Source organism: Acinetobacter pittii ANC 4050 (genome assembly GCF_000399685.1).
Lineage (GTDB): Bacteria > Pseudomonadota > Gammaproteobacteria > Pseudomonadales > Moraxellaceae > Acinetobacter > Acinetobacter pittii_E.
In genome coordinates, this window is record NZ_KB976987.1 from 2,536,311 (window position 1) to 2,593,981 (window position 57,671).

Annotated in this window: 53 protein-coding genes (2 of these 53 cut by a window edge); 27 read left to right on the top strand and 26 right to left on the bottom strand. The window is 40.1% G+C overall.

Features of this window, described 5'->3' with window-relative positions; genetic code table 11:
* The 9 genes from ispG to prc all read right to left on the bottom strand — a co-directional run.
* Nucleotides 1-1,108 carry the 5' portion of a flavodoxin-dependent (E)-4-hydroxy-3-methylbut-2-enyl-diphosphate synthase gene (ispG, locus tag F931_RS15695; RefSeq protein ID WP_016142241.1) on the bottom strand. Its footprint begins 8 nt before the window's first position, so the window shows 1,108 of its 1,116 coding nt (coding positions 1-1,108); it begins with the start codon at nt 1,106-1,108; its stop codon lies beyond the left edge, outside the window.
* A 21-nt stretch (nt 1,109-1,129) separates the two neighbouring features.
* Nucleotides 1,130-1,921: a helix-turn-helix domain-containing protein gene (locus F931_RS15700; protein ID WP_016142242.1), complete on the bottom strand. Its 792-nt coding sequence runs from the start codon at nt 1,919-1,921 to the stop codon at nt 1,130-1,132.
* The gene (pilW, locus tag F931_RS15705) at nt 1,912-2,712 is read right to left on the bottom strand and encodes a type IV pilus biogenesis/stability protein PilW (RefSeq protein ID WP_016142243.1); all 801 of its coding nucleotides are present in this window, start codon (nt 2,710-2,712) and stop codon (nt 1,912-1,914) included. The genes F931_RS15700 and pilW overlap by 10 nt, the downstream gene beginning before the upstream one ends.
* A 14-nt stretch (nt 2,713-2,726) precedes the next feature.
* A complete protein-coding gene (rlmN, locus tag F931_RS15710) occupies nt 2,727-3,962 on the bottom strand; it encodes a dual-specificity RNA methyltransferase RlmN (protein ID WP_002115097.1) in 1,236 nt (411 codons plus the stop codon).
* Between the two features lie 123 nt (nt 3,963-4,085).
* On the bottom strand, nt 4,086-4,517 hold the full coding sequence (gene ndk / locus F931_RS15715) for a nucleoside-diphosphate kinase (protein WP_003654870.1): 432 nt from the start codon (nt 4,515-4,517) through the stop codon (nt 4,086-4,088).
* Nucleotides 4,518-4,630: 113 nt separating this feature from the next.
* A complete protein-coding gene (gene iscX, locus F931_RS15720) occupies nt 4,631-4,831 on the bottom strand; it encodes a Fe-S cluster assembly protein IscX (protein WP_004698764.1) in 201 nt (66 codons plus the stop codon).
* Between the two features lie 99 nt (nt 4,832-4,930).
* A complete protein-coding gene (locus F931_RS15725; protein WP_016142244.1) occupies nt 4,931-5,482 on the bottom strand; it encodes a phosphatase PAP2 family protein in 552 nt (183 codons plus the stop codon).
* Nucleotides 5,483-5,506: 24 nt separating this feature from the next.
* Nucleotides 5,507-6,793, bottom strand: a complete 1,287-nt coding sequence (locus F931_RS15730) for a glycosyltransferase family 4 protein (RefSeq protein WP_080649514.1) — start codon at nt 6,791-6,793, stop codon at nt 5,507-5,509.
* Nucleotides 6,794-6,931: 138 nt separating this feature from the next.
* Complete coding sequence (gene prc / locus F931_RS15735) at nt 6,932-9,115, bottom strand: carboxy terminal-processing peptidase (RefSeq protein WP_016142246.1); 2,184 nt, start codon at nt 9,113-9,115, stop codon at nt 6,932-6,934.
* Between the two features lie 192 nt (nt 9,116-9,307).
* Between prc and nagZ the strand changes: the two genes are divergently transcribed.
* Both nagZ and F931_RS15745 read left to right on the top strand, forming a co-directional pair.
* The gene (gene nagZ, locus F931_RS15740; RefSeq protein ID WP_016142247.1) at nt 9,308-10,327 is read left to right on the top strand and encodes a beta-N-acetylhexosaminidase; all 1,020 of its coding nucleotides are present in this window, start codon (nt 9,308-9,310) and stop codon (nt 10,325-10,327) included.
* Nucleotides 10,328-10,652: 325 nt separating this feature from the next.
* Nucleotides 10,653-11,495 (top strand): class I SAM-dependent methyltransferase, encoded by an 843-nt coding sequence (locus F931_RS15745; protein WP_016142248.1) that lies wholly within the window; start codon nt 10,653-10,655, stop codon nt 11,493-11,495.
* Nucleotides 11,496-11,550: 55 nt separating this feature from the next.
* Here the strand turns inward: F931_RS15745 and F931_RS15750 are convergent, their stop codons facing one another.
* A complete protein-coding gene (locus F931_RS15750; protein ID WP_016142249.1) occupies nt 11,551-12,864 on the bottom strand; it encodes an alpha/beta fold hydrolase in 1,314 nt (437 codons plus the stop codon).
* A 299-nt stretch (nt 12,865-13,163) separates the two neighbouring features.
* On the opposite strand from F931_RS15750, the gene proA reads away from it, so the two are divergent.
* On the top strand, nt 13,164-14,429 hold the full coding sequence (proA, locus tag F931_RS15755; protein WP_016142250.1) for a glutamate-5-semialdehyde dehydrogenase: 1,266 nt from the start codon (nt 13,164-13,166) through the stop codon (nt 14,427-14,429).
* 118 nt (nt 14,430-14,547) lie between these two features.
* Here the strand turns inward: proA and gapN are convergent, their stop codons facing one another.
* The 5 genes from gapN to edd all read right to left on the bottom strand — a co-directional run bounded on the left by gapN (nt 14,548) and on the right by edd (nt 20,921).
* The gene (gene gapN, locus F931_RS15760) at nt 14,548-16,176 is read right to left on the bottom strand and encodes an NADP-dependent glyceraldehyde-3-phosphate dehydrogenase (RefSeq protein WP_016142251.1); all 1,629 of its coding nucleotides are present in this window, start codon (nt 16,174-16,176) and stop codon (nt 14,548-14,550) included.
* Nucleotides 16,177-16,343: 167 nt separating this feature from the next.
* The gene (idnK, locus tag F931_RS15765) at nt 16,344-16,856 is read right to left on the bottom strand and encodes a gluconokinase (protein ID WP_009390752.1); all 513 of its coding nucleotides are present in this window, start codon (nt 16,854-16,856) and stop codon (nt 16,344-16,346) included.
* Between the two features lie 17 nt (nt 16,857-16,873).
* A complete protein-coding gene (gene gntT, locus F931_RS15770) occupies nt 16,874-18,232 on the bottom strand; it encodes a GntT/GntP/DsdX family permease (RefSeq protein ID WP_016142252.1) in 1,359 nt (452 codons plus the stop codon).
* A 185-nt stretch (nt 18,233-18,417) separates the two neighbouring features.
* On the bottom strand, nt 18,418-19,047 hold the full coding sequence (gene eda, locus F931_RS15775) for a bifunctional 4-hydroxy-2-oxoglutarate aldolase/2-dehydro-3-deoxy-phosphogluconate aldolase (protein WP_016142253.1): 630 nt from the start codon (nt 19,045-19,047) through the stop codon (nt 18,418-18,420).
* A gap of 20 nt (nt 19,048-19,067) precedes the next feature.
* Nucleotides 19,068-20,921 (bottom strand): phosphogluconate dehydratase, encoded by a 1,854-nt coding sequence (gene edd / locus F931_RS15780; RefSeq protein ID WP_016142254.1) that lies wholly within the window; start codon nt 20,919-20,921, stop codon nt 19,068-19,070.
* A 657-nt stretch (nt 20,922-21,578) separates the two neighbouring features.
* Here edd and F931_RS22215 point away from each other — a divergent pair.
* The 5 genes from F931_RS22215 (at nt 21,579) to F931_RS15800 (ending at nt 27,524) form a co-directional block, all read left to right on the top strand.
* Nucleotides 21,579-21,698 (top strand): hypothetical protein, encoded by a 120-nt coding sequence (locus F931_RS22215; RefSeq protein ID WP_080649515.1) that lies wholly within the window; start codon nt 21,579-21,581, stop codon nt 21,696-21,698.
* Nucleotides 21,680-22,882, top strand: coding sequence for an acetate/propionate family kinase (gene ackA / locus F931_RS15785; RefSeq protein WP_016142255.1), 1,203 nt, complete (start codon nt 21,680-21,682; stop codon nt 22,880-22,882). The genes F931_RS22215 and ackA overlap by 19 nt, the downstream gene beginning before the upstream one ends.
* 45 nt (nt 22,883-22,927) lie before the next feature.
* Nucleotides 22,928-25,072: a phosphate acetyltransferase gene (gene pta, locus F931_RS15790; RefSeq protein ID WP_016142256.1), complete on the top strand. Its 2,145-nt coding sequence runs from the start codon at nt 22,928-22,930 to the stop codon at nt 25,070-25,072.
* A 228-nt stretch (nt 25,073-25,300) separates the two neighbouring features.
* Nucleotides 25,301-26,827 carry a fumarate hydratase gene (fumA, locus tag F931_RS15795; protein ID WP_002115045.1) on the top strand — a complete coding sequence of 509 codons (1,527 nt, stop codon included), beginning with the start codon at nt 25,301-25,303 and terminating at the stop codon, nt 26,825-26,827.
* Between the two features lie 142 nt (nt 26,828-26,969).
* Entirely contained in the window at nt 26,970-27,524 is a 555-nt protein-coding gene (locus F931_RS15800) for a DUF2059 domain-containing protein (RefSeq protein ID WP_016142257.1), read from the top strand.
* A 24-nt stretch (nt 27,525-27,548) separates the two neighbouring features.
* On the opposite strand, the gene F931_RS15805 is transcribed toward F931_RS15800, so the two are convergent.
* The 4 genes from F931_RS15805 to tig all read right to left on the bottom strand — a co-directional run bounded on the left by F931_RS15805 (nt 27,549) and on the right by tig (nt 31,969).
* Nucleotides 27,549-28,265 carry a DUF2846 domain-containing protein gene (locus F931_RS15805; RefSeq protein ID WP_016142258.1) on the bottom strand — a complete coding sequence of 239 codons (717 nt, stop codon included), beginning with the start codon at nt 28,263-28,265 and terminating at the stop codon, nt 27,549-27,551.
* A 152-nt stretch (nt 28,266-28,417) separates the two neighbouring features.
* A complete protein-coding gene (gene clpX / locus F931_RS15810; RefSeq protein ID WP_002114726.1) occupies nt 28,418-29,731 on the bottom strand; it encodes an ATP-dependent Clp protease ATP-binding subunit ClpX in 1,314 nt (437 codons plus the stop codon).
* 105 nt (nt 29,732-29,836) lie between these two features.
* Nucleotides 29,837-30,442, bottom strand: coding sequence for an ATP-dependent Clp endopeptidase proteolytic subunit ClpP (clpP, locus tag F931_RS15815; protein ID WP_002114870.1), 606 nt, complete (start codon nt 30,440-30,442; stop codon nt 29,837-29,839).
* A 192-nt stretch (nt 30,443-30,634) separates the two neighbouring features.
* The gene (tig, locus tag F931_RS15820) at nt 30,635-31,969 is read right to left on the bottom strand and encodes a trigger factor (RefSeq protein ID WP_016142259.1); all 1,335 of its coding nucleotides are present in this window, start codon (nt 31,967-31,969) and stop codon (nt 30,635-30,637) included.
* 414 nt (nt 31,970-32,383) lie between these two features.
* On the opposite strand from tig, the gene bfrD reads away from it, so the two are divergent.
* The 7 genes from bfrD to rdgB all read left to right on the top strand — a co-directional run bounded on the left by bfrD (nt 32,384) and on the right by rdgB (nt 40,843).
* Nucleotides 32,384-34,672 carry a TonB-dependent receptor gene (gene bfrD, locus F931_RS15825; protein ID WP_016142260.1) on the top strand — a complete coding sequence of 763 codons (2,289 nt, stop codon included), beginning with the start codon at nt 32,384-32,386 and terminating at the stop codon, nt 34,670-34,672.
* A 106-nt stretch (nt 34,673-34,778) separates the two neighbouring features.
* The gene (gene piuC / locus F931_RS15830; RefSeq protein WP_016142261.1) at nt 34,779-35,462 is read left to right on the top strand and encodes a Fe2+-dependent dioxygenase; all 684 of its coding nucleotides are present in this window, start codon (nt 34,779-34,781) and stop codon (nt 35,460-35,462) included.
* A 458-nt stretch (nt 35,463-35,920) separates the two neighbouring features.
* The gene (gene leuA / locus F931_RS15835) at nt 35,921-37,618 is read left to right on the top strand and encodes a 2-isopropylmalate synthase (RefSeq protein ID WP_016142262.1); all 1,698 of its coding nucleotides are present in this window, start codon (nt 35,921-35,923) and stop codon (nt 37,616-37,618) included.
* 83 nt (nt 37,619-37,701) lie between these two features.
* On the top strand, nt 37,702-38,862 hold the full coding sequence (gene metX, locus F931_RS15840) for a homoserine O-succinyltransferase MetX (RefSeq protein WP_016142263.1): 1,161 nt from the start codon (nt 37,702-37,704) through the stop codon (nt 38,860-38,862).
* Complete coding sequence (gene metW, locus F931_RS15845; protein ID WP_001217230.1) at nt 38,862-39,455, top strand: methionine biosynthesis protein MetW; 594 nt, start codon at nt 38,862-38,864, stop codon at nt 39,453-39,455. The genes metX and metW overlap by 1 nt, the downstream gene beginning before the upstream one ends.
* On the top strand, nt 39,452-40,039 hold the full coding sequence (locus tag F931_RS15850) for a tetratricopeptide repeat protein (RefSeq protein WP_017385717.1): 588 nt from the start codon (nt 39,452-39,454) through the stop codon (nt 40,037-40,039). The genes metW and F931_RS15850 overlap by 4 nt, the downstream gene beginning before the upstream one ends.
* Nucleotides 40,040-40,216: 177 nt before the next feature.
* Complete coding sequence (gene rdgB, locus F931_RS15855; RefSeq protein WP_004698813.1) at nt 40,217-40,843, top strand: RdgB/HAM1 family non-canonical purine NTP pyrophosphatase; 627 nt, start codon at nt 40,217-40,219, stop codon at nt 40,841-40,843.
* Between the two features lie 210 nt (nt 40,844-41,053).
* On the opposite strand, the gene F931_RS15860 is transcribed toward rdgB, so the two are convergent.
* Nucleotides 41,054-41,929 carry an AEC family transporter gene (locus tag F931_RS15860; RefSeq protein ID WP_016142265.1) on the bottom strand — a complete coding sequence of 292 codons (876 nt, stop codon included), beginning with the start codon at nt 41,927-41,929 and terminating at the stop codon, nt 41,054-41,056.
* Between the two features lie 254 nt (nt 41,930-42,183).
* Here F931_RS15860 and tatA point away from each other — a divergent pair, with 254 nt between their 5' ends.
* The 5 genes from tatA (at nt 42,184) to F931_RS15885 (ending at nt 48,279) form a co-directional block, all read left to right on the top strand.
* Entirely contained in the window at nt 42,184-42,402 is a 219-nt protein-coding gene (gene tatA / locus F931_RS15865; protein WP_016142266.1) for a Sec-independent protein translocase subunit TatA, read from the top strand.
* Nucleotides 42,403-42,414: 12 nt separating this feature from the next.
* Nucleotides 42,415-42,852 (top strand): Sec-independent protein translocase protein TatB, encoded by a 438-nt coding sequence (gene tatB / locus F931_RS15870; protein WP_016142267.1) that lies wholly within the window; start codon nt 42,415-42,417, stop codon nt 42,850-42,852.
* Nucleotides 42,849-43,619: a twin-arginine translocase subunit TatC gene (gene tatC / locus F931_RS15875; protein ID WP_016142268.1), complete on the top strand. Its 771-nt coding sequence runs from the start codon at nt 42,849-42,851 to the stop codon at nt 43,617-43,619. The genes tatB and tatC overlap by 4 nt, the downstream gene beginning before the upstream one ends.
* 175 nt (nt 43,620-43,794) lie before the next feature.
* A complete protein-coding gene (locus tag F931_RS15880; RefSeq protein WP_016142269.1) occupies nt 43,795-45,747 on the top strand; it encodes a PhoX family protein in 1,953 nt (650 codons plus the stop codon).
* 198 nt (nt 45,748-45,945) lie between these two features.
* On the top strand, nt 45,946-48,279 hold the full coding sequence (locus F931_RS15885; RefSeq protein WP_016142270.1) for a PhoX family protein: 2,334 nt from the start codon (nt 45,946-45,948) through the stop codon (nt 48,277-48,279).
* 47 nt (nt 48,280-48,326) lie between these two features.
* Here F931_RS15885 and F931_RS15890 read toward each other — a convergent pair whose 3' ends face one another.
* Nucleotides 48,327-49,106 carry an NRDE family protein gene (locus tag F931_RS15890; RefSeq protein WP_016142271.1) on the bottom strand — a complete coding sequence of 260 codons (780 nt, stop codon included), beginning with the start codon at nt 49,104-49,106 and terminating at the stop codon, nt 48,327-48,329.
* Nucleotides 49,107-49,199: 93 nt separating this feature from the next.
* On the opposite strand from F931_RS15890, the gene lgt reads away from it, so the two are divergent.
* From lgt to msrA, 7 genes are all read left to right on the top strand, one after another.
* Nucleotides 49,200-50,018, top strand: coding sequence for a prolipoprotein diacylglyceryl transferase (lgt, locus tag F931_RS15895; RefSeq protein WP_016142272.1), 819 nt, complete (start codon nt 49,200-49,202; stop codon nt 50,016-50,018).
* Between the two features lie 79 nt (nt 50,019-50,097).
* A complete protein-coding gene (locus F931_RS15900) occupies nt 50,098-50,457 on the top strand; it encodes a hypothetical protein (protein ID WP_016142273.1) in 360 nt (119 codons plus the stop codon).
* A 9-nt stretch (nt 50,458-50,466) separates the two neighbouring features.
* Complete coding sequence (locus tag F931_RS15905; protein WP_016142274.1) at nt 50,467-50,829, top strand: hypothetical protein; 363 nt, start codon at nt 50,467-50,469, stop codon at nt 50,827-50,829.
* Between the two features lie 121 nt (nt 50,830-50,950).
* Nucleotides 50,951-51,793 carry a thymidylate synthase gene (gene thyA, locus F931_RS15910; protein ID WP_016142275.1) on the top strand — a complete coding sequence of 281 codons (843 nt, stop codon included), beginning with the start codon at nt 50,951-50,953 and terminating at the stop codon, nt 51,791-51,793.
* Nucleotides 51,794-51,838: 45 nt separating this feature from the next.
* Nucleotides 51,839-52,348 (top strand): dihydrofolate reductase, encoded by a 510-nt coding sequence (gene folA, locus F931_RS15915; protein WP_016142276.1) that lies wholly within the window; start codon nt 51,839-51,841, stop codon nt 52,346-52,348.
* Nucleotides 52,349-52,362: 14 nt separating this feature from the next.
* Nucleotides 52,363-53,418, top strand: a complete 1,056-nt coding sequence (locus tag F931_RS15920) for a DUF4105 domain-containing protein (protein WP_016142277.1) — start codon at nt 52,363-52,365, stop codon at nt 53,416-53,418.
* A gap of 100 nt (nt 53,419-53,518) precedes the next feature.
* Nucleotides 53,519-54,043, top strand: a complete 525-nt coding sequence (gene msrA / locus F931_RS15925) for a peptide-methionine (S)-S-oxide reductase MsrA (RefSeq protein ID WP_004794799.1) — start codon at nt 53,519-53,521, stop codon at nt 54,041-54,043.
* A gap of 57 nt (nt 54,044-54,100) precedes the next feature.
* Here msrA and F931_RS15930 read toward each other — a convergent pair whose 3' ends face one another.
* From F931_RS15930 to F931_RS15950, 5 genes are all read right to left on the bottom strand, one after another.
* A complete protein-coding gene (locus F931_RS15930; RefSeq protein ID WP_000885432.1) occupies nt 54,101-54,505 on the bottom strand; it encodes an ExbD/TolR family protein in 405 nt (134 codons plus the stop codon).
* A complete protein-coding gene (exbB, locus tag F931_RS15935; RefSeq protein WP_016142278.1) occupies nt 54,505-55,125 on the bottom strand; it encodes a MotA/TolQ/ExbB proton channel family protein in 621 nt (206 codons plus the stop codon). Before exbB ends, F931_RS15930 begins: the two co-directional genes overlap by 1 nt.
* A gap of 43 nt (nt 55,126-55,168) precedes the next feature.
* Complete coding sequence (locus F931_RS15940; RefSeq protein ID WP_016142279.1) at nt 55,169-55,924, bottom strand: energy transducer TonB; 756 nt, start codon at nt 55,922-55,924, stop codon at nt 55,169-55,171.
* Nucleotides 55,925-56,304: 380 nt separating this feature from the next.
* The gene (gene purU / locus F931_RS15945) at nt 56,305-57,168 is read right to left on the bottom strand and encodes a formyltetrahydrofolate deformylase (protein WP_016142280.1); all 864 of its coding nucleotides are present in this window, start codon (nt 57,166-57,168) and stop codon (nt 56,305-56,307) included.
* 74 nt (nt 57,169-57,242) lie between these two features.
* A protein-coding gene (locus F931_RS15950; RefSeq protein WP_016142281.1) for a TetR/AcrR family transcriptional regulator crosses the window boundary here: on the bottom strand, nt 57,243-57,671 show its 3' portion. 264 nt of this gene lie beyond the right edge of the window; 429 of the gene's 693 nt are visible here — the last part of the coding sequence; its start codon lies beyond the right edge, outside the window; its stop codon occupies nt 57,243-57,245.

Genomic DNA, 57,671 nt, shown 5'->3' on the forward strand with positions numbered 1-57,671 from the left:
AACTACGAATAATTTCTTTAGATTTAGCTTCTTCAAGCTCTTGGACACGTTGACGAACCATTGTTTCGATTTCATCAACCAATTGATCGGTATCGATTAGATGGCTTTTTTCACCATTGCGATAAACCAATGAACGAGGCGCAGCCCCAACAACCCCGATATCAGCTTCTTTTGCTTCACCCGGACCGTTTACCTTACAGCCAATTACCGACACATCCATTGGAGTACGAACATCTTCTAAACGTTCTTCCAACGCTTGCATCACCTGAATAACATTAAATTCTTGGCGTGAACAACTCGGGCAAGCAATAAAGTTAATCCCGTTAGAACGAAGCCCAAGTGATTTTAAAATATCAAAACCAATCTTGATTTCATCTTCCGGTTCGGCAGCAAGCGAAATACGCATCGTATCGCCAATACCTTCCATCAACAATCCACCAAGGGCAATTGCTGATTTCACAGTACCTGTACGGTAAATACCAGCTTCAGTTACGCCTAAATGTAATGGATTATCAATTTGCTGAGAAAGCAAGCGGTAAGCATCCATGGTTAAAAACACATTTGAGGCTTTTACGCTAACTTTAAACTCATGGAAATCAAGACGGTCTAAAATATCAATATGACGTAAAGCTGATTCAAGAAGTGCTTGCCCAGTAGGCTCGCCATATTTCTTTTGTAAATCTTTTTCTAGAGAACCCGCATTGACCCCAATACGCATAGAAATACCATGATGACGTGCCGCTGCAACGACTTCACGAACTTTCTGATCTGATCCGATATTACCAGGGTTAATACGTAAACAGTCTGCACCATAATCTGCAACAGCTAAGGCAATTCTATGGTCAAAGTGAATATCTGCAACCAAAGGTACTGAAACGCGCTTACGAATTGCACCAAATGCTTCAGCAGCCTCCATAGATGGGACCGAAACACGCATAATATCAGCACCTGCATCAACACAACGCTCAATTTGAGCCACGGTTGCATCGACATCGCAAGTTTCGGTATTTGTCATACTTTGCACACTAATAGGTGCATCGCCACCGACATACACCGAACCAACACGGATTTTACGTGTTGGTCGACGTTTAATTGGGTTCTCTATCATTGTATCGCTCAACTCATGGTATTAGCGGGATAAACGGAATTCTGCTTTACCGTTTACCGTATATGGAGACAATGAAATCTGTTCTTGGTTTAGACTTAATGACACAGCTGTTGCATCATCAAGACGAATCTGGAATGGAGACTCACCATTTAAGCTTAAAGTTGATGACTGACGACCTGTCGCCAAAACTTTACCTGTTGCATCAACAATATGAACAGAAGTTGGTCGGTTAAAGTTTAACACTAATTGGTCACCCACTGTTGAGGTGGTACTTCCCTGCATAGGTAAAACTTCAACATTCGATTGATTTACTTTAGGTAAATCTGCATCGTCTTTCTTTGAAGTCCATTTTTGGATACCCATAACAAGCAATGACACAACAGCAAGAATTACAACAGCAAGCAGTGCACGTTTCAACCATTTCTTATTACGATCGCTATTAGAACCCGGGAGTTTGCCCATGATTTTAATTGGCGAGTTATTTAAAGCATGATTTGGTAAAAGGCCCGTATCATTTGCATAAATCTCATCGAAGCGCTGAATAATTGCCGTCGCATCTGTATTTAAATATTTCGCATATGAACGGTAATAACCCTTAATAAAAGTCGCTTCCGGCAATGACTTATAATCATCTTGCTCTAAAGCGGTCAGAGTCTTAACCGGCATATTTAAATCTGAAGAAACTTGCCCTAACTCTTTATTCTGAGCAACTCGAATTTGACGTAAATACTCACCAGGACGTTGAATATTTCCTAAAGCAGAAGTCGGTAAGCTTGAGCCAGTTGGCTGCTGTGAATTAGGATTTATTTCCATACGGCCTCAGTACTATACTGTAATTGCAAATAACGTTGATATTCTGGACTTTCCGGGAACAAGGCACGTAATTGGTTTACTAACGCTTGCGTTCCCATTTTATCCGCATTGGCTCGAGCCACTCTTACACCAATCCAAAGTGCTCTTGCACCCTGATTTTTCTGCCCCACTGTATGAACATATTGTTCATACATTTGTGTAGCAGCCGGAATCTGCTGCTGCAAATAAAAAATTTCCGCTAACTCTAACATTGAAATATAAGAGTCGCGGTTAGCAAGGAGTGCTTGTTTGAATGTTTTTTCAGCATTCACAACATCACCCAATTTTAAATAAATACGCCCCAGATTTTCTAATGCCTGATAGCGTTGGTCATAACCTAATGTTGCGCCAGCAATACGGAATTGCTCAATCGCCTCATTATAACGCTCCATTTGGTATAAATAAGTACCATAATTATTATGTGCTTGAGCATTATCCGGTTCAGATGAAATTGCTCGTTTAAAATAATGTTCTGCTTTTTCTAAGTTGGTTTTGCTACCTTCTTGCTGTAGCAAAATCCCCATCATCATGTTTGCTGTTGCATCGCGGCTATCTACACTTAAAGCTTGATCAAGAGCTCGCTTTGCTGAGTCCAAGTCACCAGAACGGATATGTTCAGCAGCAAGTTGTGTACGCACTTTTACTGCTTTTTCTGGGTCTTTTTTTTGCGTATGCGTTGTCTGGCAACCACTTACCAGAAATGCAACTGCAATCCCCATACATAAGACCGTTTTTAACTTTGGAATACTCAAAGCCTGCCCTCAATTTATCCTTGTGTACGCAAAATCTCTTGACGCTGTGTCACTTTTTTCTGCCACTGTTCAGCACGGCGGGTTCTATCAGCCACCTGACCCACTAGCTGTCCACATGCAGCATCAATATCATCACCACGTGTTTGACGAATCGTACACACAAATCCGGCATCAGACAAAGTTTTTTGGAACGAGATAATACGATTTCGGCTTGAGCGACCATATGGTGCATGCGGGAATGGGTTAAATGGGATCAAGTTAATTTTACTTGGTAAATTTTTTAATAATTTAATCATTTGCTGTGCATGTTCAGGCTGATCATTTACGCCCTCTAACATCACATATTCGATGGTCACATGTTTACGCGTACTTTCATTACCGTCTTTGGCAATATAGCGCTGACATGCTGCAATTAACTGAGCTAATGGATATTTTTTATTAATTGGCACAAGCTCATTACGTAACTCATCGTTTGGTGCATGCAAGGAAATTGCTAAAGCCACATCAATATCTTTTGCAAGCTGGTCAATTTTTGGTACAACACCAGACGTTGATAAAGTCACACGACGTTTTGACATGCCATAAGCAAAGTCATCAAGCATGATCTGCATTGAGCTTAATACGGCATCATAGTTGAGCAGTGGCTCACCCATACCCATCATCACGACATTGGTCACTGAACGCTCACGTTCGGCAACAGGCACTTCCTCCATATAAGAATAGTTTGCCATCCAGAGTTGCCCAATAATTTCATCTGGCGTTAAATCACGTTGGAAACCTTGTTTACCTGTCGAACAAAATGAGCAATCTAATGCGCAGCCCACTTGAGAAGAAATACAAAGTGTTTTACGTAATCCAGTTTTATCTTCAGCAGGAATTAATACAGTTTCAACTAAAGAACCTGCACCCTCACCTACGCGAAACACCCACTTACGTGTACCATCTTTTGAGTAATGACGGTGAACCACTTCAGGTGCTTTAATTTCACAAATCTGTTCAAGCTTTGCACGTAATTTACCTGAAATATTGGTCATTTCAGCAAAATCAGTGACAAAGTATTGATGTATCCATTTCATGACCTGTCCGGCACGAAACTTCTTCTCACCAATATCTTCAAAGAATTTTTCTAACTCAGGACGAGACATGCCGAGCAAATTCACTTTATTTTCGGCAGCAGGGATTACCGGCGTGGACGAAGATTGCTGCTGTCCATCAAGATTTTCAGATGAAACGACCACTGCAGAACTCATGTGTATTTACCTAAACCATGTCAAAAAACTGAAGATATTGTTCAAGAATCAAACAATATTCTCTTGAGAGAATAAAAAAACCAGATAAGTAGTATACCACTTATCTGGTTTGAATGCTTTCGATTAACGAGTGCGTGGGCAGATCTCGTTGTCAGCAAAGAAGTAAGCAATTTCACGCTCTGCAGAAGCAACTGAGTCAGAACCGTGAGCAGCATTTTCGTCGATGCTTACAGCGAAGTCAGCACGGATCGTACCAGGAGCAGCTTCTTTAGGGTTTGTAGCACCTAAGATTTCACGGTGTGCAAGAACTGCATTTTCGCCTTCAAGAACAGATACTACAACTGGACCAGAAGTCATGAATGCAACTAAGTCACCAAAGAAACCACGTTCTTTATGCTCAGCATAGAAACCTTCAGCATCAGCTTGAGAAAGGTGTTTCATTTTAGTCGCAACAATTTTTAAACCCGCTTTTTCAAAACGAGCAAAAATATCACCGATGTGGTTTTTAGACACTGCATCAGGTTTTACGATAGACAAAGTACGTTCAATAGCCATGAGTGGCTCCTTTATTTTAAAATTTAAACATTAAAAAATTTGCCGCATTATACCGATGTCATAGGCAATAATCAGCTTTGAATGTGTAAAAGTTGCGATTTTTTCTACTGTTTTTAGCGAACTTCGTCTATCCAGGCCATCTGAATGCCTTCTAGCAATCCTTCTGTCGATTTATTTGGGTCATCACTGAAGTCTGGTAATGCGCACACCCATGCATGTAAATCGGTAAAACGGATCCATTGCGGATCAACTTCTGGATGTGCTTCTGACAATTCAATGGCAATATCAATCGTATCTGTCCAACGTAAGCCCATAGCGGCTCCTATCTGTTTAATCTGCTAAATCACGAACTGTGTACTTTAGCAAATCCACAAACCTAATCGATAGCTTAAGCTGATAAAAATTACCGCTGCCTATAAAGCAATGTTCAATAATGGCGCTATAAAAATAATCATCGTAGCGACTGCTGCACCAATTAGGGCACCTACGATTACATCACTTGGGTAATGAAGGCCCAACACCATCCGAGACAAAGCGACCAGCACCATAAATGGGAACATAGCTGCAAGTAGAACTGGCTGGATATAACCCAACACAATCGTTACCATGACCGCATGAAGCGTATGACCCGATGGAAAGCTAAAGTGATCAAGTGGTCTTTCACCGAGTATAATCACCTGATGCACCTGATAAGGACGCGGTCGCGTTGTTTTATGTTTTAAAAATTTATAGATTGCTGTTCCGACCGAACCACCTAATAACAAGTAGATGATTTGCAAGCTATAGGTGATGCCTTGCATTCCCCACACGATTGCCAGCATTAGATACCAAAATGGACCATCACCAACACGACTGATAATTTTGAAAAAAAGGGCAACACGCTGTGAATGAGAAAAATTATTAAGATATAAACAGCCTCTCAAATCTAAATCGAGTATTTTTATTTTTGCATTCTTAAGTTTCATGGTCATTCTCCTATCTTAGGATACTTAGGTGAAGTCCAACGAGGGCTCCTTCACTACCTGATAAAATGCCTGCTCCAATTGCTGAACCGGAAGTTGCCAACCGCTTTGCTGTACTTTATGACAGGCTTGTACGCCCATTTCTCTAAGTTGTTGTACTGAAGGAAGCTGATAAATTTGTTGTATAAAGTGGTTTATTTGTCCAAGTGGGCTTAACCAGCCATTCACACCATGGGCTAGATATTGATGTGCACATGCATAATCATACGCGATAACTGGTAAACCGCTTGCCATCGCCTCTAAAACTACGTTACCAAACGTTTCAACTTGGCTAGCAAAAACGAATACATCTGCACTCGCATAGGCGGCTGCCAAATCTTGCCCTCTCAGACTTCCGGTAAAGATAACATCCTTCGCTGCAGGTAGTGACTTTAACCGAGCAAAATCTGGGCCATCTCCCACAATAACTAATTTAGTTTTATGTGGCTGAATGTTTTGTAGGTTGGCATAACTTTCAATGAGCACTTGCACTTCTTTTTCGGGAGATAAACGCCCCACGTAAAGCATAACGCGAGTATTCTCATCAGCATCCCATTGTTTTCGCAAATGTTCAGAGCGATGCTTTGGTGAAAATCTGGTCGTATCTACACCGCGTCCAACCACAACCAACGGGCAAGTAATACCAAAACCGCGTAATGCTTCTTGTGTATCCTTACTTGGCACACAGGTCACTTGCGTATTGTTATGAAACCAGCAAAGGTATTTTTGAATTGGTTTGACTAAAAAAGCCAAATCGAAGAATCGGCTAAAATCTTGGAATGGTGAATGAAAGCCACTCGAAATCGGAATAGCTTTTGCTTTAGCAGCTTGCATGGCTGTTAAGCCTAATGGCCCTTCAGTCACAATATGAACGACATCGGGCACAAATTTTTCAAAAGCTTTCGATACTTTTAAATATTGTGGCCAACCAAACTGTAAAGTCGGATATTTTGGAATCGCCTGCGACATCACCAGACACTCTTGCTCTGGCGTAAAGTCTTGGCATTTCGCTTTTTGCTCTGGGCGAATCAATAAAATCTTATGCCCCTGTTTCTGTAAACCTTGGCATAATTGTAATAATGAAAGTGCCACACCATTAATTTCAGGTGGCCAAGTTTCAGTAACAATTGCAATTTTTAAACGTGGACGCACTAAATCATGCAATGAATGCGTATTAGATAGTTGCTTTTGTTTAAAAAAGAATTGGAAGCTTTCAGGAAGTTGCTGTTGTTTTAATAGTGCTGTCGCGTATGAACTTTGCATAGCGCCATCCATCAATGTATTTATTTTCATGCTTAAAGATTAAGCAGTTTTTTTGACAATTTGATGATAAATGCATGACAGTTTACTGACATGAAAAATAAAAAAAGCACACTGATAACAGCATGCTTTTCTCTTAAGACCTAGTAATATTTAGCGATTTTGCAATTTTGCATAATCCATAAGTACATTTGCGGCTTCAGTCACAAAAGTTTCTTCTTCTGGTAATGCAGGACGTTGTGATGCTTTCATTTTAGCGCGAGATTCAGCTAGAGCATCCAATGAAGCTTGATAGCTTTCCCAATTTGCAAAAGGCTTTTGACCAGTTGCAGCACGGCGTTCATTTTCTGCATCTAAAGTTTGTTTTTCTAAACCAAGTAATTCAGCACGGCGCTTATCAATATCAAGTACCACTTGTTTTTGCTCACTTGTTACCTTAGCAATCGCAGTACGCTTATTTAGATATTTAAACTGAGCATCATTACCAACACGTTGTTCAGAGAATTGAGACAACTTTGTCACATAAGGCTGAACAGAACCTTCACGCTTAAATGGTGCAGTAGGAATTGTGTCCCACTTCAACGCATTCTTCGATTTACGTTCACCAAACTCTTCGTTATAGATATCGACGAGTTTAATGTCTGGCACTACACCTTTATTTTGTGTACTACCACCCGTAATACGATAGAACTTACGCTGAGTTAAAGTCGCTTGACCGTATGCAAGAGTATCAAGTTGTACCTGAGCTGTACCCTTACCAGTTGTTGTACTACCAATAATAATACCGCGCTCATAGTCTTGAATGGCAGCAGAGTAAATCTCACTTGCTGAAGCCGACGCCAAGTTCACCAATACAGCGAGTGGACCTGTATAAATTTGTTGGCCGCCATCATTGTCTTCAAAAACACTTACGTTGCCATTACCATCACGAATTTGTACAACCGGACCAGACTTAATCACCTGCCCCAACATGCGTGCAACTTCTTCTAATGAACCACCTGGGTCATTACGTAAATCAATAATAATCCCTTCTACTTTCTTCGCTTTTAGTGCTTCGAAAGCATTTGCAGTATCTTCAGAAACTGAACGGTATTGTTGACCTGCACGACGTGAACGGTAGTCAAAATAGAATGATGGAATTTCAATTACACCCAACACATGCTTTTTACCATCACGTGTTACTTCAACTGTGCGTGAACGAACGCCAGCATCTTCTTCTTGAATCACATCACGCACTAAAGTCACATTACGTGCTTGACTCATTGATGCACCGGCACCAAGAAGTTTTAATGTGACTTTTGTTCCGCGTTTACCACGAATGAGTCCAACAATTTCAGAACTTGTCCAACCAATCACATCAACCATTTTCTCGCCCTCTTGAGCGACGCCAATGATTCGATCTCCTGATTTAACTTGACCAGACTTACTTGCAGGACCACCCTCTACAATAGTTTCAATCTTGGTGTAATCTTCATTGCCACGTTCTGGACGAATCGACACACCAATACCTTCGAGTTGCAAGGTGGTTTGGCGATTTAGTTCGATCGCATCAATTGGCGGATAATAGTTACTATGCGGATCATAGGTCGCCAACATTGCATTTAATGTTTTGTCCAAGACGTCATCGCTTTTCACACGACTAATTCTTTCAAGCTGACGTGTATAACGTTTAGTTAACGTTTGAGCTGGCGTTAAATCTTCTGGGCCAGTTAAGTCCTGACCGTTAGCAAGTGAAGGATTTTCTTTAAGCGCTTTTTGTTTCGCCTGCTCTTCTTCACGGCTAATGGTTAAGTTGATTAACTGTGAAACCAACATTTTACGCCAATGATTTTGTTGCTCAGCTGTCGTTTTAAAATACGGTGCTTTTTCACGATCAACTTCAATATAACTATTTGGCTGTTTTAAATTTTGCTGTTGTTTCAATTCAGCCAGCATGAACTCATAAAACTGTTTTAAGCGTTCACGATATTGTTGATGAATTGCAAACGGTCCAGTTAAATTCCCCGCTTTTAATGAAGCACCAAAATTTGAACCATAGAGTTTTTTATAATTTTGAACTTCAGCGTCTAAAAATAGTGAGTGATCTGGATCAAGACTATCTAAATACATATCGAGAATACGATTTGATGTCGTCGCATCCAGACGCATATTTAAATAATGTTGGCGATCAACTAAAGTTGCCAGCTGGCGAGCTACCAAAGCTTGTTCTTGCGTTGGCTGGATTGATTGAGAAACCGCAGCAGTATTGGTTGCTGCTCTCGCTTCATTCATCGTATGAGAGAAGAATAAACCGCCAGTCGCGATCGCTACTGCACAAGCTATAGTTTGAAGTTTCATAAATTTTTAATACTTCCTTGGGTGTTCCTATCTTACACGCTCTGTTTTCGATATGAACTAAGCAGATTCAAAATCTTAACCAACTAAATTGTTTATACCGTGTAGTTTTATCATATTCTGTACTGACAAAATGTAGCAAAACATTGCAAAATTCGCTTATTGTTTTTCAATCAAAATTCAAATGGAACCAATATGATTGGCGCATTGATGCTGGACATCGCCGGCACAGAACTTACTCAAGAAGATATTGAACTATTACGCGCTCCGCAAGTCGGTGGCATGATTTTATTTGCACGAAATATTGAATCGCCACAACAAGTGCGTGCTTTAACCGACCATATGCGTCAAATTCGTCCAGATATTTTGATTGCTGTCGACCAAGAAGGTGGTCGAGTTCAGCGCCTAAGATCAGGTTTCACTCTATTACCAGCTATGGGCCGTTTCGGAGAGTTATATCTAACTCAACCTCAAAAAGCACTTGAGCTGGCTGAAAAATGTGGCTGGCTCATGGCAACCGAAGTCCTTGCTGTCGGTATCGATTTTAGTTTTGCACCGGTTTTAGATCTTAATGCAATTAGTGACGTGATTGGCGACCGTGGTTTCTCTAAAAATATTGAAGATATTGCACCACTTGCTGGCGCGTTTATGCAAGGCATGAAAAAAGCTGGAATGGCAAACACGGGCAAACACTTCCCCGGCCACGGTTCTGTAAAAGCCGATTCTCATGTCGCGGCTGCAATCGACAGCCGCAGTTATGACGAAATTTATAACCATGACATGCAAAGCTTCATTAAGCTTATGCCTCAGCTTGATGCGCTCATGCCTGCACATGTGATTTATGATCAAGTTGACCCAAATCCAGCAGGTTTTTCGCCTTTCTGGATTCAAGAAGTTCTCCGTAATCGCTTGAAGTTTAATGGCGTACTTTTCTCTGATGACTTAAGCATGCAGGCTGCTTGCGTAGCAGGCGGTGCAGATGCACGTATTCAAGCCGCTCTAGCAGCTGGTTGTGATATGGGACTCGTGTGTAATGACCGAACTGCAGCCTGCACAGCACTTGAAGGTATTACAGATTTAGAGCTACCAAACCAAGAACGTTTAGAACGCATGCGTGGAAAAATTCCACAAATTCAGATTGGTGAAACTTTATCGCTTGGAAATGAGTGGCAAGCTGTCAAAACCGCCATTGAAGAGTTTAAAAATTCGATTTAAGTTAGTAAAAATTTTAATTGGCTACAAAAACCTATTCACTATCTGATACGCGGTTAAGTCATACGCAACCTGTACCTCTTCTGAAAGATATTAATTGCTTGAATATATTTGATAGATGCAGAAAGTGAACAGGTTTTGCGTATGACAATGGTTTTGGTTACTTTTCCCGAAAGAAAAGTAACTCTAACTGAAAGTTTATCCCAGAATGCCAACCTAATTGACAGGACTCCGTCATGAAGGTTCATTCAACATCAATGCAGTAAAACCTCTTCATAGTTACAAATAATGAAGATCACACAAAAACAATAAATCGAGTTCAGGACGAATGACACAACAACTTTCAAAACACCGCCACATCTCTTTTACTGCCCACTATACGGGGTATATCTGGTATCAAATGGGGATTTCTCATGAAGCACTTGCCACAACCAAAGGCAAATCACTAGCGTATTTGGTTCATCCAATAGAATCTTGGGCTGAGAAATATGTCGGCGGTAGCATGCGTACGACACTCAAACAACGCCACACCATGCTTGATCATCACTTAGAACAACTCATTCAAGAAAATCCTGATCTACAAGTTTTAGAAATAGCATGTGGGTTATCACCACGTGGTTGGTGGTTTAGACAGCATTACCCTTCGATTACCTATCGGGAGCTTGATTTACCCGATATGGCACAAACCAAACAAAATGCATTACAGCAAATTGAAAAAAATGCACCTGAAGTTTTATCAGTTGATTTATTTACAGAAGCTTTTGCACAAGCATTTGAAGTATTTGACCCAAACCGCCCTCTGGTGGTAATTAGTGAAGGCCTGATTAACTATTTTGATAAAGATTTATTAAAACAACTGATTCAATCAATTGCGCACTATGGTTCGTCTTTTAAAAAGTTTCATTATTTAACTGACCTCTACCCTGAGCCAGTTAAAAACAAACTTGCCAGTATTATCTGGAACAGTAGTAAGTTACTTAAACTCATGTCTCGAAGCTCGTTTAGTTTTCATTTCAAAAGCCCTCAAGAAGTTAAAGACTTTTTTAAAGATACAGAGTTTGAGCAAGTTACTATTGAACAACCACAAATTTTCTTTGGACAAATTTCCTCTGATGCTCATGAGCAACATTTGGGTGATTTGGTCTGGACTATTCACGCACAAATAAAATAATACATATAAAAAATGGAAGCTCGAAATAAACGAGCTTCCATCTATAACTATATTATTAAACTGCTAGTTTTTGACGAGCAATAAAACGACTTAAACGATCAGCAAGTTCAAAACTACCATGTTTAAATAGAGCTCGAATACCCTGCTCGGTACTTTCAAAAATCAAGCACTCAATTGCAAAACCGCCCTCTTCATCTTCTAAATGTAGTACCAAATCACGTGGATGATCATTCACAAAATCAAGCTGCGAAACATCACCCATTTTTAAATACATACCAAAGAATGTAACATCAACAATTGTCACAGGTACTTGCACATCACTCTCTCGGTGAGTCAGTTGAGTGTTCGGTTGCAAAACCCGAACTCGCTCTTCACCACGGCGTTCCATGTTTTGCATTTGTTCACGCGTCATTGGAATGATACCATCTAGATCTTGGATAGATTCACCTTTCAAGAATGAAGTAAACAAACTCATGGTTTCTTTACGACGCTGCAACTGAGGTACATGATCTGCATTTGCGATCAGTGCAAATTCCATGTCAGGGCATTGCAACGCAAAGTTCGCATTTTCATGAGGCAAAGTAAAACTGTCGTATTGCCCTGCTGCAACCAACGTTTTGCACTCTGGAATAGGCACATCCGTTAAACGCAAAAGACGATTACAGTTAATCTCATAACGTTCTCGTTCAGTACCCGTAAACTCAGCCATTTGCCTAAAAAATAATTTCTTGGCTGTCGGTGACATACGGGTTTTATCTAATTTTGCATGATTAACTAAATACAAAATTACAGCTTGCCCAAACTCTTCCATGCGGTTTTCTTGCATGAGTTTGAGCGACTCTTCCAAAATCATTCGCCAACTTTTACGAGTCTTTTGCATGACACCCATCAAGATCATACGATCCATTAATTCTGGACGATGATAAGCAAAGCAAGACGCGATTACAGACCCCAAAGACATTCCCATGACAGAAACTTTTTGTATTCCAACGATATCTAACCAACGTCCTAACATTTCAGATAAATCAGGCAGTTCTAAAGTACCCGCAGATACTCCTGTGTCACGATTGGTAATTTGCTGATTTGCACCCATCGAAGGTAAATCGATTAAAATGACTGGACCGCTTTCAAACAATTGTTCAACACAATATTTATAAGAATTAAAATTCTGGAAAGCACCGCCCACAATCACAATTGGCGTATTGTGAATCGTTTTTGGATCGGCAATTGCCATATATTCAATTTTCCAGCCGTCGATCCATGTTGTACGAGCAGGTCGTTTAAAACTATCTCTATGGTAGATATCGAAAAAGCCAAAACCGGCATAAGCTTGGTTGATCTCCGAATCCATTTGAATAATGGAATTCATATCCTTGCTTCCTCCTTGCTGTAATTTTTTTATGCTGCAAGAGTTCCTTCTTGAACACGTAATCTTTTATGCACAAATCTTTAAAATTTGTATTTGTTTGTATTGCACAATAACATTCTAAACAATTGTCTGAAATATACGCAATCGCTGAATTGACCGCTCATCCTGTTTAAGCCGCTAATAGTTTGCAAAATATTTAAATGTTTTTTTATAGCGGTCACATTTTTGAAAAAAAGCCATTCATTGTTCCGCATTTGACTGCTACTATCGTAGTCATTGGTAAATGATTAAAAAATGCTATGCAAGATTCAATTGAACAATATATGCAAAAAGTTGGGCAACAAGCACGCGAGGCTTCTCGTGTCCTCACAAGTGCTTCTACCTCACTAAAAAATCATGCGCTCTCTGCTATTTATACTGCTTTAGAAAATAATCAGGCAGCTATTTTGGCAGCGAATCAAATCGACATGGATAAAGGTCGTAGCAACCAGCTCGACAGCGCCCTGCTTGATCGTCTTGAGCTTACACCTGCACGTATTAAAGGCATGTTGCAAGGTTTAAAAGATGTGATTGCACTTGTCGATCCTATTGGGGAAATTACTGATCTTGCATATCGCCCCACAGGCATTCAAATTGGAAAAATGCGTGTACCTTTAGGTGTCGTTGGTATGATTTACGAATCACGTCCAAACGTAACCCTTGAAGCTGCATCTTTAGCGATTAAATCAGGCAATGCCATTATTTTACGTGGTGGTTCAGAAGCACTTGAGTCAAATAAAGCAATCGCAGAAGCGATTAAACATGGCTTAAAAGTTGCTGGGTTACCTGAACATTCAGTACAAGTCATTGAAACCACTGACCGTGCAGCTGTTGGTCAGCTTATTACCATGGCTGAATATGTAGATGTCATTGTTCCACGTGGTGGCAAAAGCTTAATTGAGCGTGTAACCAATGAAGCTCGTATTCCTGTCATTAAACATCTTGATGGTAACTGCCATGTATTCGTTGAAGCACAGGCAGACTTGCAAAAAGCATTACCAATTACTTTAAATGCCAAAACACATCGTTATGGCGTTTGTAATGCGATGGAAACCTTGCTGGTTGATGAAAAAATTGCAGACGTTTTCTTACCGCACATTGCTGAACTGTATGCTGAAAAACAAGTTGAGTTACGTGGCTGTCCAGAAACACGCCGCATTTTGGGTGCCTCTGTAAAACCTGCGACAGAAGAAGATTGGTACACCGAATATTTAGGGCCAATTCTTGCAGTTAAAGTAGTGAGCGGGATTGATGAAGCAATTGACCATATCAACAAATATGGTTCACATCATACCGATGCAATTGTGACTGAAAACTACACTTTAGCTCGTCAGTTCTTGGCTCGTGTAGATTCAAGCTCAGTCGTAATTAATGCATCAACTCGTTTTGCTGATGGTTTCGAATATGGCTTAGGTGCTGAAATTGGTATCTCCACCGATAAAATCCATGCCCGCGGCCCAGTGGGTTTAGAAGGCTTAACTTCACAAAAATGGATTGTGTTAGGTGATGGACAAATTCGCCAATAATTAAATCTATTAGTTCAAATAAAAACGCCTGATCAATTTCAGGCGTTTTTTTATTACTCAAGTTATGAGTCACTATAAAAAAGCCAGCCCGAAGGCTGGCTTTTTGTTCGTATATTTATTAGAAAATAAAGTCCGTATTCACAAATTTAGAATAGTGCTCAGACACCATAGAAGCCAACATGCCCTTACTGTCAGCTGTCTGTTTAGCAGCAATCATTGAACGGATCGAGAATGCACGAAGCGCATCATGCACAGACAATGTACCTTCCGCAGAATCTTTACGACCACCAAATGGGAACACATCAGGGCCGCGCTGACATTGACAGTTGATATTCACACGACAGACCTGATGAACCAGCGGATCAACCAAGTGACCAATTTGCTCAGGGTCGCTACCAAAAATACTCACCTGCTGACCATGATCAGAAGTAGTGACATAGTCCAGCACAGTTTCAATGTCATTATAAACAGAGACTGGTATCACTGGACCAAACTGTTCTTCGCGATACAGCCTCATCCCCTCAGTCACTGGATAAACTACAGCTGGATAGAACATCGTTTTGCAGAATTCACCGCCTTCTGGATTAACTACTTTTGCCCCTTTAGCCACAGCATCTTCAATGACTTCAGTCATGTATGTCGTACGGTGCATACCTGGTAACGGAGTAATAAACACACCTTTTTCCCAAGGCATCCCCACTTTAAGTTTGGCCAGTTCAGCCGTTAAGCGGTTAACAAATTCATCGGCTATTGAGCGATGTACCATCAACATTTTGAGTGCGGTACAACGCTGACCATTAAACGACAATGCACCCAACAAACACTCTTTCACTGTTAGATCTAAGTCGGCATCCGGCAGAATAATGGCTGCATTTTTCGCATCCAGTCCCAAAATCGCACGCAGACGGTGAGATTTAGGATGTTGCTTCTTCAAGTGATCAGCTACTTTACTAGAACCAATCAGTGCCAGTACATTAATTTGCCCAGATGCCAGTAGATGGGGTACCACTAGAGAGCCTGGTGCATAAATGGTATTGATCACACCTTTTGGAAATGAATCACGGAATGCCTCTAGTAACGGTTCAAACAACAAGGTCCCAAATTGAGGTGGTTTAAAAATGATGGTATTACCCATCAGCATGGCTGGGATCAGAGTCGCAAAGGTTTCGTTCAGCGGGTAGTTGTATGGTCCCATACACAACACGACACCTAGTGGAGTTCGACGGATTTGACCAATCGTACCTTCAGCCATGACAAAGCGGGAGTTGGCATTATCCAAATCTTTCAGAGCATCAATCGTTTGACGCATATAGGTAATTGTACGGTCAAACTCTTTTTCTGAATCCGCCAAGCTTTTGCCAATTTCCCACATGATCAACTTAATAATCAGATCTCGTTGCTCTACCATGCGCTGAATAAAATTTTGCATGCAGGCAATGCGCTCACTCACCTTCATCATTGGCCATTCGCCACGACCATTATTGTAAGCCCGTACCGCTGCCTCTAGTGCTTCATCGCTTTCTTTTTCACCCATGACTGGATAACTACCAAGTTCAACTTGCTGTAGGCTACCGTCAGGCTGCTGAATCCAGATTGGAGATAATGTTTTCTTGGTTGCACCAGCCCATAGCTTCAATTCACCATCCACTAATGAGACACGCTGATGAATTTGGGAGGGTAGACGCACACTTTCAGGAATACTGTCCACTACTGGGAATTTATGCTGTAGATTATTTAACTGATTCATTCTTCTTAATACCTTATTATTCGTATGTCTTTTATATATTCCCGAACTTTCCACTGTAATCAGGTTTTATTCGGGTCAATATCACTATTATTATCCGTACTCACCTTGCTTGAACCGTTAACCACAAGGTGAATATCTTAAAGCGTTGATAACCTTTCTAGATGAATTTACCCCCGACACACACTATCAGTCACCCCTAGCTTCTGGATGACTTGTTCAATGATCTGTTCTGGTGTGAGAGCAATATCAATAGCAATTGCTTCATTCACATCAGGTTCCTCTAATGTGTCTAGCTGTGTTTGTAGCAACGCTGGGTCAAAAAAATGACCTGATCTCTCTGCAAGTCGTTGCTGTAATAACTCATAAGAACCTTTTAAGTAGACAAACTTAACATTCTGGTCCTGCCCTCTTAAAATATCGCGATACATCCGCTTTAAAGATGAGCATGTAAATACAGCCGTTTCACCATCTCTCTGTTTGGTTTCAATGACCTGACGAATTGCTTGTAACCATGGCAAGCGGTCTTCATCAGTTAAGGGAATGCCTTGACTCATCTTACTTTTATTTGCAGCTGAATGAAGCGTATCGCCATCAAGGAACTCACAAGCCAAACGCTCTGATAACAATTCACCAATTAGGGTTTTACCTGTTCCACAGACACCCATTGCAATCACAATCATGGATTACTCACCTTTAATTATAAAATAGTGCTAAGCAGTAGCGTGAAAGATAAACCCAACACCGAAATGATCGTTTCTAATACTGACCAAGTCTTGAGTGTCTGACCTACTGTCATACCAAAATATTCTTTGATTAACCAGAATCCTGCGTCATTTACATGTGAGAAAACTAATGAACCTGAACCTGTGGCAAGTACCAAAAGTTCTGGTCTAACCGCAACACCTGCTGTTGCTGCAATTGGAGCCACAATGCTACAAGCTGTAGCCATGGCAACCGTTGCCGACCCTGTTGCCAAACGAATTAATGCCGCAACGAACCAGCCCAACAATAACGGCGATAAATTTGCCTTCAAAGCTGTAGAAACAATCTCATTAGAAATACCGGTGTCACGCAAAATGCCGCCAAAACCACCACCAGCACCTACAATCAACATAATCCCAGCAATAGAAGCTAAACATCCGCCACAGAATTTTTCAATTTGTTCACGGTTAAAGCCCTGCATCGTACCGAAAGTAATAAAGCTGACCAATACTGCAATGAGCAATGCAATATCAGAAGTACCGATGAAACGTAGTAAGTCGTTTGCGAAAGTTTGTGGTGCAAAGAAAAGATCTGCCCAGCTACCGATCAACATCAATACAACCGGCAACATGATCGTAAATAAGGTAATACCAAAACTTGGTAATTCACGTGTCTTACTAGCATCTGCTTCAACAAACTGCTTTGCTAAAGGATTATTTTCAGGCAATTTGACGTATTTATTGATCCAAAGTGCATACAATGGCCCAGCGACGATAGCCGTTGGCACACCCACTATCAGACTATAAGCAATCGTTTTACCGATATCAGCATGATAAGCCTGTACTGCCAACAATGCTGCTGGATGTGGTGGAATTAAGCCATGCACAACCGACAAACCTGCAACCATTGGCAAGCCAACAACCAGTAAGGATTTGCCTGTTCGCTTCGCAATGTTGAATGCAATTGGAATAAGTAGAACGAAACCTACTTCGAAAAATACGGGAAGCCCAACAATAAGGGCAATAAACATCATGGCCCAGTGAATATTTTTCTCACCAAACCATTTAATGAGGGTAATCGCTATTCGCTCTGCGCCACCCGACTCAGCCATCATTTTGCCGAGCATCGTTCCTAATGCGATTACAATCGCAAGGTGGCCTAGGGTTTTACCAGTACCAGCTTCATATGACTTAACAATATCGCCCATTGGCATGCCAACAGCTAAAGCTAAACCAAGTGAAACAATAATGAGAACCAGAAATGGATAAATTCTAAACTTCGCGATCATGACCACTAAAGCAATAATCGCGATTACAGTGTAGATCAGTAACATACCACCCTGAACCGTCTCCATGGGACACTTCTCCTTGGAATAATTATTTAGGCACACTGCCTAAACAAAGGTCTTCAACCACAGTAATTCCTACTGTTAAGACATTAAATTTTTATATTTAGGTGTGACCAGCGCAAACTGGTCACATCAATACAGCCTTTAAAGCACATAAAATGCACTTCATTTTTTATAAATATCGACTACATCTACGGTGCTCTCAACTGGCTCGCAATTTGTGCCAAGCGAGTAATTTCAGCCCAGTCTTGTGCAGCTACAGTAGCTTTAGGTGTTAACCATGAACCACCTACACAAACCACGTTAGGTTGCTTTAAGAAATCCGGTGCTGACTCTGCAGTAATTCCGCCAGTCGGACAAAAGCGTAAGTTTGGAAATGGACCATAAAATGCTTTTAGCATCTCAACGCCACCTGCCTGTTGAGCGGGAAAGAATTTTACAATGTCATAACCTAATTCAATTGCCTGAATCAGGTCACTGGGTGTCATCACACCAGGCAATAGAGGCAAGCCTGCATCTTGTGCAGCCAAATGTAAATCTTTAGTTAAACCAGGAGATACACCAAATTGAGCACCTGCTTTTTTAGCTTGAGCACAATGTTCTGGTTTAGTAATCGTACCTACACCGACCACAATATCATCTGCCAACTGGCTTGCACGCTCAATAGCAGCAAGACCAGCAGCGGTACGTAACGTAATCTCAAGGACTTTTACACCACCTGCATGTAAAGCACGTGATACATCCTCACCTTGCTCAGCAGAATCAAATGCCAATACAGGAATGACTGGACCTAATTTGACGATATCTTCAATTTTAATCATTATTTTTCAGTTCCTTTGATTCAAATCTGCTCTGGTGAATTTTCACCAACCAATGCACCAAATACAGATGCCCCATGTTCAGCTGGCGCAGCAGCAGCACGGAAGACACCAAATAATTCACGGCCAAAGCCAACTTCGTTTTCTGCCTGATGTTCTGGCTGTGCAACAGGTCGTGACCGCCATACATCATCATCTATTTCAACATCGAGCACGCCAGCCTCAGCATCAATGATTAACATATCCCCTGTTTGAACTTTAGCAATTGGCCCATTTAATAAGGCTTCTGGAGATAAATGAATCACCGCAGGAACTTTACCTGAAGCACCAGACATGCGACCATCAGTCACTAAAGCAACATGGAAACCTTGATCTTGTAAAACACCTAACACAGGCGTCAAACGATGCAATTCAGGCATACCATTTGCACGAGCACCTTGGAAACGAACAACTGCAATAAAGTCTCGGTGTAACTCACCACGATCAAACGCAGCTTGAACCGCTTCTTGAGAATCAAACACAATTGCTGGTGCTTTAACTTTACGATGTTCTGGCGCAACAGCAGAAATCTTGATTACGCCACGGCCAAGACGACCTTGCATTAAGCGCAAGCCACCATCTGGTTGAAACGGCGCGTCAATACTACGTAAAACTTTGTCATCAAGACTCTGAACCACACCATCAACCCAAGTCAACTTGCCATCAATCAGTTTTGGTTCTTTGGTGTAATGGTGCAAGCCTTTACCAGCCACTGTGGTTACGTCGTTATGCAATAAACCAGCTTCAAGTAAGTTACGAATGAGGAAAGCTACCCCACCCGCAGCTTGGAAATGGTTTACATCAGCCTTACCATTTGGATAGATTTTTGCGAGCAATGGAACAACAGCAGACAACTCATCAAAGTCGTCCCAGTCAATTAAGATGCCAGCAGCACGTGCAATCGCAATCAGATGCAAAGTATGGTTGGTTGAACCACCTGTCGCGAGCAATGCCACGATGCCATTGATAATGGCTTTTTCATCAATCACATGACCAATCGGCGTATAGTTTCCGCGCTCAACTGTTAAATCCAGTACACGAATCGCAGCTTCTGCGGTAAGTGCATCACGTAATGATGTGTGAGGATGTACAAATGCGGCACTTGGCAAATGTAAACCCATGACTTCCATTAGCATCTGGTTACTGTTGGCTGTACCGTAAAAAGTACAAGTCCCTTGTCCGTGATAAGCAGCTGACTCAGCTTCTAGCAAAGCATCTCGGCCAACCTGACCCGTTGCAAATTGCTGACGAATTTTAGCTTTCTCATCGTTAGATAACCCACTGGTCATTGGGCCGGCTGGCACAAAAATAGTAGGCAAATAACCAAACTGCAAAGCACCAATCAGTAGGCCTGGCACAATCTTGTCGCAAACACCTAAACACAGTGCTGCGTCAAACATGTTATGAGATAACGCGATCGCGGTACTCATCGCAATAGTTTCACGAGAAAACAATGACAGTTCCATGCCAGCATTACCCTGGGTAATACCGTCACACATCGCAGGAACACCACCTGCAAACTGTGCCACGCCACCATTCTCACGAGCGGCTGTTTTAATTAAATCTGGAAATGTTTTATAAGGTGCATGTGCCGAAAGCATTTCGTTATATGAAGATACGATGCCAATATTTGGCTCACGACCTACTTTAATAATTAATTTTTCATTATCGTCCATGCTGGCAAAACCATGAGCCAGATTGGCACATGAAAGTGCTCCACGAGCAGGAAATTTGCCTTGTGCATGTTCAATACGTTGTAAATATGCAGAACGAGTTTTTTGACTACGTGCGATTACACGCTCGGTAACTTTTGCCAATATAGGGTTCGGCAAGTCCATGCTGGACGCTCCTGTACAACCGGATAAGCCGGAATATAAAAATAGACCAAATGATATATTTCTTATAATCATTTGAAAAAGGATGAACAATATTATTCAGGCAAAAAGCGACATGCAACCCCAATCAATATAGCTGTAATAGCCTCAGCACAAGCTTTAAAGGCCCAGCAAGCTTATATTTTAGACAAAATACTTATTAATATTTAGGTATATTTACACGCAAACCAAACCTCAAAAAATACGGTAAAATTATCGCAATATCAATATAATGAAATACATTCAACCATATATAGATAATGGTCTTTTCATACTAATTCTTAGCACTTATAAAACTATATTTAGTACTTTTTAATTCTCTTAAATTTCATTCAAACTTAATTTCACTTACGTATATTATTTGTAATATATGCTTAAAATTTAATTTAAAGATATAACCCACCTATTCAATAAACGATTGGTCCTTGGCATTTACTTGCCCTATTTTATTTGAATTTATTCTTCATAAATATAAACAAAAAACTCGTTTCTACGTATATAAAGAAACAAGAAACACGTGGTTAAGTTTTATACTGACCGAATATTAGTTATAAATAATTTGATGGTCGATAGTGCTTAAGTCTAATGGGCTAAAGTCTATCTTGGACAGAAAAACAACACATGTTAAAACATGATAGCCCGTTCAATCTGTATCAAAAAATAATACATCTTGAACAGGAAGTTAGGAAAACTATTTTAAATCAGGACTTGGGTATTTCAACGTGGCTACATCAGTATTAGTTATCAATTGCGGCTCTTCATCAATTAAATACGCTCTAGTTTCAGAGCGTCGTGAAGACCGTATTTACGGGTTAGCAGAAAACTTAGGGGCAGCTGATGCTCGTATTAAGGGGATTACAGTCGGTGGTGAACCACTTGAACTTTCAATTCCTTATGCTGACCATGCCAAAGCTTTAGAAACTTTACTTGCACGTCTTGCCAACTACAAACCGCAAGCAATCGGACATCGTGTTGTACACGGTGGTAGTTTAACCAAAGCAGAATTACTCACTCCTGAAATTATTGAACGTATTCGTGCTGCGACACCTTTAGCACCGCTTCACAACCCAGCACATTTAATTGGTATTGACGCAACCGTACGCCTTTTTCCTGAATTACCTCAAGTTGCTGTATTCGACACAGCATTCCATCAAACTATGCCACCGCATGCATATCGTTATGCAATTCCTAAGTTTTTATATACTGACCACAACGTCCGCCGTTATGGCTTCCATGGTACAAGCCATGCTTATGTGTCTGATAAAGCGAGTGAGCTGGCAGGTAACCTGAAAAAAGGTGGATGGTTAACAGCCCATCTAGGAAATGGTAGTTCAACTTGCGCAGTATGGAATGGACAAAGTGTTGACACCTCTATGGGCCTTACTCCACTTGAAGGTGTGGTGATGGGGACGCGTAGTGGTGACGTTGATCCAAGCTTACATAGCTTCCTTGCGAAAAACCTCGGTTGGGACTTAGCAAAAATTGATAAGGTTTTAAATAACGAAAGTGGCTTACTAGGCTTATCACAACTATCTAATGACATGCGCACAGTGATTGAAGCTGCCGAAAATGGCAATGAAGATGCCGCTCTTGCAATCGAAGTCTTTAGCTATCGCCTTGCAAAATCACTTGCTGCATTAAGCTGTGGCTTACCAACTTTGGATGGCTTAATTTTCACAGGCGGTATTGGTGAGAACTCAGCCTATATTCGTGAAAAAACCTTAGCTTATTTACCTCATTTTGGTTTGCAGCTTAATAAAGATCAAAACAACAACCTAAAACGTGGCACTGAAGGACGAATCGACAATGGAACAGGTCCTCAAATTTGGGTCATTCCTACAGATGAAGAAGGCCGTATTGCCAAAGAAACTCGTCAAGTTGTTGAGGTAGCAGAAAATACAGCATCTGTAGCAAGCCTTGCTTAATTAGAGCTTAGCTAAAACTCGATATTCGTTTATTTATAGGTTTATATGAATACAATTTTATTGATTCCTACAGGCGAAGGGGTTGGCTTAACCTCTGCATGCTTAGGCATGATTTACGCACTTGATTGTAACGGGATTAAAGCAGGCTTTTTAAAACCATTTTCTCAAGAAGACCAAGAGCATCTTGACCGAACCACTTCATTATTTGGTCATTTATTTCAAAGTAAAACTGTTCAATCTATTTCGCATGAAAAATTAACTCAGCTTATTGCCGCTGGCGAAGTAGATGAATTACTTGAAGAAGCGGTTAGCCTCCACCGCAGCATTGCAGCAGACCATGATGTCATTATTGTGGAAGGTTTATTACCAAACGGACAAGACCACTTCACCAGTGAGCTCAACGCCAGTCTTGCACAAGCACTTGATGCAGAAGTCGTATTGGTCAGTACAGCAGATATTCAAAATCCGAAAAAAGCAGCAGAAAAAGTAGATGCGCATTTACGTCAATTTGGTGGTGCAGCGTCAAATCGTACTGCTGGCGTACTGTTTATGCGTACCCGTGGATTAACCGAAGAAACAGCACAAATTCCTGTTGCGTTTGATCCATCGTTACGACCAACCGAAGAAATCGCAAAATTTACGAGCGAACTGCAAAAATATAATCGTTATTTCGGCTCTAGCGATTTACCAATTATTGGACTTGTTCCTTTTAGTAATACACTGAGCGTACCAAGAACACTTGATATTGCAAATGTCATTGATGGGCAATGGGTACATCAAGGCGAAGCTAAAACACGTCGTATTTTGCATTCGAGTTTAATTGCTTCAAGCATTGAATATGAACTGAATAAGTTTATTGCAGGTGAATTGATCATTAGCGCATCTGAACGTACAGATGTTTTACTTGCAAGTAGTTTGGCAACCAGTAATGGTATTCCTCTTGCTGGTTTAGTTCTGACTGAAAGAGAAGCGCCAGCACCAGAGCTTTTAGAGTTTTGCCAAAGTGCAATTAAACAAGGGTTGCCAATTTTACATACCCGTTTAAATACATTGGAAACTGCACAGCGTTTATCTAATTTTGGCAATGAAATTCCAACTGATGATACCGAACGTGCTGAGCAAGTGACCCGATTTGTTTCAAGTCATATTGATGTTGAATGGCTTAAGCAGCACAGTAACAATGCTGCTACCCCTCGCCTATCGCCATCGGCTTTCCGTCATGAACTGGTGCAAAAATCGATTGCAGCGAAAAAACGGATTGTGCTACCTGAAGGTGATGAACCACGCACCATTCAAGCTGCGGCAATTTGTCAGGCTCGTGGTATTGCTGACTGTATTTTGTTAGCTAAGCCAGATGCTGTGCACGATGTTGCAAAAGCACGCGGTATTGAACTACCTGCCGAATTGGCAATTGTTGATCCTGATAGCATTCGTGATCAATACGTTGCGCCAATGGTTGAGCTACGCAAAGGTAAACTCAACGAATTACAAGCTAAAGATCAATTACAAGACACTGTAGTGCTTGGCACTATGATGCTAGCCCTAGACCATGTCGATGGTTTAGTTTCAGGTGCGGTACACACCACAGCAAATACAGTCCGCCCAGCATTCCAGCTCATCAAGACAGCACCTGAATATTCACTTGTTTCATCTATATTCTTTATGCTTTTGCCAGATGAAGTTTATGTATATGGCGACTGTGCAATTAACCCAGACCCTACAGCAGAACAATTGGCTGAAATTGCAATTCAGTCTGCCGACTCAGCGAAAGCGTTTGGAATTGACCCGCGTATTGCTATGATCAGCTACTCAACTGGTACTTCTGGAACAGGCGCTGATGTTGAAAAAGTACAGCAAGCAACTCAAATTGCTCAGCAACGCCGCCCTGATTTACTGATTGATGGTCCACTTCAATACGATGCAGCTTCAGTTGAAAGTGTGGGAAGACAAAAGGCACCAGACTCACGCGTTGCTGGCCGTGCCAATGTATTTATTTTCCCAGATTTAAATACGGGTAATACCACTTACAAAGCGGTACAGCGTGCTGCAAATGTTGTGAGCGTTGGACCAATGCTGCAAGGCCTCAACAAACCAGTCAATGACTTATCTCGTGGAGCATTGGTAGATGACATCGTCTTTACCATTGCGTTAACAGCAATTCAGGCAGAGCAACAAGCTGCTGCCAAATAATTAATATAATTAACCTTTACTACCTCTCGCCATTTGATGTCCGCTCAAATGGCTTTTTTTATTTTAAACACTCAAAAATAAATAATTTTTCTGATTTCTTACGTTTAAATCACTTCAAATCTTCTTATGCGACTTTCGGTCAAAAGATCAACCAATCTCCCACAACGCTGTCTTTTTGTCATATAATTTAGCCCGCTAGCTAACAGCCCGCTCAAGAGATTTTCTGGTATGACAACGATTATCAAACAAGATGACTTGATTACATCGATCAAGGACGCCCTACAGTTTATTTCGTACTATCACCCGCAAGACTTTATCCAAGCGATGAGCCGTGCTTATGATCGCGAAGAAAACAAAGCCGCAAAGGATGCAATTGCACAGATTCTAATTAACTCTCGCATGTGTGCGGAAGGTCATCGTCCAATTTGCCAAGATACTGGTATTGTTAACGTTTTCCTTGAAGTGGGCTTAGATGTTAAATTTGATTTAACAATGAGCTTAGACGATGCGGTAAATGAAGGTGTTCGCCAAGGTTACCTTGAAAACAGCAACGTTCTTCGTGCATCTGTACTTGCTGACCCTGCATTTGGTCGTAAAAACACAAAAGATAATACCCCTGCTGTAATTCACTACAAACTCGTACCGGGTAATAAAGTAGATATTACTGTTGCTGCTAAAGGTGGCGGTTCAGAAAACAAATCTAAACTCGCGATGCTTAACCCATCTGACTCGATTGTTGACTGGGTACTTAAAACTGTTCCGACTATGGGTGCAGGCTGGTGTCCTCCTGGTATGCTCGGTATTGGTATTGGTGGTACTGCTGAAAAAGCCATGATGCTTGCTAAAGAAGCGCTCATGGAAGAAATCAATATGGACGAATTACTTCGCCGTGGACCAGAGAACAAAATCGAAGAACTTCGTATCGAAATCTTTGAAAAAGTAAACGCACTTGGAATTGGTGCTCAAGGCCTAGGCGGTTTAACGACTGTTCTTGATATTAAAATTAAAGATTACCCATGTCATGCTGCTGGTAAACCAGTAGGTATGATTCCTAACTGTGCTGCTACTCGTCATGCTCACTTCCAGCTTGATGGTACAGGTGTAGCTCATATCCAAGCACCAAAACTTGAAGACTACCCTTCTGTAACTTGGGACTCTTCACAGTCTAAACGTGTAAACCTTGATACCATTACTCAAGAAGAAATGGATTCTTGGAAACCGGGTGATACATTACTTCTTAGCGGAACAATGTACACAGGTCGTGATGCTGCTCACAAACGTATGGTTGAAATGATCGACAATGGTGAAGAATTACCAGTTGATCTTAAAGGCAAGTTTATTTACTACGTTGGCCCAGTTGATCCAGTAGGTGATGAAGTTGTTGGTCCTGCTGGTCCTACAACTGCAACACGTATGGATAAATTCACACGTAAAGTATTAGAACATACTGGTCTATTCGGTATGATCGGTAAAGCTGACCGTGGTCCTACAGCAATTGAAGCAATCAAAGACAACAAAGCAACTTACTTAATGGCAGTTGGTGGTGCAGCTTACCTCGTATCGAAAGCTGTTCGTGAAGCTGAAGTTGTTGCGTTTGCAGACCTAGGTATGGAAGCAATCTACAAATTCGTAGTTGAAGATATGCCAGTTTCTGTTGCAGTTGATGTAAACGGTACTTCAATTCACGCAGTAGCTCCAAAAATCTGGCAAGCGAAAATTGGAAAAATTCCAGTAGTCGATGCAGCCGCTGGCTAATCAAGAAAAGCACCGAATTCGGTGCTTTTTTTATACATTCTTTTTTTATTTTAAAATCTGAAAAGAATTGTAACAATTACTTCGTCAATCTATGCTATTAATGAAAGCACCCACTCGCCATATATTGAATATAGGTCATTTCATGACTATTCGCCCTCTTCTTAAAAATCTTTCAATCAGCCTCTGTCTAAGCTGTATTACCACAAGCTTATTTGCATCTCCTGCTAAGTTAAGTTCAGTTAAAGAACTCATGCAAATGAGCCAGATTGATTATCTACTTAAAGAATCAATTAATGAATTAACACCTTACTACGATCAACAAGCAGAACAGATCGTTAGTAATATCACGGGTATTAAAACTTTAGGCCCAAAAGAAAAAGAGGCCGCGAAGAAGTTAGGTTCACTCTTAAAAGATTCGAGCAATCAGCTCATTAGCAATCCTAAAACTACTCAAGCCTTACAGGATATTTACCTTAAGACTTATACTGAAGAGGAAATTCAGGCTAATCTGAAATTTTTAAAAACCCCAGAAGGCCAATCAATTACGCGTAAGAACGTACAGATTATGGGGCAAATTTCAGAATATATGATGGAATTGGGACAGCAGACATTTAATGACCCTAAAGCACGAGATCATATGCAAGAAGAGATGCTTAAAATTATTGCTCCATTAATGAAAGATAAAGAAAAGTCTTAACTTTTCTTTATTTTTTTTAGCTCATTACCAAGTTAAAGGATTCCATAATTTAAATGGCTTAATCAGATGTACATCTGATTTTTCATCATATTTGGCTGGCTTTAATTCTTGTGGTTTATTGCGTATTTTTCCTGAAGCATCTTCAGCCACAAAATTGTAGCTAGAAGATTTAAGCTCGGTAAATGCTATCTCTCTACGTCCAATGTTGTCTTGCATTAACATAAATGGGCCCGTATGTTCATTTCGGTCCATTTTATTTTCTTCGTCATATTTCAAATAATAAGACGTTCCCGATTCAACAGTGATATCAATATATTTTGGTTCTTGAAAATGGATACCAAGTAAAGGGCGACTCGCAGAAAGACGATAGGTTCCTGCGGGTAACTCAATCCAGTAATAATGATTATGTAATAGACTCGGAATGCGCTTACCATTCACAAAGAGATTAATCGCTGCTATTTCCTGACGATTCCATTTCGTGTCTGGTCGATATAGATAAACTACAGCAGCTTGTTCATTTTGTGGTTTGATTGGAGCAAATGTCTGGCCTAACTTTTGGTTGACCCACCCTCCCACAGTAAAACCGCCTAAATGATATTGATCTAATAAACCAGGTTCTTTTTCAACATCAACTTTAGGTAGAGTCGCGGTCAATTCACTCGGATTTTTTTCTAAATGAGATGAAATTTGACAGCCTACAAACAGTCCGGCACAGCACAAAGATACGATTAAATAACGCATGGCATCCCTCAAAGCGTTTTGTTTTTGATTTATTTTTTACAACGCAAAACTATGCGTATTTTGTATTTTTAAGATTAACACTACCCATATAAATTGAAAACAAAAAAAGCATGAATCACTAGCGCAATTCATGCTTTTTAGATGAATGAAATCTATGCAGACTTCGAATCAATAACCTTTAAATCTGCCTTAGCAACACTTTCATGCGTTGCAGCTTCTTTAGGCTGGCGCTCAGCTTGATAAACAGGCTCTGCTTCACCATTAATGACTGCTTCGTTAATGATGACTGTTCCAACATCTGTACGACTTGGTAAATCGTACATAGTTTCAAGCAATACATTCTCCATAATAGAACGCAGACCACGCGCACCCGTATTACGTTCAAGCGCTTTTTTAGCAACAGCACGCAATGCAGAATCTTCAAAGATCAGATCAACATTTTCCATAGTGAAAAGATATTGATACTGACGAGTTAATGCATTTTTTGGCTCAGTCAAAATTTGCATTAGAGCTTCTTCGTCCAGCTCTTCAAGCGTCGCAATCACGGGTAAACGACCAATGAACTCTGGAATTAAACCAAATTTCACTAAGTCGGTTGGCTCAACTTGACGGAACAATTCAGCAAGTTTTTTGGTTTCATCTTTGTTTTTAACGTCAGCAGTAAAACCAATGCCGCCTTTCTCTTGACGCTGTTGTACAATTTTTTCCAAACCAGAAAATGCACCACCACAAATAAATAAGATATTTGAGGTATCGATTTGGATAAACTCTTGCTGTGGATGCTTACGACCACCTTGAGGAGGAATCGAAGCAACAGTACCTTCAATCATTTTTAATAATGCTTGTTGTACACCTTCACCAGACACATCACGCGTAATTGATGGGTTTTCAGATTTACGAGTAATCTTGTCAATTTCGTCGATATAAATAATGCCCTTCTGAGCTTTTTCTACATCGTAGTCTGCTTTTTGCAAAAGCTTTTGTACAATATTTTCAACATCTTCACCCACATAACCTGCTTCGGTTAATGTTGTTGCATCTGCCATCGCAAATGGAACATCTAAAAGGCGAGCCAATGTTTGCGCAAGTAAAGTTTTACCTGAACCAGTTGGTCCAATCAGTAGAATGTTACTTTTAGCAATTTCTACTTCTTTAGACACATGGCCATTATGACCAACTTTTAAACGTTTATAATGATTATAAACCGCAACAGAGAGTGTCTTTTTGGCAAGATCTTGACCAATAACATATTGATCAAGCGCAGCACGTATTTCATGTGGTTTTGGCAATGCCTTACTCGCCCAGTCACCTGCTTCAACCTGCTGGCTGGTTTGTACGAGGTCTAAGCAGACATCCACACATTCATTACAAATATATGCGTCCTCACCCGCAATCAGTTTCCCGACTTCAGACTGCGTTTTACCGCAAAATGAACAATGTTTTTGTCCTTGAGGATGTTCGGACATATTCACTCCACAAATAGAATCTTAAATATTAGGGCAAGATGCACTGCATAAATAACTAAATGGAGATCTTTTTCAACATCTCAAGTTATTTATATAAGAAGGTCCTTATGGACGCTTGCTTAACACCTGATCAACCAGACCATATTCTTTAGCAGCTTGAGCTGTCATAAAGTTATCACGGTCAGTATCACGAGCAACGGTTTCATAGTCTTGACCACTGTGCTCTGCCATTAAGCGGTTCAAACGTTCTTTAATAAAGAGAATTTCGCGCGCATGGATTTCAATATCCGATGCTTGACCACGGAAACCACCCAATGGTTGATGAATCATGACACGGGCATTTTCTAAACAATAACGTTTGCCTTTAGCACCCGCATTTAATAAGAAGGCACCCATTGAAGCAGCTTGGCCCATACAATATGTCACGACATCAGGTTTAATAAACTGCATCGTGTCATAAATAGCCATACCTGCTGTCACAGATCCACCTGGAGAGTTGATATAAAGGTGGATATCTTTATCAGGATTTTCAGCTTCTAAAAACAACATTTGGGCAACGATTAAATTTGCCATATTGTCTTCAACTTCACCTGTCAGAAAAATGACGCGCTCACGTAAAAGTCGTGAATAAATATCAAAAGAACGTTCGCCGCGAGAAGATTGTTCAACCACAACAGGAACTAAAGCATTTTCAATTGTTGGAACATACATACGTTATTTATTCCTAAATTTTTTGTGACTTAACCTATGGCAACAATATGCGGGATAATTTCTCAAATTGCAAAAGGTTCGCACTGAAATATTATATTATTTATACGCAAGTACTTAATGTCGCACTCAAATTGACCACATAAAGAAAAACAAAAAAGGCGCCGAGGCGCCTTTTTCTGACTTCTTAAAAGATTAGCCCATACGGCGAGCTTGTTGTTCTTTCAATAAGTCATCATAAGATACAGCTTTGTCAGTCACTTTAGCACCAGCTAAGATGTGATCAACAACTTGATCTTCTAATACAACTGCTTCGATTTGAGCACGTTGTTGAGCATCATTTTTGAAGTATTCGATCACTTCAGTTGGATCTTCGTAAGAAGAAGCCATGTCGTCAATGTAAGCATCAACGCGAGCTTGATCAACTTCAAGTTTAGCATCAGCTAAAACTTTGCTTACCAATACGCCAAGCTTAACAGAACGCTCTGCTTGTTCTTTGAACAATTCGTCAGGAAGCATGCTCTTATCAAAAGATTGCGCGCCTGCACCACCAAATTGTTGAGTGAACTGTTGAACCATTTGTTGACGTTGACGGTCAATTTCTTGAGCAACCATTGCACTTGGAACTTCAACTTCATTCGCAGCAACAAGTGCATCAAAAGCAGCTTGTTTAACTTGGTTACGTAAACCATTGCGAACTTCACGTTCCATATTCTTACGAACGTCAGCTTTTAACTTCTCAATGCCTTCTTCTTCAGTTACACCGAAGATTTTTAAGAATTCAGCATCAATTTCTGGAAGCTTTGATTTCTCAACTTGCTTCACAGTGATTTTGAACTGAGCTGCTTTACCAGCCAAGTTTTCAGCTTGATAATCTTCTGGGAAAGTAACGTCAATTACTTTCTCTTCACCAGCTTTCATACCGATGATGCCGTCTTCGAAGCCAGGGATCATACGACCTGAACCTAACACAAGTTTAAAGTCTTCAGCAGAACCGCCTTCAAACTTCTCACCATCGATAGTGCCTTCAAAGTCAAAAGTCACTTGCATGTCTTTTTTCGCCATGCCCTTGGTTACAGCCCAAGTTTGACGTTGTTTTTGCAAGTTTTCGATCATAGCGTCAACGTCAGCGTCTTTGATTTCAGCTGATTTACGCTCAACTTCTAAAGTATCGAATGCTTGTACAGCAACTTCTGGATAAACTTCTACAGTTGCTTCAAAAACTAAAGCGTCTTCTTTATGTTCAACTTTCTCAATGTTCGGCATACCTACCGCATTGATTTTTTCTTGTTGAATTGCTTCAAAAACGCTATCACGAATGATGTCATTCACAACTTCTTGATAAATGCTTGCACCGTATTCGCGACGAACAACGTTTTCAGGTACTTTACCTGGACGGAAGCCGTTGATCTTCACAGTTTTGGCAGTGCGCTTCAAACGAGCTTCAAATTGCTCGTTAATACGGCTCGTCGGTACAGACACATTTAAACGACGGGCAACGCCCGAAACCGCTTCAGTCGTTACTTGCATGGCTTCCTCGATAAAAATTAGTTAGTAGGAACAGTTTTTAAAAAAGTGCTGTATTATATGACAACTTTCCAGATATACAAAATTAACCGATCACTTACTATAAGTGAATGCTATTTTTCCAAGAAATTTCACAGTAATTTTATGATTCTTTAAATATTTTTCATAAAGCCTTAAGTAAAACTAATTTTTTAGCTATTCTTTATAAATCTAAAATTACAATTAAAGTTTGACTTTAATCGCTTTAACAAACAATGACTAATAATCAGTAGATTAGCTACATAAAAGTACAATTCACCATTTAATTATTCATTTTCACTTCATAATTCAATTGGCAAATCCAATTAACACAAACTGTACATATAAATAAGAATTATTATTATTCGCATAACCTTTTAGCTTTAGAGTCCTGAAGTCATGTCTTTGATTAGAACACGTAAAAAAATTGTTTCATCTGCAATAGCCTCATCGCTATCAATGATTGCAACAACAGCTATGGCACAAGAAGCAGTTTCACAATTACCGACGATTCATACTCAAGCGACTCAAGAAGAATCTTTAAAAGTAGATCAGTCAGCAAACTCTAAATTCGTGGCTCCTCTCAAAGACACACCAAAATCAGTCTCTATTCTTTCTCAAAAATTAATTAAAGATACAAACTCTAATACCCTTCTCGAAGCTTTACGCTATGAGCCAGGCATTACTTTAGGTGCAGGTGAAGGTGGTACACCATTTACCGATATGCCTTATATTCGTGGTTATAGCGGTCAGTCTTCTATTTATGTTGATGGTGTTCGTAATACAACGTCTCAAAACCGCGATATGTTTGCGATTGAACAAGTTGAAGTGATTAAAGGCTCTTCGTCTGCTCTTGGTGGCGGTGGTAGCGTTGGTGGAAGTATTAACTTAATCCCTAAAGTTGCTCATGAAGGCGACGTATACCAAGGCAGTGTTCAAGGCGGAACTGATAATTATCGTCATATCCAGCTTGATGCCAACAAAGACTTTGGAAATGGCATTGCTGGTCGTGTTGTGATTATGGGCCATGAAAATGAAAAAGCTGGTCAAAGTAACGGTGCCGAATATGCTCGTGCCGGTATTGCATCAAGTCTTGCATTTGGGCTAGATACAGCAACCCGTGGAACACTGAGCTACTACTATTTACGTAGTAATGATGAACCAGATGCAGGTATTCCATTTAACAATGCAAACCCAGCAAAACCTCCAGTTGGGGTTATTGTAACACCTGGTGATGGTAAACCTGTTGATGTAAAAGCTGGAACCTACTATGGCTGGAAAGCACGTGATTTCGATAAACGAGAAAATCACATTGGTACGTTTAAGTTAGAACACGACTTTAATGAAAACCTTACTTTGTCGAATGTAGCAACCTATAACAAGTCTAAATCTGATTATGTTTATACGAATGCTGATGACTCTAAGGGTAATATTTACAGAGGTACAATCGCTCGCCGTGCGTTAAGCCGTATCTTAGATAGTGATGCTTATAGCGACCAGCTTTCTTTAAAAGGTAAATTCAATACAGGTAGCTTAAAACACTCTTTTAATGTTGGTACTGAGTGGAGCTTCCAAGAAACTGACCAAGGCGTATATACCTTTACTAATGCTGCTGGTGAAACTACATCGACTATTTTAGACAGTAATATTCAAAACTGTAATTCGGCTGCGGCTGCTTCAAATGGCTGGTGTACAAGTTTAAATAACCCAGGAAACGGCGCCTTCTATGACACACGTGGAGCAATTAAAGCGCAATCTACGACACGCAGTCATAATGTAGGGGTTTATGCTTTAGATAGTATTGAATTTAATCCACAATGGTTACTTAACTTAGGTATTCGTTGGGATAAGTTCGAAACTGAGAAAAAATATAATAAGGATGTAGATGGACGTACTCCTCATAAAACTGGCGATAAATTAGAAAGCGATACGGATTACTTCTCTTACCAAGCCGGTCTAGTTTTTAAACCAACCGAAGATGGTAGTATTTATTTAAGCTACGCTACATCAGCAAACCCGGTAGGTGTGCTCGCTGAAGGTGATACTGGTTCAGATTCTATTAGCGATTCAGGTAGTGCAAGTGCGAGTGCAAATGATTTAAAACCTGAAGAAGCACGTACCTTTGAATTAGGTACAAAATGGGATTTATTTAATAACCGTGCAAACTTAACAGCAGCTATTTTCCGTACCGAAAAGCAAAATACTCGCATCCAAATCGACCCAAATACGACTGCCAATGCAGGTAAAAGTAAAGTTGACGGTTTTGAGATTAGTTTGAACGGAAAAATTACCGACAAATGGGATGTTTCTACAGGCTATAGCTATTTAGATAGCGAAATCACTGAAGCGGCATACAATGCAGTTGCTCAAGAAGGTAAACCATTACCATTTGTAGCGAAAAATAGTGCTACCTTATGGTCTACTTACAGAGTAATGCCTCAATTGACTTTAGGTGCTGGTGTTGAATATCGTGATCAAGTTTTCGTAAATACAACTGCTCCGAAATATTTGCCAACCTATACCATTTATAATGCTATGGCTAAATACGACGTCAACAAAAACGTAAACTTACAGCTTAACATCAACAATATCTCGGATAAGCGTTATTTCACTAGTGCACATGCAGCTCACTACGCGTTTGAAGGTAATGGCCGTAATGCTGTCTTAGCGATTAACTTTAAATACTAAGTTTAAATTCCATAAATTATTTATGGAATTAATTGAAATTCATATAAAATAGCCTCATCACGAGGCTATTTTTACAAATGAAGTCGCTATATAAAAGGTGTTTGCTGTGATTCATCATATCCCCAATGTTTTAAGCAAAGAGCAAGTTGCCGAGTTTCGTAAGCTCATGGAAGAAGCCAATTGGGTAGGTGGAAAAGTGACTGCCGGCACCTTGTCTGCTTCTGTTAAAAGAAATCAGCAACTTTCAGAACAAGATCCGCTTACCCACCATTTAAGTGAGATTGTCATCAAAGCAATTTGGCAAAATCCTGTGTTTCAGGCCGCAGCCTTACCTCATAAAATTATTCCACCGCTTTTTAATCGTTATGATGAACATGAAAGCTTTGGTTTCCATGTAGATAACTCAATTCGCCTTATCCGCGGGACTTCTGAACAGCTACGCACCGATTTATCATGTACCTTATTTTTAAGTGAACCTGATGAATATGAAGGTGGTGACCTCGTTATTGAAGACACTTATGGTTATCACGAAGTCAAATTGCCCGCAGGTGATGTGGTGCTCTACCCTTCTACCAGCCTACATGAAGTCAGCAGTATTACCTCTGGTACTCGTTTTGCTTCTTTTTTCTGGGTACAAAGTCTGGTTCGAGACGATAGTAAACGCCATCTCTTATTTAATCTTGATGAGAGCATTCGAGAACTACGCAAATCACACGGCGATAACTATCCACAAGTCATGAAGCTCACCAACATTTATCATAATTTAATTCGTATGTGGTCAGAACTGTAACACTATTTATTTTTGCCTTTTTAAGACTTAATAATCTTTTTTACCCTTAAAAGGCAAAAATGTGAAAATAATTTTCCATAAAAAATAAAACAGCGCAAAATTAGAAAATTATTTTCTAAACAACTTAACTAAAATTATGATAAGAATTTTGCACGAGGTGTAATCATTGTTTAGATGTGATATATCTAAATATCAAGATTACCCGCAAACCATCAAACTTATTATTCTACGGTCTAGAGATGAAAACGAATTACTTGTTTGCCCAGCCTACTCAAGCAAGACATCATCTGCAACTCCTGATGCTGCGCCAAGCGCGCGTATAAAAATTTTGTCTGCTTTTTAAAGCAGCACTTCAAAATTACCTTTAATTTTTCTGAATTAGATACCATATATTAAGTAGAGACGTTGCCTTTTAAATATATCCAGAGCAACCGCGCTACGAGACAAGGAGTTTTCTCATGATGTTGGCTGACCCTAGCAAAAAATACCGCCGTATGTACCAACGTGTGGATTTACCAGATCGCCAATGGCCGAATAAAGAAATTACAAAAGCGCCAATCTGGATGAGTACCGATTTACGTGACGGTAACCAAGCAATTTTTGAACCGATGAACATGGAACAAAAATTCAAAATGTTCAAAATGCTTGTGAAAATCGGTTTTAAACATATTGAAATCGGTTTCCCTTCTGCATCACAAATTGACTTCGATTTTACTCGTATGTTGATCGAAGAAAATCATATTCCTGATGACGTATACATTGAAGTTTTGGTTCAAGCACGTGACCATTTAATTGAACGTACTTTTGAATCTTTGGCAGGTGCTAAACGCGCAATTGTGCATATTTATAACTCGAACTCTCCTACCTTCCGTCAAAAGGTGTTGAACGTAGATGTTAATGGTGCAAAACAATTAGCAATTAATGCGGCTCAAAGAGTTAAAGAATATGCTGCGCAGTATCCTCAAACTGACTGGATTTTCCAGTACAGTCCAGAATGTTTCTCTGCAACTGAATTAGAAGTGGCTAAAGATGTCTGTGATGCCGTCACAGAAATCTGGGATGCACGTCCTGACCATAAAGTGATTTTAAACTTACCTGCGACTGTAGAAGTTTCTACACCAAATGTTTATGCAGACCAAATTGAATGGATGCATCGTAATTTGGCACGTCGTGATGGCGTGATCATTTCTGTTCACTGCCACAATGACCGCGGCTGTGGTATTGCTGCCTCAGAACTTGCCATTATGGCAGGTGCTGACCGTGTAGAAGGTTGTGTGTTTGGTAATGGTGAACGTACAGGTAACGTTGACGTTGCAGCAATTGCGTTGAACATGTACACCCAAGGTGTAGCGCCTGAGTTAGATTTTTCTAACATTAATGAAGTGATTGCAACGATTGAAGAATGTACTGGCTTACCGGTACACCCTCGTCATCCATATGCAGGTGACTTGGTATTTACTGCGTTCTCTGGTTCACATCAGGATGCGATCAAAAAAGGCTTCGAGTATCAGAAAAACGAAGAAGTCTGGGATATGCCTTACTTACCAATCGACCCGAAAGATTTGGGCCGCGACTATGATGCTGTAATTCGTGTAAACAGCCAGTCTGGTAAAGGTGGTATTGCATACTTATTAGAATCGAACTACAACGTTGTGTTGCCACGTCGCTTACAAATCGAATTTAGCCAAGTTGTTCAACAATATGCTGATGAGAACGGTACTGAAATTAATGCCAAAGAAATCTGGACATTATTTAAAGACACTTATGTTGATGTGAAAAACCATCATTACACAGTTAAACACTACAAGTTATCTGATATTAACGGTACTCAGATTATAGAACTTGATGTGGATGTCGAAGGTGAAACACAACAACTTCGTGGTGAAGGTAACGGCCCAATCTCTGCGTTCTTAAATGCACTTCAATTACCAATTGACGTATTGAACTATGAAGAACGTAGTATTAGTTCAGGTGCAAATGCGAAAGCATTAACCTTAATTGAGCTTCAAGTAAAAGGTACAGGTAAAGGTTCATTTGGTGCCGGTGTTCATGACAATACAGTCACCTCATCCATTGAAGCAATTATCGCTTGTACCAACCGTTTGATTGATCAAGGTGTTTTAAGTACAGATCAGGTGGTTGCCGCCGCTGTTTAATTAAAAAAAAGACTTTGGAAAGGATACCTAGCTTGGTATCCTTTCTTTTTATTCCTGAAAGATTTAAAAGGCGAAATGTTCCCGTGTCTTTTCCAGCTGATTCAGTGGGGTTAGTCACTCCGCAAAAGTTCCAATTTGAAGAACCATTACATCTTGAATGTGGGCGTGTTTTGCCTCGTTTTGAATTAATGGTTGAAACTTACGGCACTTTAAATGCAGATCAATCAAATGCCATTTTAATCTGTCATGCTCTTTCCGGACATCATCATGCGGCCGGTTATCACCATGAAGATGATAAAAAAGCTGGATGGTGGGATAGCTGTATTGGCCCGGGTAAGGCAATCGATACAAATAAGTTTTTTGTAGTTTCGCTCAATAATATTGGTGGATGTAGTGGCTCAACTGGTCCAACATCGCCAAATCCTGAAAATGATAACCGTCCTTATGGACCGGATTTTCCGTTAGTAACGGTGCGCGACTGGGTTAAAACTCAGGCCATGCTTTCTGACCGTTTAGGTGTAAACGTCTGGTATGCAGTGGTTGGTGGGTCATTAGGGGGCATGCAAGCCCTACAATGGTCAGTCGATTATCCTGACCGTCTACAAAAGTGTGTGATTATTGCCAGTGCACCAAAGCTTTCAGCACAAAATATTGCATTTAACGAAGTTGCACGACAGTCGATCTTGTCCGATCCAGATTTCCATCATGGTCGTTATTTAGAAAATGATAGTTACCCGAAACGCGGACTAATTTTGGCTCGCATGGTAGGTCATATCACCTATCTTTCAGAAGAAGCCATGAAACAAAAATTTGGCCGTGATTTAAAATCTGGCAAATTTATGTATGGTTTTGATGTCGAATTTCAGGTCGAAAGCTATCTTCGTTATCAAGGCGAACAGTTCAGCCGTAACTTTGATGCCAATACCTACCTCATCATGACCAAAGCTTTAGATTATTTTGACCCATCACGTGAATACGGCCACTCACTCACTGAAGCAATGGGCAAAACCAAATGTCAGTTCTTGATTGTCTCGTTTACCACTGACTGGCGTTTTGCACCAAGCCGTTCACAAGAAATTGTAGATGCACTTATTACTAATCATAAGCCTGTAAGTTACTTAGATATTGATGCTGAGCAAGGTCATGACTCGTTCTTATTCCCTATTCCACTGTATGTCAAAACTATGCGCGCTTTCTTAGGCGGTGAAGAACACTTAAAATCGACATCACTGGAGGCAAGCTAATGCGTATTGATCAACAACTAGCAGAAAAGTGGATTAAACCCGGCTCAAGCGTACTCGATTTAGGGTGTGGTGACGGTGAATTACTCGCTCATATGAGCCAAAAGCATCAAATTCGTGCTTATGGTTTAGAAATTGATCAAGAAAAGATTGCAATTGCCGTCAGTCGCGGGTTAAATATTATTCAACAAGATTTGAATCTCGGCTTAAGCCGCTTTGCTGACCAGTCATTTGACTATGTGGTTATGGCACAAGCTTTGCAAGCCGTAGATGCACCCGATGTTTTATTAAGAGACATGGTGCGTGTGGGTAAACAGGCCATTATTACTTTTCCAAACTTTGCGCATTGGAAGACTCGCTCTTTTCTTGCATTAAAAGGAATGATGCCTGTATCGGATGCTCTACCATATATGTGGTATAACACCCCCAACATTCATTTATGTACATTTAAAGATTTTGAAGCACTATGTGCTGAAAATCAGATACAAATTATTAATCGACTCGCCGTCAATGGAAATCAGCAGGGAAGCCTGTTAAGCAAACATGTTCCGAATTTGTTTGGTGAAGTCGCTATTTATCGAGTGAGTGCACTATGAAAAAGACATTATTTAGCACACTATTTGCAGGACTGCTAAGTATGCAGGCTCATGCAGATTATATCGCCCAGCCACAATCGGTTGCGAGTCAGGCTGCACGTTTTTCAACAATGGGGATTAATGATCTTCAGAAAGCAGCAAAAGCTGGTCAAGCAGGCGCACAATTTTACCTTGGTACACACTACCAATATGGTAAAGATGTAGCAAAAGACGAGAAGCAAGCTTTCGCATGGTTTAAAGCAGCAGCTGACCAAGGTTTATCACCAGCACAACTCAACGTGGGCCGTATGTATGCCGACGGTATTGGTGTTAAAAAAGATGAGTCTATGGCTCGTAAATACTTTGAAAAAGCAGCAAGCAATGGCGATAACCGTGCAAGCTATAACCTCGCGATGATGGAAGAGCAAAAGAAAAACTACGTGGGTGCTTACCAGTGGTATGAGCTTTCAACTCGTGATGGCATGCTCGACAATAAAGTGATTAGCCTATCTGAAGGTAAGAAAACTGCTCTTGCAGCAAACTTGACTCAAGAACAAATCCGTACAGCACGTGACCGTGCGGACAAATGGATTCAAGCACAATAATAACGGTTCATCCGTAAAAAACCTTACTCGACTAAAACCACCTTGTATGCTCTACAAGGTGGTTTTAGCTTATTAGGATATTCTCATTTATATTCTATTTGTTTACCTCTATATCCCCTCTTAAAAAACACGTAACATAACTGATGTTCGATATTAGCTATAAAGTTTGGTTTTATTATGTCTACCCCACATTGGTTTGATCAGGGCAGTTTAGTTCTTGCCAGCAATAACAAAGGTAAAGTCGCAGAGTTTGAAAAACTTTTTGAACAGCTCAAGTTACCAGTAGAAATTATTCCTCAAGGTCGCCTTAATATTCCTGATGCAATCGAAGACGGCTTAAGCTTTATTGAAAATGCAATTATTAAAGCGCGTCATGCTTCTAAAATTTCAGGTAAGCCTGCTATGGCTGACGACTCTGGTATTTGTGTACCAGTCTTAGGCGGCGCACCTGGTATTTATTCAGCACGCTATGCTGGAGAACATGGTGACGATGCAGCAAATAATGCGAAATTATTAAATGACCTTTTACCCTACCGTAAAAATGGTGAAGTAATTGAAGGTATGTTTGTATGCGTACTTGCTTTAGTGACGCATGCTGAAGACCCTTTACCACAAATTTTCCAAGGCATCTGGCACGGCGAAATTTTAGAAGCTGCACGTGGTGAAAATGGCTTCGGCTATGACCCATTGTTCTGGTTGCCTGAGCTACAAGTGTCTAGCGCTGAACTTTCTAAAGAAGATAAGAATAAGATTAGTCATCGTGGGCAAGCGATGCAGTTATTTAGAGAGAGCTTACAGAAGTAAAACTTCATATCGGTTTTAGTTTAACGTTAAAGCCATTTGCTATCGTGCTAGGTGACATGGATGTCGCCTGTCGAACTGCGACATCAAGGATGTGTCGTCAGTTCGACAAATGGTTTTGTTACTTTTGACGAAACAAAAGTAAATATTGCCTACATACACAAAATAAGCATATAACCAATATTCTAAGGCTGTATGCTCTAACCCTCTTCCTTAGAAATAAAGATGTAAAAACACAGCATAAATCGCAATACACACACAACTCACAATCGTCCCTGAAGCGATATAAGCTGCAGATCTTCCCGTTCCTTGATAATGTGTTTCTAGTGCTACAATATTGGCTGCTGGCGGCAAACAGAACATTAAAAACATTACTCCAATTTGCTGAGAAATATTTGGAATCGGTAGAAATCTATAAGTTAAGCCGCAAAGTACAACCCCACAGGCAACTTTAAATGCTTGAGCTTTCGTACTATAAGTTAAGTCTTTTAAATGTACCCGAGTACGACGCAACCACATTCCCAATACACACATGCCAGCAAAAGTCATTGCGAACTTAGCAATCTCATATACCCAATGTATGGCGGGATGCTCGATATGTTGAGCCCCTAATAACCTGAACAGAAGTGCACAAAAGATTGAAATACACGGTGGAGATGACAGAACCTTTTTTAATATGCTGAGCTTACTTTGTGGTGCGGTGGTGACTGCCGTGACAGCCCATGCATTTCCAAAAAGAGACATCCCAATATATAGCGCAACAATTGGAGCCGTAGCATCAGGGCCAAATAAAGCCATGGCAAAAGGAAAACCGAGCCAGCCCATGTTGGTATAACTTACACAAAGTGCCAATAAGCGATCTTTAAATAAAGCTAAATAAGTAAAGAAAATAAGAAATGCTGAACCGAAGCTAAAGAGCATTAAACTCAAACTACCCGGCTGATAAAATACCATGTTGTAAATAATCACAACTGGAATGAGTAAGCGAGCAAGCCAAGCTGAAAGAATAGGTTTTATAGTTTCTGCAAGGGAAGTCTGAGCAAGTAAAAGTCCTGTGATAAATGCCAATACAGGCAGTAGTAGCGCCACGCTCTCTCCTCTTGCTCATTAAAGACAGCTTGTTATGCTACACCTTTTCAAAGTGAAATGTGCTTTCCATTTCAAGTAATTTAAGCGCCCGATATCGGCGTGCCTATAAATTAAATAATTAAATAATTTCTCTATGAAAATTATCTTTTTAGGTTTTAGCCCTTATTCACTGTCTTAAAAATGACACATAAGTGTCACATTCCTGTCATGGCAACCTGTTGATATAAAGCAAACTGAAAAAGAGGTATAAGATCATGGCTGGTTTATCTATTTGGCATGTCGTTATTTTTGCAATTGTCGTTATTTTATTATTCGGTACATCTAAATTAAAAAATATCGGTAAAGATGTTGGTGGTGCAGTAAAAGACTTTAAAAAATCAGTTCGTGAAGAAGACGAAACTGCAACGCTTCATACGCCACGTACAATTGATGCCCAAGTCAAAACTCCTGACAGCACATCAGTAAAAAGCTAAAGGTTTTCGACCATGCTTGATGTAGGAATGACAGAGCTACTCTGCTTTGCAATTATTGCAATTTTAGTTTTAGGTCCAGATAAACTACCGGAAGCTGCACGTTTTGCTGGCCGATGGTATGTTCGCCTAAAACGTTATATTACCAATTTGCAAAATGAGATTGATCAAGAGTTGCGTCTTTCTGAGTTTCGAAAAGAAATGCAAGAAGAGCTCAACCGCATTGAAGCACTAGAACGAAAAGTTCAACAACAACTTGAAGAAATCCAAAAACAAAATATTGCTGAAAATATAGATAAGACTGAGGCAGTTAAAAAGATGCCTCAACCTATTCGGATATGTCTTCCTATATCAGGTCATTATAAAGTTCCATATATGGAAAAATTTGTGCCTTTCACATCATCAACTGATATTTCAGAGACATCACCTGTTAAATTGAAGATTGCCGTATGAACCAACTGCCTTCAACCACTGTAAATAGTCAGGAAAATTTAGACCAAATGCCAATCATGAGCCATTTGGTTGTTTTAAGACGCCATTTATTTAGAATTGTCGGGGTAACCTTATTTTTATTCTTTTGCTTATTACCCTTTAGAAATAATACTTACCAATTATTATCCGAACCTTTAAGGCTGCAACTCCCGACCTCCTCCTCAATGATTGCAACCGATGTCACTGCAACATTTATGGCACCTTTTAAACTCAATTTATTTGTCGCGCTTGTACTAGCAATGCCATTTATTCTTTATGAAATATGGTCATTTGTTCGTCCGGCGCTATATCAAAAAGAACGCCATTTAGCCCTGCCATTACTCATCGGTAGTATTGTCTTGTTTTATGCGGGCGTTGCTTTTGCATATTACATTACCCTTCCGGCAATTTTGCATTTCTTTATTAGTGTATCGCCTGAAACCGTTGCACCGATGACCGATATTAATAGCTATCTAAGCTTTTGCTTAAAGCTATTTTTAGTGTTTGGACTGACTTTTGAGATTCCAATCGCGACTCTCTTACTTATTTTAATTGGTGTCGTAAATACAAAAAGTCTTGCTGAAAAAAGACGTTTTATTATTGTAGGATGCTTTTTCGTTGCAATGTTTATTACCCCACCAGATGCTATTTCAATGGTGATGTTAGCAATTCCTATGTGGTTACTTTTTGAGCTTGGTCTGCTCTTCGGTAAAATTCTTGAGAAAAGAAAAACTCATTCTGCCGAATAAAATAGTTTTTAAGAAAAAGCCTGAACCTCGAAGTTCAGGCTTTTTTATGTAGAGCACTTTTTAATCTACAAAGCAATAAACTGTCTTCAAAGTGACTTAAAAATGTAAGAAAAGTGTCATTTTCAATCCATAGAATCAACTCAACAAATATACCCACAAAATTTACGGATTTATTATGACAACTGCTTCTAACCACCCAACACGTCGCGAAGTTTTAAAATGGTTTTCGGGGATTCCTTTCCTTCCATTAGGTGCGATGGCTACGGCAGCAACGTTAGCAGGTTGTAATGATAGTGATGATAGTTCTGTAATCACACCAACACCGCAACCAAGTAAATTAAAAAATGCAAAATTCACAGCAATGTCGGCGCCTACGACTGCAGCAGATCGCGCCACAACTTTAGTGAATTCTAAATTAAAAATTGACTGGGAAAACTCAACCAGTACTGAATACCAACTTGCTTATAAACCCTTCTTCAAAACAGGTGATAGCGTACCAAAGCATGGGGGTGGAACTATTATCGCGGGTGGTTATTTTGATGTTAATGGCAATCCAATTATGGATAAATCGGTTGCTGGTAAAGAACGTCAGTTCTTTTCTGACTGTCCAGATGGTTCATCTTTAATTCAATTAGATGGTGCGAAAGTTGAAGGCGTAGCAAACCCTGTGTTCCACGTTGTTCAATTTGAATATAACTCTAAAGACCAAGCAGGCGGCGACACTTACGGTCAACTACCATCTCCAATCGCAATTTTGACTTTAGATCAAGACCCGAAAACAGGTCACTTAGAGCTTAAAAAATACTTCAATGTTGACACTGCTCCTGTTCATGGCTTATGGATCACTTGTGGTGCAAGTTTATCGCCTTGGAACACTCACTTATCGAGTGAAGAATATGAGCCTGATGCATTCAATCAAGGCATTGGTGGTACAGATCCAAAATATCTTGGGAAATACTTCTTTGGTGATGAAACTAAAGCAAATCCATATAACTATGGTCATTTGCCAGAAGTAACGGTTAACCTAGATGGTACTGGTAGCATTAAAAAGCATTATTGTTTAGGCCGTATTTCTCATGAACTTATTCATGTTATGCCAGACAACCGTACAGCGCTCATGGGTGATGACTACACAAATGGTGGTTTCTTCATGTTCGTTGCTGATAAAGAAAAAGATTTATCGGCAGGTACGCTCTATGTTGCTAAATACATCAATACGCTAACTGAAACATCACAAGCCAGCATTCAATGGATCAAACTTGGTCACGCGACAAGTAAAGAAATTGAAGATTTAGTTGCTGGTGGAATTAAATCAACTGACATCATGGAAAGTTTAACAACCAATCCAAATGATGCGAGTTACACTGAAATCACTTTGGCAAAGAAACAGCTTTGGGTAAAACTTAAACCAGGCATGGAAAAAGCAGCCGCTTTCTTGGAAACACATCGCTATGCAGCGTTAAAAGGTGCAAGTATGGCATTCACCAAGATGGAAGGTACTAACGTAAATATTAAAGATAAAATTGCGTACTCTGCTTTAGCTAATATTCAAGATTCAATGGTTGTTGGCGGTAAAGGTTATGTTGCGGAACATAATGTAGGGTTCTCTAAAAAGATTACTGCTGGTGGCGTGCTTGCGCACAAATTAGGTAAAAGCTTTACAGATAATGAAGGCAGCGCAATCAATAGCGAATGGGTTCCTCTTTACTCATATATGTTGTTAATGGGTGAAGATCTTCCTGAGAAAGATAGCTTAGGTAATACAGCTCACCCAGACAAAGTTGCTAGCCCAGACAACCTGAAGTTCTCTGAAACTTTACGTACATTATTTATTGGTGAAGACTCTGGTAACCACGTGAACAACTTCTTGTGGGCATATAATGTAGATACTAAAGAGTTAACACGACTGCTTTCGACACCAGCAGGTGCAGAGTCAACAGGCTTACATGCTGTAGATTCAATTAATGGTTGGACTTACATCATGAGCAACTTCCAACACCCAGGCGATAGCAGCAGTGTACCTGATGATGTAAAAGCATTAATTAACCAAAATTATAATAATGGTTATAGCGCAAACGTGGGCTATATTACAGCAGACCCAATTGCCCCTTCTGTCACAACCAAATAATTTTTCATACCATCTTTAAGTATTAAAGCTGGCCAAGGTCAGCTTTAATGTTTTTTACAGTCAACTTTCACTTTTTATGAAAAAAAATTATAGAACATTTCATTAACTTATCATCAAAACGTCAAAGCCTCGTCACATTCACAAACTAAGCTCATGAAGACTTTTAGAACAATCTCTTTATTTACTTAGGAATTTCCCATGACAGAGCTGACGCCATATCATGAAGACCAAGAACTGGACAATAATACTTCTGACAACACCCACTTTCGCGACATTTTAGAACAACACATCAGTCGTCGTAGTTTAATTACAAAAGCAGCAAGCGGTGCGGTAGCACTAACTTTAGCCTCTACCTTAACAGGCTGTAATGATAGTGATGATGACTCAGGTTCAAACAACGGTGGAACCACACCAGTAGATCCAAATAAAAAACCAGAAAAATTAACTTTTACCGCAGTTGCGAAAAACCATAACGATATTGTGACTGTACCTGAAGGTTATGAAGCGAATGTCATTTATGCTTTGGGTGATTCAATCAACCCAAGAGTTGGAGATTGGGATGACAATAATATTCCATCAGGCCCAAGCTTCCAGTTCCGTTCAGGGGATTGTCATGACGGCATGCATTTCTTTGGTTTAAATGCTTCAACAAAAAACTTTGATGAAAGTGTTTCAGCTGAAGGTTTATTGGTGATGAATCACGAATATATCAACCAAACGTTCCTTCACCCCAAAGGCCCAACAAAAGTTGATGGACGCCGCCCTGAAGATGAAGTCATTCGTGAAACCAATGCACATGGGGTTTCTATTGTTCACATCAAAAAAGATGCAGCAACTCAAAAAGTAACAATTGATAAAAACTCTATTTTTAATCGTCGTATTACCGCTTCTACAGTTATGGAATTTGCGGGTGCTGCAGCGGGTTCTGGCTTGCTTACAACTCGCTTCTCACCTGCTGGACGTCAAACACGTGGCACTCATAATAACTGCGGTAATGGTTATACGCCTTGGGGCACATACTTAACTACTGAAGAAAACTTTATTGGTTATTTCCAACGTTCAGGTAGTGATGAATATGCACGTACAGATGCAGAAAAAATTGCATTAAAACGTTATGGTTTAGGTGTTAAAAAAGATGAACCTTATTTGTATGAGCAAGATGAAAAAGGTGCTCCTAAAAAAGATAAAGATGGCAATATCATTTACTTAAAAGATAAAAATGGTGAGTTCATCCCTAACGTTGATGAACAAGGGCGCCAAATTTATTTAGGCACAAGTTCACGCTACGGCTGGGAAACAGCAATTGGTCAAGTAGAGTCACAAGACTTATATGATCGCTGGAATGCTGATGTAAAAGCTGCACAAGCTACCCAAGATTATCGTAACGGTCCAAATACATTTGGCTGGATGGTTGAGATTGATCCATTTGATGGACGTCAAAATCCAGTTAAACGTACCTCATTAGGCCGTTTTGCTCATGAAGACAGTGCTTGCCGTGCTGTAGTAGGTCAGCCATTAGCGTTTTATATGGGTGATGATTCTCGCGGTGAGTACATCTATAAGTTTGTCTCTACCGCAGTGTGGGATGCCAAAGATGTAAATCGTGGCTATACAGCTGGCGACAAATATATGAACGCGGGCAAATTGTATGTTGCCAAATTTAATAACGATGGTACAGGTCAATGGATTGAACTTGCTTATGGCAAAAATGGCTTAAATGAAAGCAACACCACTTACCCTTTCAAATCTCAGGCAGACGTTGTCACATTTGCACGTTTGGCGGGTGATGCAGTCGGTGCTACCAAAATGGACCGTCCAGAATGGTGTACAGTCAATCCAGTAAATGGCGAAGTCTATGTCACTCTAACCAACAACTCAAATCGTGGTAAAGATTACGCGACCGATGCTGCAAATCCACGTAACTACACAGACCTCTACAACGGCACTAAAGAGCAAAAGGGTAACGTTAACGGTCACATTATCCGTTTTAAAGAAACTGATGACAAAACCACTGCCGAAACCTTCAAGTGGGATATTTATCTGTTTGGTGCAGAAGCATCGATGGCTTCAAATATCAACTTATCTGGCCTAACCGACAATAATGATTTGTCATCTCCAGACGGGATGTGGTTTGACCCACGTGGCGTACTTTGGATTCAGACAGATGATGGTGCTTACACCGATGTTACTAACTGTATGATGCTTGCTGCACTACCGGGCCAAATTGGTGATGGTACTACTGCAACTACGTCAAATGGCCAACAAACGCTAGTCGGTGCTAAAGTTACAGATTCAACACTACGCCGTTTCTTGGTTGGACCAAAGCAATGTGAAATTACAGGCATTGCCATGACACCTGACCACAAAGCAATCTTTATTAATGTTCAACACCCTGGTGAAGACTCGAAAAGTTACTCGACACCAGACAGTAACTGGCCTGCAACTCAAAAAGATCCAAACAATAAAACTGCACGCCCACGCTCAGCAACTGTGGTGATTACCCGTAAAGATGGCGGTGTGATCGCGGGTTAATTCTTAAGTAATTAAAAATGCCGGTCAATTGATCGGCATTTTTATTATCATCGATTTAAGAGAACCTGTTGCTGAACGATTTGTCCACTATGCTCGCCTTGTTGGGTCTTTTCCAACCAAAGCCATTCATTATTGGTCATTCTTAGAAAGTTTGAGCAACGTGTTCCATACACAGGACTTTGAATAAAGGTTGAGGATAACAACTCCTCCATTTCTGGCTGGATGCCTGTATTGGGTAGTAATGCTGTCGTAACTTTACGCTCATCTTCAAGAATATCCCACGCCGCGTGCTGTAAAGTTAACTCTTCCGTTTGGTGCTGAAGCATAGGCAAAAACTCTTGGGTAAAGCGTGTTCGTAAATGTTTAGTTTTCTCCCAATGTTCAGACATTAAGCCATTCGAAACCACATACACACCGTTAGCCAATACTTGCGGCGCTTCACCACGGTTACTCATATAAACCGCTTGATCCGCATTTCCCATAAACAAATTAAAGCCAGCAAAATTCTGTTGCTGTTGTTCTAATTGTTGAGCAAATCGAATCGGCAATAAATCAGATTCTAAAAAAGCCTGAACCAAATGGCCCCGAGAAGTTTCATATGACTTTTGATCGCGCCCATCACGAAAATTGGTTAACACAGCCCATCGGCCTTGAGGTGTGATTCCCATCCAAGTACCGCCCGACTGTAAGTCTTGCCCTGCAATAATCGGCGTATGATCCCATTGATGCAATAATGCGGTTGGTCGATGATAGAACTCATCCCGATTTGACATAAGACACAAGGGCATATCATCCAGAACATGCCATGCTAAAGCGACAATACACATCTTTTCTTATTCCCTATCTTTACACATTGAATGTACAACATTTTTCACATCATTCCGCTACAATCTGTCAAAACGTAAGATCAAGGAGCAGCAATGCTGACCTATCCTAATATCGATCCGGTCGCAATACATCTAGGACCTCTTCAAGTTCATTGGTATGGACTCATGTATTTATTGGCATTTTTATGTGCTTGGGGGCTTGCTTCCTACCGTGCCAAACAGCGTGATGGCTGGACATCGGACATGGTTTCCGATCTGGTGTTTTATGGTGCCTTAGGTGTCGTTCTGGGCGGTCGTGTCGGCTATGTCCTTTTCTATGAGTTTGATAAATTCCTTGAAAACCCTATTTGGCTCTTTCAAGTCTGGACAGGTGGTATGAGTTTCCACGGCGGCTTTTTAGGCGTCATGATTGCGATGTTATTTTGGTGTAAAAAGTACCAAAAAACATGGTTCCAAACCCTCGACTTTATTGCGCCATGTGTACCAACTGGCCTAATGTTTGGACGCTTTGGTAACTTCATTGGCGGAGAGTTATACGGCCGTGCGGTAACTGATCCTAATTACCCATTTGGTATGATCTTCCCAACTGATCCATTACAACTGGTACGTCATCCATCACAAATTTATCAAGCAATTTGTGAAGGCTTAATCCTATTTATTATCTTGTGGTGGTTTAGTTCAAAACCACGTCCACGTATGGCAGTTTCTGCTTTATTCTTAATGGGGTATGGCGTTGCGCGCTTTGTGATGGAATTCTTCCGTCAACCCGATGCCGACCAAGGTTTTATTCTATTTGGCTGGATGACTAAAGGACAAATCCTCACCGTTCCAATGTTGCTGATTGGCCTTTGGATGATGTGGTATGCCTATCAAAAGAAAATTTATGACTGGGGTCCACAAAAGAACAGTTAATATGATAAATCAGAGGAGTTTCGGCTCCTCTTTTCTTTTTTATGCTACAGTTTTACTCTCCCAAAAATGAAGATATGCCATGCTGGAATTCTGGTTTGACACACAAGTCCCAACATTTAAAAAATTAGTGATTTTAATTATTACTTTGGCTATTTGTATTGGACTATATCAATACCAGCCTTTGCCATTAGATACGATTCTCATGTTTACTGGAACTGGTGTTATCTTTTTAATCTGCCGTTATTTTAAATTACATTTTGCTCAAAAAAATCCGACTGGCTTGCTTTACCGCCTGCTGACTTGGATCCCTATCGCACTGTTATTCGCACTTATCTTTGTTAAAACAATGCCGAACTTGCTGGTCTGGGGTGTTCAAGGAATTGCTTTTATGGCACTAGCAGTTTTTATCTTTTCACCTCAATCACTTTTTAATAAATAGGCTTGATATATGTTGGCTTATTGGTACAACGCTCCGCGCCACATCAAACTTATCTTTATTATTGTGGTTTGTGTTGCCATTTATGCAGCCAATCAAGCTCAGCCCTTATCGCCGACCTATACAATCCTTAGTCTTGTGTTAGGTTTTGGACTTCACTTCGGACAATATTTAAAAACAAAAATTTCAGTTCGTGGCTCACATAAATCTAACTTTCAGTTTCTACTTAAAATTTATCCTCTCATTATTGTTGCTATTGTGATGTGGTTGCTGCCACCTCAACACAATTGGATCGCAACGATACAAGCTCTAGGCTTTGTACTGGTTGGATTTTTTCTTGTTTCAATTTATCAAAATCGTGCGAAACGTTTTTGATTGCAAACTATGGCTCGCTTTCCTACCTATCATTAAACCATGCTATTATCTTCCACGGTTTATCGATCCATAAACCATCTCCCCTTTTATTTGATGGAATTAATCCGAACTCGAGAGTGTTATGCGTGCATATTTAGACCTACTACAACATATCCTTGATAATGGCGGTGACAAAGGCGACCGTACAGGCACAGGAACCCGTTCTGTATTTGGTCATCAAATGCGTTTTGATCTCTCTAAAGGTTTTCCTTTACTCACCACAAAAAAAGTTCATTTCCGTTCTATCGTGATTGAGTTACTTTGGTTTTTAAAAGGTGACACCAACGTCCAATATCTAAAAGATAATAAAGTTTCAATTTGGGACGAATGGGCAACAGCAGAACAAACTGCTCGTTTTGGCCGCCCAGAACATGAGCTTGGGCCTGTTTATGGTCATCAATGGCGTAATTTCGGTGCAACAAAAAAGGCAGATGGTACTTATAACCAAGATGGTTTTGACCAGATTAAATGGTTAATTAATGAAATTAAAACCAACCCAAATTCACGCCGTTTAATTGTTTCTGGCTGGAACCCAAATGAAGCGGGACAAGTTGCATTACCACCTTGCCATACGCTCTTCCAATTTTTTGTACAAGACAACAAGTTGTCATGCCAGCTTTATCAACGTAGTGCTGATGTGTTCTTAGGCGTACCTTTTAACATTGCGAGTTATGCCCTACTCACCCATATGATTGCTCAAGTATGTGGTTTAGGTGTTGGTGATTTTGTCTGGACTGGTGGTGATACGCATCTTTATGCCAACCATTTTGAACAAGCTAAACTTCAATTGACACGTGAGCCTTTACCACTGTGCCAATTGAAACTAAACCCAGAAATAACTGATTTGTTTGATTTCAAATTTGAAGATATTGAAATTGTAGGTTATGAATCACATCCGGCAATTAAAGCACCAGTTGCAGTATAACGACGGCTTAAATTTCATTAGATTACGGTTTAGAGAATAAAGATTATGGCATGGCAAAATGTAGAAGTTGTCCACGTTGTGGCAATGGACAAGAATCACTGTATTGGTAAAGGCAATGCGTTGCCATGGCATATTTCTGCCGACTTAAAACACTTTAAAGAAATCACCCAAGGCGGTGTGGTCGTAATGGGCCGTAAAACACTTGAGTCTATGGGCCGTGCTCTACCAAACCGTGTGAACTGGGTAATTACCCGTGACATTAACTGGCAATTTGACGGTGTTAAGGTTGCATACTCAATTGAAGATGCTTTAAACGCAACTTTAGAAGATGTAAAAAATACTGAAAAACAAGCATTGTTCATCATTGGTGGCGGTGAGATATTCAAGCAAACGTTATCAATTGCAGACCGTCTTGAACTCACTCATGTTGACTTAGATGTGCAAGGTGATGCACATTATCCAACAATACCGAGTGAATTTCATAAAATTGCGAGTGAACAGCAAATTGATGAAAAATCAGGAACTTCATTCGAATTTGCCACTTATAAAAAATAATTTTATGGATACCTATGCACAATATCGGAACACGTGAATTTATTATTGCTCTACTTTTTGGGCTGCTACATAGTCTATTCACGCTGTTTATTGTGTTCTCTAGTATTTGGGTATGTGTAGCACTCTGGGTTCAACAACCTTTTGGATGGTTAGGCAGCCGCATACTCATCGGTATCTGGATTGCTTTTGCACTGAGTATGGCGGGCTTATATGTTGAAGGTCATATTATTAGCCGCCGTACCGATATCCTGATTTATCTTTTAGCATTTGCCTGCTCTCTTGTTTGGTATTTTTCCATTACTGCACGTCAAGATCGCGACTGGAACCCAGAAGTTGCCAATATGCTGAGCTATGAAAAGCACGGCGATGTAGTCACTTTACACAATGTTCGTAACTTCAACTGGCATCCTGATGGAACTTATGATGTGCGATGGGAAACCCGGACATTTGATCTTAAGCAATTAAATGGCATAAACATCATTGCATCTTACTGGATGGGGCCACAAATTGCTCACACACTGGTGAGCTTCGAATTTAAGAATCAGCAACCTTTGGTCTTCTCAATAGAGATTCGCAAAGAAAAAACTGAAGAGTTTTCAGCAATTGGTGGTTTTTTTAGAAAATATGAACTTAGCTTAATTGCTTCTGATGAAAAAGATATTGTCTATACGCGTAGCAACATCCGTAAAGAGCAAGTTTATAATTTCCCAGTCAATATGCCACGTAGCGAGCAAAAAGCGCTATTTTTAGAATATCTTAAGAAATCGGATGAGCTACGTGCAGAACCGAGGTGGTACAACACGCTTACGAGTAACTGTACAACTTTAATTTTTGATATGGTTCAAGCGATTAACCCCTATGAACTTCCTAAAGATTATCGTTTAATCGCTTCAGGTTACTTACCCAATTATTTATATGACCTTAAAGCACTCAATCAAAATATCAGTTTAAAACAGTGGTATCAAATTGCACATATCAACCCAAGAACTGAAAATTTTGAACAGCTTTCAGATCAGAGTAGTCAACACTTCTCTCAAATCGTTCGACAAGGTTTACCTAAAGCTAAGTGAAATAAGTAATGCACTTTTCTTTACTTTTTTATACATGCTTTACTTTGTATTTTAAATACATAAACCCTATTGTAATAGGCAGGAAATAGAGGGAAAAACAATGCAACAGGCATTATTTGGCGGCGGCTGTTTTTGGTGCGTCGAAGCTGTATTTTTACAAATACGCGGTGTAGAAAAAGTAACTAGTGGTTATGCAGGTGGGCACACAACTAATCCTACCTACGAGCAAGTATGTCAAGGAGACACCCAGCACGCTGAGGTGATCTTAGTCGACTTTGATGAAGAGCAAGTAACTTACTCCCAGTTACTCGACGTGTTCTTTGCGACTCACGATCCAACGACTTTAAATCGCCAAGGTAATGATATCGGCACACAATACCGTTCTGTTATTTACTATTATAATGAAGAGCAGAAGCAGGCAGCGGAACACACAATTCAGACTCTAAAAAATGATGATCTTGATATTGTGACTGAGCTGTCTCCTGTCCCGACCTTCTATCCGGCAGAAGAATATCATCAGAACTACTATGCAAAGAATCCTTCACAAGGTTATTGCAACTTTGCGATTCCACCTAAGCTGCTTAAGCTATATAGTAAATTCCAGCATCTGATGAAAGATCAATAAATCAGAACAATAAAAAAGCAACCAAATTGGTTGCTTTTTTATTAAGTAAACTAAATTTTAGTTTTCACTTACAAAGGCAATATCGCTCAGTCCGGCTTCACTGGCGCGAGACATTACCTGAGCAACAGTATCGTACTTCGACTCTTTATCAGCACGAAGTTGAACTGTTGGTTTAACATCACCTTGACCTGCTTCTTGAAAACGTTTTTGAAGCTCATCTAGGCTAATTACTTGAGTATCCCAAGCCACTTCACCATTTGCATTGATACTAATCGTAATCGCTTTTGGTGGTGGATCAATAATTTCAGCAGTTGTTTTAGGAAGCGTTAATGGAATCGATGGGTTGGCAACTGTTGCTGTGACCAAAAAGATGATCATTAACACCAACATAATGTCGATTAGCGGAATGAGGTTCATCTCATTCATGCCACTATCGTGGTCTTCACCCAATTGAAAAGCCATTAAGCTTGACCTCCAACATAACTTTGCTGTGCAGTTTTAACATCAGACTTTACAGTTGAGTCTTGCTGCAACATCGTGTCAATTAACAAGCTATGCGCTTGATCTTGTAAGTCATGAGCAAGACCACGATTTGCACGTACACAGATGTTGTAAGCCAATACCGCAGGAATCGCCACTGCAAGACCAAGACCCGTCATAATAAGTGCTTCACCTACTGGTGTAGCCACTTGAGCCAAACCTGCTTGTCCGCTTTTCCCTACCGCAACCAGCGCATGGAAAATACCCCAAACAGTACCAAACAAACCTACGAATGGTGCAATTGAAGCAATCGTTCCTAAAACCGAAATACCTTTATCAGCATTGGCTTTTTCAGCAGAAATCTGACGAAGTAATGCCTGCTCTGCAACCGCTTTACGCTGTTCAAAACTCAAAGGTTGTAACTTTGCTTTTAGCGAAGAGATAGCCTGAGAAAGTTGAGCATAAGCTTGTTGTTTTAGCTGGCGAGTCCCCATCAAACGTAAGATGAAAACTGTCCAGGTAGCAATCGACATTGCCAATAAGATGAAATACAGGGTTTTACTCACTGCATCTGCATGTTGCCAATAGATTGAAAAGTTCATATTGAACTCCTGATTAAGGTTAGCCGTTGGGACTCAAATTCATTTAAGGGGTTAAATCAAAGGGTTGCTCTGCTCTAATTGGATAAGCAACACCATTTTCCATATAAGGTTTAAATTTCGCACCGCGAACAGCACGGACAACTTTGTCGTCTAGGCTAGAAATACCACTACTTCTAGTCACTCGTACATTAATAATTTTGCCTTTTTCATCGGCTTCAATGAGTACAACAACAGAACGTGCTTCGCCTTGTAAATCTTTTGGAGAAACTGTTAAACGTGGTGAACGACTCCACTGTACCCCCGAGCCACCAATTGAAACTCGTTTTGGCGATGGATCTGGAGCAGGTTGAGCTTTAGGCGCTTCTTGTACCACTGGCTGTGGTTTTTCTACGACTTTTTCAGTAACAGTTGTCGTTGTCGTCACTACTTTGGTTTCAACTTTAGGTTCTGTCTTTACTGTTTCTTTTGGTGTTTCAGCTTTTTTCACCTGTTGAATTTTTTCCACTTTTTTCGGTGGTGTCACAGGCTTTTCAACAACTTTAACTTCTTTTACCTCTTTTTTAGGTTCCGGCTTTTTAGGCGGTTCCTTTGGTTTAGGAGGTAGTGGTTTTGGTTGCTCTTGAATTTTTACGAAACGTACCTGTAAAGGCTTCTTATCGATTGGCTTTAATTCAGCAGGCTTAATATGGCTAACTGCCCATAAGACCCCGATATGACCAATTGCAACCGCAATTAGTGCCGTGATGACTTTCTTTTTCATCGGATTGGGAGAGTTTAAGGCTGCGGAAGATTGACTCATAAGAATCTAATTACCTAATGGATGATGATTTCAGATTTCTATTTACAGAAACGATTTCAAACATCGGATAGAACAATAAAGTGCCACAATAATAAATGAGAAGTGTTTTCATTTGCAACTATTTTTTGAGAAAAACATTTGCTCAAGATCGCTCATTTGTATCAGTTGAGTGTCTTTGCTTTTGTTTTCTCATAGTTACATGAAATGGAATCTCTTATTCACAATGTCTTTACTCTCACTTATATAGTTAGAATAATTTCACTGTGAATAGACCAAATCCTAACATACATCTACTTAAATTTGTTACGTTATATCATTTCAATAATATTTTTGATATAAAAAAAACACGCAAGAAGCGTGTTTTTTAAAGTAAGTGTTGTTTAAAAAACAACAGTCTTATTACCATCTACAATAATACGGTCTTCCAAATGCCATTTTACTGCGCGAGCCAACACATTACGCTCTACGTCTTCACCTAACTCACGTAATTGCTCAACATTATAGTCGTGGCTTACACGCTCAACGTCTTGCTCAATAATTGGGCCTTGGTCTAGGTCAGCAGTCACATAGTGAGCTGTCGCACCAATCAACTTCACACCTTTTTCATAAGCTTGCTTATATGGGTTAGCACCCACGAAAGCTGGCAAGAAAGAATGATGGATATTGATGATTTTCATTTCCCATTTCGCAACAAAATCTTCGCTTAGAATTTGCATGTAACGTGCAAGAACCAATAAATCGTTGCCTTGCATCATTTCATCAATTTGCGCATAAGCTTCAGCTTTATTGTCTTTAGTGACTTTGATTACTGTAAATGGAATACCGAAGTTCTCAACAGATTCACGTAAGTCTTCATGGTTTGAAATCACATGCGTAATTTCACAAGGTAACGACCCACGCGCATGACGCCACAATAACTCAAGTAAAGCATGGTCGACTTTAGAAACTAAAATACCAACCTTTTTAATATCGTTTACGAAAGCAAGGCGCCATTGCATGCTATAACGCTCAGCAACATTCGCAGCAAATGTTTGAATTAATGCGTCTTTACGTGACTGTAAATGATCAAGTTCAAATTCCACACGCATGAAATAACGTCCGCCCTGAGCTTCCGTCGCATACTGATCAAGCGCGGTAATGTTTGCACCCTGATGGTACAAAAAGCTCGATACAGCCTGTACGATCCCAGGCTTGTCTTCACAAGTAATCAGTAAACGGGCTGTATTGGCAGTGGTCATATTCATTTGGTTAATATCACTTAATTGAGTCAAATTTTTAATAAGCCGAGTATTCTAGCGCTCTAAATAAGCAAGCACAACTATTCATCTTTTAAGGACGACAAGCTGGCAAATAGATCAGAAGGCCCTAATGACTCAAGCAACTGCTCGTAAGTCTCTCGACTTTCTCCCATAAGATAAGGCCCTTCAAGAAAAACCATTTGACGCAAAGCTTGCCAAACCCATCTTTCTTCTAAATGGTTATTGTCACTGATATGGCCAGACATATATAAAAAGTTTGTCCAATTTGTTAATACAATCCATAAGTTAATAATGAGCGCTTCAATTTCAGATGGCGTCATTTTCATAAGACCGGCATCGACAAAGGCTTGATAAATTTTTTGCCCTTGCTGCATTACTTGCCCCGCAAAACGCGGATAAATCTTTTTAAAGTCTTCGTTACTTTCAACTAAATGATAAACATCACGATGAATAAAACGGTAACTCCAGAGTTGACCACTTAATACTTG

Excerpts from the sequence above, each read along its gene's own strand:
- F931_RS15850 (WP_017385717.1), top strand. The coding sequence starts at position 39,452 with ATGAAAAAGACATTATTTAGCACACTATTTGCAGGACTGCTAAGTATG.
- msrA (WP_004794799.1), top strand. The coding sequence starts at position 53,519 with ATGCAACAGGCATTATTTGGCGGCGGCTGTTTTTGGTGCGTCGAAGCT.
- thyA (WP_016142275.1), top strand. The coding sequence starts at position 50,951 with ATGCGTGCATATTTAGACCTACTACAACATATCCTTGATAATGGCGGT.
- bfrD (WP_016142260.1), top strand. The coding sequence starts at position 32,384 with ATGTCTTTGATTAGAACACGTAAAAAAATTGTTTCATCTGCAATAGCC.
- pta (WP_016142256.1), top strand. The coding sequence starts at position 22,928 with ATGAATACAATTTTATTGATTCCTACAGGCGAAGGGGTTGGCTTAACC.
- F931_RS15800 (WP_016142257.1), top strand. The coding sequence starts at position 26,970 with ATGACTATTCGCCCTCTTCTTAAAAATCTTTCAATCAGCCTCTGTCTA.
- F931_RS15890 (WP_016142271.1), bottom strand. The coding sequence starts at position 49,106 with ATGTGTATTGTCGCTTTAGCATGGCATGTTCTGGATGATATGCCCTTG.
- F931_RS22215 (WP_080649515.1), top strand. The coding sequence starts at position 21,579 with ATGTTAAAACATGATAGCCCGTTCAATCTGTATCAAAAAATAATACAT.
- iscX (WP_004698764.1), bottom strand. The coding sequence starts at position 4,831 with ATGGGCTTACGTTGGACAGATACGATTGATATTGCCATTGAATTGTCA.
- idnK (WP_009390752.1), bottom strand. The coding sequence starts at position 16,856 with ATGATTGTGATTGCAATGGGTGTCTGTGGAACAGGTAAAACCCTAATT.
- F931_RS15940 (WP_016142279.1), bottom strand. The coding sequence starts at position 55,924 with ATGAGTCAATCTTCCGCAGCCTTAAACTCTCCCAATCCGATGAAAAAG.
- F931_RS15885 (WP_016142270.1), top strand. The coding sequence starts at position 45,946 with ATGACAGAGCTGACGCCATATCATGAAGACCAAGAACTGGACAATAAT.
- rlmN (WP_002115097.1), bottom strand. The coding sequence starts at position 3,962 with ATGAGTTCTGCAGTGGTCGTTTCATCTGAAAATCTTGATGGACAGCAG.
- proA (WP_016142250.1), top strand. The coding sequence starts at position 13,164 with ATGCAAGATTCAATTGAACAATATATGCAAAAAGTTGGGCAACAAGCA.
- eda (WP_016142253.1), bottom strand. The coding sequence starts at position 19,047 with ATGATTAAAATTGAAGATATCGTCAAATTAGGTCCAGTCATTCCTGTA.
- purU (WP_016142280.1), bottom strand. The coding sequence starts at position 57,168 with ATGAATATGACCACTGCCAATACAGCCCGTTTACTGATTACTTGTGAA.
- gntT (WP_016142252.1), bottom strand. The coding sequence starts at position 18,232 with ATGGAGACGGTTCAGGGTGGTATGTTACTGATCTACACTGTAATCGCG.
- rdgB (WP_004698813.1), top strand. The coding sequence starts at position 40,217 with ATGTCTACCCCACATTGGTTTGATCAGGGCAGTTTAGTTCTTGCCAGC.
- F931_RS15725 (WP_016142244.1), bottom strand. The coding sequence starts at position 5,482 with ATGAAACTTAAGAATGCAAAAATAAAAATACTCGATTTAGATTTGAGA.
- F931_RS15930 (WP_000885432.1), bottom strand. The coding sequence starts at position 54,505 with ATGGCTTTTCAATTGGGTGAAGACCACGATAGTGGCATGAATGAGATG.
- leuA (WP_016142262.1), top strand. The coding sequence starts at position 35,921 with ATGATGTTGGCTGACCCTAGCAAAAAATACCGCCGTATGTACCAACGT.
- metW (WP_001217230.1), top strand. The coding sequence starts at position 38,862 with ATGCGTATTGATCAACAACTAGCAGAAAAGTGGATTAAACCCGGCTCA.
- F931_RS15700 (WP_016142242.1), bottom strand. The coding sequence starts at position 1,921 with ATGGAAATAAATCCTAATTCACAGCAGCCAACTGGCTCAAGCTTACCG.
- prc (WP_016142246.1), bottom strand. The coding sequence starts at position 9,115 with ATGAAACTTCAAACTATAGCTTGTGCAGTAGCGATCGCGACTGGCGGT.
- F931_RS15905 (WP_016142274.1), top strand. The coding sequence starts at position 50,467 with ATGTTGGCTTATTGGTACAACGCTCCGCGCCACATCAAACTTATCTTT.
- tatC (WP_016142268.1), top strand. The coding sequence starts at position 42,849 with ATGAACCAACTGCCTTCAACCACTGTAAATAGTCAGGAAAATTTAGAC.
- F931_RS15745 (WP_016142248.1), top strand. The coding sequence starts at position 10,653 with ATGACACAACAACTTTCAAAACACCGCCACATCTCTTTTACTGCCCAC.
- clpX (WP_002114726.1), bottom strand. The coding sequence starts at position 29,731 with ATGTCCGAACATCCTCAAGGACAAAAACATTGTTCATTTTGCGGTAAA.
- F931_RS15805 (WP_016142258.1), bottom strand. The coding sequence starts at position 28,265 with ATGCGTTATTTAATCGTATCTTTGTGCTGTGCCGGACTGTTTGTAGGC.
- edd (WP_016142254.1), bottom strand. The coding sequence starts at position 20,921 with ATGGACTTGCCGAACCCTATATTGGCAAAAGTTACCGAGCGTGTAATC.
- tig (WP_016142259.1), bottom strand. The coding sequence starts at position 31,969 with ATGCAAGTAACGACTGAAGCGGTTTCGGGCGTTGCCCGTCGTTTAAAT.
- gapN (WP_016142251.1), bottom strand. The coding sequence starts at position 16,176 with ATGAATCAGTTAAATAATCTACAGCATAAATTCCCAGTAGTGGACAGT.
- tatA (WP_016142266.1), top strand. The coding sequence starts at position 42,184 with ATGGCTGGTTTATCTATTTGGCATGTCGTTATTTTTGCAATTGTCGTT.
- F931_RS15920 (WP_016142277.1), top strand. The coding sequence starts at position 52,363 with ATGCACAATATCGGAACACGTGAATTTATTATTGCTCTACTTTTTGGG.
- F931_RS15750 (WP_016142249.1), bottom strand. The coding sequence starts at position 12,864 with ATGAATTCCATTATTCAAATGGATTCGGAGATCAACCAAGCTTATGCC.
- F931_RS15880 (WP_016142269.1), top strand. The coding sequence starts at position 43,795 with ATGACAACTGCTTCTAACCACCCAACACGTCGCGAAGTTTTAAAATGG.
- F931_RS15900 (WP_016142273.1), top strand. The coding sequence starts at position 50,098 with ATGCTGGAATTCTGGTTTGACACACAAGTCCCAACATTTAAAAAATTA.
- lgt (WP_016142272.1), top strand. The coding sequence starts at position 49,200 with ATGCTGACCTATCCTAATATCGATCCGGTCGCAATACATCTAGGACCT.
- ndk (WP_003654870.1), bottom strand. The coding sequence starts at position 4,517 with ATGGCTATTGAACGTACTTTGTCTATCGTAAAACCTGATGCAGTGTCT.
- fumA (WP_002115045.1), top strand. The coding sequence starts at position 25,301 with ATGACAACGATTATCAAACAAGATGACTTGATTACATCGATCAAGGAC.
- clpP (WP_002114870.1), bottom strand. The coding sequence starts at position 30,442 with ATGTATGTTCCAACAATTGAAAATGCTTTAGTTCCTGTTGTGGTTGAA.
- folA (WP_016142276.1), top strand. The coding sequence starts at position 51,839 with ATGGCATGGCAAAATGTAGAAGTTGTCCACGTTGTGGCAATGGACAAG.
- exbB (WP_016142278.1), bottom strand. The coding sequence starts at position 55,125 with ATGAACTTTTCAATCTATTGGCAACATGCAGATGCAGTGAGTAAAACC.
- tatB (WP_016142267.1), top strand. The coding sequence starts at position 42,415 with ATGCTTGATGTAGGAATGACAGAGCTACTCTGCTTTGCAATTATTGCA.
- F931_RS15730 (WP_080649514.1), bottom strand. The coding sequence starts at position 6,793 with ATGGATGGCGCTATGCAAAGTTCATACGCGACAGCACTATTAAAACAA.
- nagZ (WP_016142247.1), top strand. The coding sequence starts at position 9,308 with ATGATTGGCGCATTGATGCTGGACATCGCCGGCACAGAACTTACTCAA.